Raw genomic sequence first — 46051 nt, 5'->3', positions numbered from 1 at the left:
CCCCAACCCCGCGCGGAGAGTGGGTCGAGCGTCGGTGCTCGCCGCCGCTGGAGTGGCTTGGGTGGCGTTCCGGGTGGTCTGGGGCGTGTCGGTGGCGGGGGGGGGGGGAGGGGGGGGGGGGGGGGGGGGGGGGGGGGGGGGGGGGGGGGGGCGGGCGGCGCCCCCCCCCACACCCATGTAGGGGTGAATTTTCAGCGAGCATCGATTGCAGTCGGATCCAGAGCCACCGTCGTCTTGGTGTGGAGTCCTCCGGTGACCTTGTCGGTCCATCGACTCATCGCGAAAACCAGGATGGCGGCGGCGACGAAGAAGCCGGACATGATGAGCAAGCCGGTCTCACTCGATCCTGTTCTGTCCTGCAGGAAGCCGAACAGGTACGGGCCGATCAGCCCGCTGAGGCTGGCAAGGCCGTTGATCATCGCGAGGGCCACAGCAGCCAGACCCGCGGTGAACACCTGCGCAGGCATGGAGTTGAACGAAGGAAGTGAGCCGAAGAATCCACCGGCCGCGAGGCTGATGCCGAGCAGTGCGAGGTAGGGATTACCGGTAAGGGCCGCGGTCGCCAGTCCTACTGCACCGGCTATCTGAAGCATGGTCATGTGCCAGGTGCGCTCACCGGTCTTGGACACGTTCTTCGAGACGAGGATCATGACCACGGCCGCGAATGCCCACGGTATGGCCGACACCATTCCCGATGCCACGAAGCCGAGATCGAATTGGCTGCGAACGATCGTGGGGAGGAAGTACGCAATCGTCCAGTAACCGATCGTCATGCAGAAGTACAGGATCGTGAACGCCCATGCGGCGGGGCGACGCAGCACAGCCCAGAGGTACTTGATCTCGTGGCCGGGACCGTCGGGACGTTGTGCGGAATGCTTGGCGAGGTACTCCTTTTCGGAGTCATCGAGCCACTTTGCCTCCGACGGTCCGTTCGGAAGGCGGAGGTAGATGTAGGCCGCGAGTGCGATGGCGGGGATGCCCTCGATGAGGAATGCCCAGCGCCATCCCGCCAGCCCGAAGAGTCCATCCAACGACAGCAGCGACGAGGTAAGGATGGATCCGACGGCGAGTGCGATCGGCACTGACAGGTTCAGCATCGAGTACGTCTTGGGGAGCATGCGTGGGGGACACCAGAAGGCCAGGAACAGCAGTGCACCGGGCGAGAATCCGGCCTCGGCGACGCCGAGCATTATTCGCACGATGTACAGCGTGACGTCGTTCTGGACGAACGCCATGAGCATTGTGCAGGCACCCCAGCTGACCATGATGCGGGCGAGCCATACTCGAGCTCCGAATTTGGCCATTGCCATGTTGGACGGGATCTCGAAGAAGCAGTAGCCGATGTAGAACAGCCCGGCGGCCAGCCCGAACGTTGCGGCGGACAGTCCTAGGTCCTCCGACATCGGTCCGGCCAGAACACCGATGTTGGCTCTGTCGATATACGAGATGAACATTCCCAGCATGATGACCGGGATCACCCGGCGAAGAGTCTTCTTGTAGATCCGGACTTCGATGTCGTCGACGGGTGAATCGTCCGACGTGCGTTGATTTTTCATCGGTTGGCTCCTCGGGAATACGATTGTGCGGTGCGTGTCCGGTGCTGTGGCGGCTGCAGGCGGGGTGTTGTAACTGCTGGACTTCCCGCGCGCCGCGTTCGATGTGCTCATGTGATCCACAGCACTTGCTGCTCAGGCGACTATAGGTACGAGCGGCCATCTCTGACCAATACCAATCAGCTGTACTTTCAGTGCAAAAATTGATGAATCCCGGACGCGGCCGCCGCGTCGAAAGCCGACAGCACCCTTGATCCGGACGGGCTCGTTTATCCGTCGCGGATATGAATACGTCGCGATCGAGTATTGGACGTCATCCCATAAGGGGTGGACGCTCGAAGTCAGCGCAACACCGCGCAGCGCCGCGTGGTCATCGATGCCCAGATGACGGAGGCGGCCATCGACTTCAGGAGTTCGAAGTGAGTACTACCCGACATGAGGGTGCCTACCTGGTCACAGGTGGGGCCGGTGCCATCGGTACTGCCATTTGTGAGCGGCTGGTGGACATGGGACTCTCCGTTGTGGTCGCAGACGCGAACGCGCAGGCCGCAGAGGACGTTGCAGGTCGTCTGAAGTGCGACTACGTGACGGTCGATCTCCGCGACCGTGCAAGCGTCGACGCTGCCGTCGAGACCGTGGTCCAGGAGCATTCCGCCATCCGCGGTGTCGTCAACTGTGCGGGCGTGACTCGATTGATGGACTTCTTCGAGATCTCGACCGAGGACTGGAACTGGATGATGGATATCAATGCGTTGGGAACGATGCATGTGATGCAGGCCGTGGGTTCTCGCATGCGGGATGCGGGTGCCGGCGGAAGTATCGTCAACGTCGCCTCGATCGCAGGGAAGGGCTACCGGCAGACGTCCAACGCTGCCTATGCCGCAACCAAGGGTGCTGTTCTCGCGCTCACCAAGGTTGCTGCGATTCAGTTGGCACCGTTCGACATTCGAGTCAATGCCGTGTGCCCGGGCCCCACCAACTCGCCGCTGCTGAACGTGCACAATACGCCCGAAGCGCAGGGAAGAATCGCAGAAATGGTCGAGCACGTACCGCTGCGCCGCTTCAGCGAACCGTCCGATATCGCTGCCGCCGTGGCGTACCTGCTCATGGCGAATGCGGTCACCGGGCAGTCCATGAACGTCGACGGCGGCTTGGTCTTCGACTGAAGCGCTGACGTCGGGCGACTTGGGTCGTCAGCGGACCCCGGATCGACACCGCCACCCCGGCACTCCTGGAAGGGAGTGCCGGGGCGGCGGTGTCGAAGGCCTCGGTACGAGTCTCAGCGGTCGAGGAACGTATTGATCGCCGAGGCAACCTGACCCGGATCGACGAGGTTCGCGAAGTGGGCTTGTCCCGTCAAAACGTTTTTCGATACGTTGCGGAGCCTGGATTCCAAGTAGGCCGAAGCGCCGACGAGATGTTTCGGGCTTTGTTCGCCCACGAGAAGCATTGTCCTGGTTGCCGATTCGCCGTATTCCGACATCACCGACACGCATGCGTCGATCTGTTCCAACTCGCGAGTCCAGGTGGGTGCGAGCGAGAGAAACAGTCCCCACAACGGTGTCGCCGCAATGGCTTCCGTCTCGGCCGCGGGTGCGCGAATGAAATGCTCCATGGCAATACGCATCGCCCCATCGTTGTCGGACGCTGCGATCGCTGCCGCATACGGGGCGAGATGCTGCCCCGCGACCGGCCCGTCCACCGGTAGTGGCGGCTCGTACAACACCAGGGACGCCACCTGCGAACCTCGTCGAACGGCTTCTAGGGTGCAGATCGAACCGTAGGAGTGACCGACCAGGGTCGGTACGCCTCCGGTCGACTCGGCCGCCAGGGCGAGGACAGCTGCGATGTCGGCGGCCTCGGTCTCGAGCGTGTACTCCGGTGCGTCGCCGCTCAGACCTCGTCCACGGCGATCGAGAACGAAGACCCGGTGGTCGATAGCGAGATGTGAGGCTACCTGCAGCCACGACTCCGCTGTCGAGATACTGCCGTGCACAATCACGACAGGCGAACCGGAACCGAGGCAATGTACCCCCAGCGAGGTTCCATCGGCCGACGTGACCATCTCGGTGGTGATGTCGTCTACGGGTGAATCAGGCTGTGCCATAAACACACTCCCATCATCGAGGTCGAAACAGGATACGAGGGGCGGTCACTTGAGCAGGCGAATCGAGTGCTCGTCGACGTACTCGCGCATTCCCGCTTCACCGAATTCACGGCCGATTCCGCTCTGCTTCACCCCGCCGAACGGCATCCGCAGATCGAGTGACTCGAAGGCGTGAGTATTGATGAACGTGCTGCCGGCTTCGATTCGACGCGCAATGGCCAGACCGCGATCGGGATCTGTGGTCCATACCGAGGAGCCGAGCCCGTAGTCGGAGTCGTTCGCCCATTCGACGACCTGGTTCTCGTCGTCGTACGCGATCAACGGGATGACGGGTCCGAACTGCTCGCAGCTGCTGACCGGAGCGGAGTGCTCCACATCGCGGACCACGTGAGGAAGGATGTAATAACCGTCGGATGCGGAATCGAGCTTTCGTCCGAGCTGTACGACCTTCGCTGACGAATTCTTCGTCTCTTCGATGAGTGCGTTCACCGAGTCGTACTGAGTCTTGTTGTTCATCGGCCCGAAGCTGGCACTTTCGTCGAGCCCGTGGCCGACGGAGTACTGGTCAACACGCTCGCAGAAGGCGTCGGCGAATGTGCCGTACAGGGCGCGTGGAACGTAGATTCGCTTGACGGCGAAGCAGATCTGGCCCGAACGGGTGAACACACCTTTGAGCATCCGGTCCAGGGCGGCATCGATGTCGACATCGTCGAGCACGATGGCGGGATCGTTCCCGCCGAGTTCGAGGGTCAGGTTCTTGATGGTCCCCGCAGCTGCCGCCATCACCCGGCCTGCAGTTGCCGTACCCCCGGTGAAGCCGATCTTGCGAACGAGCGGATGTGAGGTGAGAGCCTGTCCCACATCGGCATTGCCGTGAACGACGTTGATGACGCCGGCAGGGAGGGTTTGGGCCATGCGATGCAATGCCACGGTCAGTGCGGCCGGCGCGAAAGGCGACGGCTTGATGACGATCGTGTTCCCTGTGGCAAGAGCGGGAGCTAGCTTCATCATCGTCAGGACCACAGGCATGTTCCACGGAACGACGGCACCGACGACGCCGCGGGGCACCCGCTCGATACTGATGAAGCTTTCGTCGTCGTCGAACTGGACGGGATCGAAGAATCCGTCGACGAGGCTCGCAGTATGTTGCATGACGCCGGTGCCGAGGCCGAAGTCGGTCTGCGCTTCCCACAGCATTCCTCCGTGCTCGCGCACGAGCTGTGCTGCGAGATCGGAACCGCTCCCCGCCAACGCATCTGCAGCCGCGAGCATCAGGCGTGCGCGTTCCGCCGGATCTACGTTGCGCCAGGACAGATACGCGCGGTGCGCGGCCTTCACTGCGAGATCCACATCGTCGGGTGTGCCGACGGCGACGCGGGCGGCTACGTCACTCAACCTGCCCGGATCCACGACGTCGTCGTACCGATCGGAATCGGTCAACTCGTTGTCGATGAGATGGCCGACAGTGAGCAGGTCGTTCATGGTGGTCATGTGCGTTTCTCCTGGTTGTTGTGCGACGTGAGGGTGACGTGAATCAGAAGACGACAACGGGTTTGACGGTCGATCCGTTCTCGGAATCTGCGAACGCGGTGTTGATGTCGTCGAGCGTGTAGTTCTTGATGAGCTTGTCGAAGGGAAAGCGTCCCTGCTCCCAAAGAAGAACCAGCCGCGGAATGAACTGCTGAGGCACCGAACTCCCCTGGATGATGGTCTTGAACGTCCATCCCTTCACCAGTGACGCGCCGATCTCGAAAGTGACGTCCGTGCCCGGTGCTGCCGCACCGACCAGCGCCACAGTTCCTCCGATCCCCAGGGACGCCGCCGCCTGCTGCAGCACCGAGGGAACCGCTGTGGTGTCCAACGCGTAGTCGAGCCCCTTGCCTCCGGTGATCTTGTCCAGTTCAGCGAGCACATCCTCGCTCTTGCCGTTGATGGTGTGAGTGGCTCCGATGGTCTTGGCCAGTTCGAGTCGCGAGTCGTGCAGGTCGATCGCCACCACCGTGGTGCAGCCTGCGATCTGGGCGGCCATGATGGCGGCAGATCCGACGGCACCGGTGCCGAATACTGCGATCGAAGTGCCGGGTGCCGGCCGCAAGTCGTTGAGTATCGCGCCTGCGCCGGTCTGCAAGCCGCAGCCGAGAGGCGCGATGATTTCGAGCGGTGCCTTCTTGTCCACCTTGATCACGCTGGTCTCCACCACGTTGGCGTAGGTGGAAAATGCGGACTGCCCGAAGAAGTGCGAGGAAATGGCCTCCTCTCCGGCAGACAGAGAGGTCGAGCCGTCGCGGCGCGCACCACCGAAATCCTCGGCGAACAAGTTCTCGCAGTAAGCAACTCGCCCCGATCGGCACTGCACACACTTGCCGCAGTAGGCGGCTGAGAGGACGACGTGATCGCCGATCTCGACGGTGGTGATATCGGAGCCGATCGCTTCGACGACGCCTGCACCCTCGTGTCCGAGGACGGCGGGCAGGGGCGTCGGGTAGATGCCGTCCCGGACGATGGCGTCCGTGTGGCACACGCCGGACGCGACGATGCGGACCCGTACCTCATTGGCTCGGAGGTCGTCGAGTTCGAGCTTCTCGATGGTGAGAGGATCGCCGGTGGCGCGGGCTACAGCGGCGGTAACGGTGGTGCTCACGAGTGTGCTTCTTTCGATTCGGTGTCCACCCGCACAGCGGGCGACACAGTGGTGGCGGTGAAGTGGTCGGCGTGCTGTCGGGTAGCGGAGTGTCGATCGCTGACGAATAGGACAGCGAGGCAACCGATTCCGGCGAATGCTGCGAACGAGTAGAAGTTCCAGTCGACGCCCAGTGCCGAGGATGCGATCCATCCTCCGAGAATCGGCCCGAATATCGCACCCACTCGTCCGAGTCCCAGGGACAAGCCGAGGGCGGACGTTCGATCTCTGTCGCCGAAATATGTTGCAACGTAACCGTTGACGAGTATCTGTGTCCCCACTGTGCCGAGTCCTGCGATGGCGACCACGATCATGGCGGCGTAGAGCGGCAATCCGAGGCTCAGGGAGAGTATGGCGAGGACGGCGAGCAGGAACGAGGTCACGGTCACCGGCTTGCTTCCGAATCGGTCTGCGATCCGGGACGCGATCAGGGCGCCGGCTATCGCACCGAGATTGAGGACGAGGAGAAATGTCAGCGAACTGCCGAGCGAGTAGCCGGCTTGGCGCATGATGTTGGGAAGCCAGGTATTGACGCCGTAGACGAGCAGCAAACCGCAGAAGGATGCCACGACGAGCAACGCCAGCGGAACTCTGCGTGCCCCGGTGAACAACGATGACATCGTGCCGCGGGTCTCGGATGTAGTGGCCGGGGTGGCAGTGATGCCGAATTTGTCAGCGAGAGCATGGGCTTCGTCGGTCCTGCCCTTGCCGACAAGGAATGCGGCCGATTCAGGAAGGTATCGCCACGTCAGCGGGACGATGGTGATGAGCGGAAGCAGACCGAGTGCGTACATGACGCGGAAGCTGTTCTCGGGAAGCAATGCCAGGGCGGAGAGCGCGGCGAGCACGCCGCCCACCGAGTAACCGCTGTACATCAGAGCGTTGTTGAACTGGCGACGTGCAGGGGGCGAGTACTCGATTGTCAGCGCGATGACCGTCGGAACGACACCGCCGAGTCCCAGCCCGCCGAGGAAGCGGAGAAGACCGAAGATCTCCGGGTTGGGGGCCAGCGCGGTCAGGCCCATGAGAACCGAGAACGAGATCAACGAGGTCAGAATGATCGCGCGGGCTCCGACTCGGGGTGCCAGCCAGCCGGAAAGCAGGGCGCCGAGAAGCATTCCCATCAGCGCGTAGCTACCGATGGTGCCGACCTGGCCCGGTGTCAGTTCCCATTGCTGATACGCGAGAAGAGAGGGGACAGTGGTTCCGTAGACGACGAGGTCGTAGCCGTCGAAGACGATGATCACGAAGCAGAGCGCTACGACGGTCGAGCTGGAACGGCGGGCGCCCGACGGGCTTGGCCCATTCGTGGCCAGGGGATTCACCTGATTCCTCCGATGATAGGTGTTCGAACACCGGCCGATGCGATCTCGCGCAGATTCGATTGACCTCGAATGTGCGAGTCGGCTATGTGAGTACAGTCACTATGTGACAGAATGGTCATGAAAGTCAAGAGGAATGACACATTTAAGTCGATCGGTGATCGACACAGGTGGGAGGAGGGGTCGATGCGACCACGTGCTCTGGTGTTCGACCTGTACGGGGAGTACTTCCGTTACACCGGCGGAGCGGCCAAGTTGGGCACTCTGACGGAGCTGATGGAGGTATTCGGTATCGAATCGGCGACGGTGCGCGTCGTGATGGCGCGGCTGCGCAAAGAGGGGTGGTTCGACTCGACCAAGAGTGGTCGAGAGGTGTCCTACCTGCTCAACGAAAGGAGTTGGCGGCTGCTCGACGACGGTCGGGCTCGCATCTTCGAGCGGCACTTCGACGACTGGGACCGTACTTGGACGCAGGCCTTGGTCGATGAAGAAGGGCTGGGGCGAGAGCAGCGCAAGCGCATCGAGACTGCTCTGAACTGGTACGGGTTCGGCGAATACGGTACTGCGGCATGGTTCTCGCCACATGACAGGGAGAAGCAGTTACGCGAAATGCTGAGCGGCGAAGATGAACTACGGATTCAATTCCTGCGGAGTCAGACATCCGGGCTGACGAACGATCGCTCCATAGCCGATCGTTGTTGGGACCTCGCCGAACTCGGCGGTGAATATCAGGCCTTCATCGAGGAGTTCCAGCCGCGATTGGCAGGCTTCCGTCGTGGGCTGGGCGGCCGGCAGGCGCTGGTCGAACGGATGAAACTGATTCAGAACTACCGTCGTTACCCGTTCCGTGATCCCGACCTGCCCGACACTCTGTTGCCGCCGGGTTGGCGTGGTCGGGCTGCGCACGAGGTGTTCACCGAATGTCACGACGAGCTGCGTACGAGTGCCGAGGTGTTCGTGCTGGAGGCTTCGGGAGATGCGTCGGCGGCGAAGCCCTAGACGGCCTATATGTAACAAAAAGATTGACTTTGAGTAGATTTGTGACACACAATAAATTGGTCGCCCGAGATCCGGGCCCTCACTCCACGCTAGGGGCCGACATCGATGTCCATCCCAGAACAACACCGAACAGCCACTTCGACGCCGCTGCGAATTGCGTGCATCGGGGGCGGTCCAGGTGGTCTTTTCACTGCAATCGCGCTGGCGCACAGCGCACCTGACGCCACCGTCGAGGTGTACGAACGAAACCACGAGAGCGACGTGTTCGGTTTCGGTGTCGTGTTCTCCGATGCCACTCTCGACAACATCGATCGAGTCGACCCCATCCTCCGGGACACGCTCGCCGATCACGGCCGCCACTGGGACAGCATCGAAGTCCACGCCAAAGGTGAGATCACCGCTGCTGGGGGCAACGGCATGTCCGCCGTGCATCGTCGGGTGTTGCTCGGTGCACTTCGGCACCGTGCTCTCGAATTGGGCGCGAAACTGCACTACTCGACCACCGCATCCGTGCAATCACTCGACGAGGACGGCGGGTACGACCTGATCGTCGCAGCCGACGGCACCAACTCCGCTTCACGAGACTCGTTCGCGGCGGACCTGGACCATTCGGTCGAGGAAGCGACCGTGAAGTTCATCTGGTTCGGCACGACATTCCAATTCGACGGACTCACCTTCCTGCACAAGCAGTCCGAGCATGGAAATTTCGCCGTGCACGCTTACCCGATCGGATCCGATCTGAGTACGTTCATCGTCGAGACGGACGAAGACACCTGGCGCAAAGCAGGTCTGGACGGGTTCGACATGTCGTCCCCTCCCGGCGAGTCGGATGCCGTCTCGCAGCGCTACCTCGAAGACCTGTTCGCCGATCGCATCGACGGTGCGAAACTGGTAGCGAACAACTCGCGGTGGGCGAACTTCAAAACGCGCCGCACCGGACGCTGGCACAGCCGCACCGAACGAGGAACGCCTGTGGTGTTCCTCGGCGACGCCATGCACACCGCCCACTTCTCGGTCGGGTCGGGGACGAAGATGGCCATGGAGGATGCAGCCGTTCTCGCGCAGACCGTCGCCGAACACGCCTCCGATCTCGAAGGGGCTCTGTCAGAGTTCGAGCAGATTCGGCGCCCCCAGGTGGCCAAGGTCCAGAATTCGTCGGTTCCCAGCCTCGCGTGGTGGGACCACTTCGGGGAGTACTACCGCGAACTGGAACCGTGGCAGTTCGGGTTCCATTTCTTCACGCGGTCCATCTCCGCCGAGAAGATACGAGTTCGAGACCCGCAGTTCGTCGAGGTTGCCGAACGCGCCTGGCACCAGCAGCACGGTGCCGCACCGCTCGAGACTCCTCTGAAAGTCGGGGCGGTCGCGCTCGACTCGCGGCTTCTGTCCGTCACCGCCGCCACGGCAGACTCCGTGACACTCACCGACGGCACGTCGATTCTTGTTGCGAACCAGGCTGCGCAGGAGGCCGAGCCGTTGTTCTCTGCACCTGATTCCGACCGCACTGCTCTGGACGACGCTTCTCTGTCGCGCCTCGATGACTTGTGTGAAACCGGGCCGGCGGCGGTGATCATCAGAGGGGGAACCGAGCTGTCGCGGGTACTGGCCTCGGAGTACGTACGGCTGCGACACCACGTCGCGGCAATCGTGATCGAGCAGGAATCGTCTGTTCGCTCCCGCCGCGCGGTCGACCGAAGAGATTGTGCAGCAACACTGGTGCTGTCCGGCCGCGCTGATGCGGTCGCTTTCGACAAGCTGGACGAACCCGAGAGCGGCGCTGCACCGTCGAGGTCGGAACTATGACAACGACACACGTTCCGCTGTCTGTCCCGGGCGTAGAAGATGCTACCGATTCCCTCTCTGCGCTGTTCAGTCCAACGTCGATTGCGGTGTTCGGTGCCTCGAGCGCACCCGAAAAGCTCGGCTCGGTGATGCTCGCCGCCATCGACAAAGGAAGCCGCGGCGCTGTCACCACGTACGGAATCAATCCACGCGGTACCGCCGAGGGATTCAGCACGTCGATCGCGAACGCAGTTCGATCCCACGGCACAGCAATAGATCTGGCGGTTCTGTGCATTCCTGCCGCTGCGACCCCCGCAGCGCTCCAGGAAGCGGCCGACGCGGGGGTGCGGGCAGCGTTGATCTGTTCCGGTGGCTTCGCCGAGGCGGGCGACGACGGCGTCGAGCTGCAACGCCGGCTACATGACATCACTTCCGAAACAGGCATTCGATTGCTCGGTCCCAACACGTCCGGGTTCTTCCGTCCCGGTCACTCCACGGTCAGTTTCGTCCCGACTGTCGAGCACATCGCCGCGGGTACGGTCGCCGTCGTCGCAGCGAGTGGGGGCATGAACCACGCGCTGTCGTTCCTGTTGTCCGAGAACGGCGTCGGTGTCGGCCTCGGTGTCGGTCTCGGAAACAGCGTGGACGTCACGAACGTCGACGTGCTGCGCTACCTCCAGCACGACGATGCGATCAGCGCGATCGCATTGCACGTCGAGTCCGTCGAAGACGGCCGCGCGCTGTTGTCGGCGGTCGCAGACGTGAGTGCAGTGAAGCCGGTGGTGGCCATCGTGGTGGGTCGAAGTGATGTCTCCGCGTTCTCGGAGTCTCACACGGGTGCGCTCGCCACGTCGTGGCGGACCACGCGCGCACTGCTCACCGAAGCGGGTGCGGTGGTCGTCGAGGACGAACACCACCTGGTGGATGCGCTTGCCGTTCTCGGCCGTACGCGCCTACCTGCCTCCGCATCTCCGGGCATAGCACTCGTCACCGCACAGGCCGGTCCCGGACTGATGGTTCTCGATGCGCTGTTGGCCGGCGGGGTACGTGTTCCGACGCTGTCCGATACCACGCAGCGTCGATTGTCCGATCTGTTGCCGCCGTTGACCTATCAGGCAAATCCCGTCGACACCGGCAGGCCCGCGGCCACCTTCGCAGACGTCCTCCGGGCGACGGCGGACGACCCAGAAGTCGACGCGCTGGCTGTGTACGCCCTTGCCGAACCCGACGCGATCGACCTCGCAGGCGCGGTCGGGACGTCCGCGGTGCACGAGCAGTTATCCGTCGTGCTCGGTATCGGGGGACCGAGAGAAGCAGTGTCCGCAGCGACCGCGTCTGCCGCTGTACTCGACCTGCCGGTGCTCTCGAGCCCCACATCGTTGGCCAACGGCACGCGAGCCCTCGTCGACGACGCAAAGCTCCGACACGGTCGAGCGCACACGGAGGATTTTCGTCCACCGGCCGGGCCACCCATCACGCTTCCTCTCGATGAGTCTGCGGGTAAGGACCTGTTGGACGCGTTGGGTATTCGGACACCCGACCGGCGTGTAGCGAAGACCAGAGCAGATGCGCACAGTGCGTTCGCCGAACTGGAGCATCCCGTTGCAGTCAAGATCCTCGACGCGTCGGTTCTGCACAAGACCGAAATCGGCGGAGTCCACCTGTTCGTTCGTACGACAGAGGAACTGGACACCGCACTGGACGCCCTCGATTCGATCGGGGCACCGGCGTACCTGCTCGAGACCATGGCCGGTTCCGGCATCGATCTCTTCCTCGGTGTGCGGAGAGACGCAGTGTTCGGGCCGATCGTCGTGGCAGGTTTGGGCGGAACCGCAGCAGAGGCGATCGGCGACGTCGCAATTCGCAGCGCCACGCTCACGTTGGCCGCCGCGACGACGATGCTCGATGACCTCCACACGTCCGCCTTGCTGCACGGATGGCGCGGCGGGCCGAGTCTCGACCGAAAGGAATTCGGCCGCGCAGCAGTTGCTTTGGCGGCCTACGTCTCGAATCACGACGAGATCGGCGATCTCGAGATAAACCCGCTGCGACTGACCTGGGACGGTCTGATCGCGCTCGACGCCGTCGTAGTCGGGGCCGCACACACTGCTATAGAAGGAGATCGGTGATGAGTACCCGGACCCCCGTCTCGATCGACGGTGTTGTGCCATGGCCTGCCGACGATGCTCGCCGTTATCGCGAAGCCGGGTATTGGAGCGGTCGGTCGTTGGGCTCGCACATCGTGGAGCAGGTCGAACTGCATCCAGACGCAGAGGCGCTGGTCGACGGCTCGATCAGGTTGACCTACCGCGAACTGTGGGACCGGTCGGCGTCGATGGGGCAAGCACTTCTGAATCTCGATGTCGAACCCGGTGACAGAATTGTTCTGCAGCTTCCCAATTCGTGGGAATTCGTCGCTCTCACCCTAGGGTGCTTCCGCATCGGTGCCGTACCGGTGATGGCGCTGCCTGCTCACCGACGACACGAGCTGACGCACCTGGCGGCACTCTCGGACGCGGTGGCCATAGTGGTCGCAGACACCGACAAGGACACCGATCTGAGGTCCACCGCCCAGGAGGTTGCGGCCGAGGTTCCGTCAGTGCGGGCGGTATTGGTACACGGTGATCTGAGCTCCGGGGAAAGTACGTCGACTCCTGAGTTCAGCCTGGCGGACGCCTCGACGACGATTCCCTCGTTTTCCGATGCCGAGTACGACCCCGCGGGCGAGGATGTCGCGTGTTTCCTGCTATCCGGTGGGACGACCGGGCTTCCCAAGCTGATCGTTCGGACGCACGACGACTACGCCTACAACATCATTCGCTGTAACGCGGTCTCCGAGATCACTTCGGAAACCGTGTATCTGGGTGCGCTGCCGAGTAGCCACAATTTCCCGTTGGCCTGTCCTGGAATTCTGGGCACCCTGTTCGCGGGTGGACGCACGGTGATGCTTCCGTCGGCGAGACCGGACAGGGCATTGCTGGCAATCGACAGCGAGTCGGTCACCGTGGCGACGGTGGTACCCGCGGTGGCCCAATCCTGGATCGAGTATCAGCGTGAGCATGGCACTTTGACCGGATCCAGCCTGAAGGTTCTCCAGGTCGGCGGTTCCCGGATGCCCGACGAGCTGGCGGCACGAGTGGAACCGGTCTTGGGCGCACGCCTTCAGCAGGTGTTCGGGATGGCAGAAGGCCTGATCAACATGACCCGATTGAACGACGACCTCGAGGTCATCACCAACACTCAAGGGCGGCCGGTCAGCGAGGCCGACGAGATCGCTGTCGTCGACGAGCTCGGAGAGCCTGTCGGCGACGGAACTCCCGGGGCGCTATTGACCCGCGGCCCGTACACCCCGCGCGGCTACTTCCGAGCGCCCGAGCACAACTCTCGTGCCTTCACTGCGGACGGGTGGTACGCCAGTGGCGACATCGTGATCCGCCGACCCGACGGGAACCTCGTCGTAGCAGGTCGCGACAAGGACATGATAAATCGCGGTGGCGAAAAGATCTCGGCCGAGGAAGTGGAGAACTTCGCCTACCAGGTCGACGGCGTCGAGATGGCTGCGGCCGTGGCCATGCCGGACCCGGTCCTGGGCGAGCGCCTGTGCCTGTACGTCTCCGTTGCCGCGGGTGCCCACGTGACTCTGGATGACGTTCTCGCGGTGATGAATTCCGCGGGTGTAGCTCGGTTCAAACTCCCCGAGAGGTTGGTGGTCGTGGATGCGATACCGACCACGAAAGTAGGCAAGTTGGACAAGAAGGCAATGCGTGAGGACATCCGCACACGACTCGACGCAGATCAGGAAGGCAACCGATGACCGACACCGAAGTGCATCCCGAAGACCCGGCACTCGAGCAGCTCTACCGTGACTTCGAGTCCGAGAATCTCATGCCGCTGTGGACTCAGCTCGGCGACCTGATGCCGATGTCACCGAAATCCAAAGCTGTTCCCTTCGTATGGAAGTGGTCGACGCTCTACCCGCTGGCACGGCGCGCAGGCGATCTCGTTGCCGTCGGTCGAGGTGGCGAGCGCCGTGCTATCGCGCTGGCCAACCCCGGCCTGGCGGGGGTTCCGTACATCACTCCCACGCTGTGGGCAGCGATCCAGTATCTCGGTCCCAAAGAGGTGGCACCGGAACATCGCCACGCGCAGAACGCGTTCCGCTTCGTCGTCGAGGGTGAAGGGGTGTGGACCGTGGTCAACGGCGACCCCGTCGCCATGCGGCGCGGCGACTTCCTGCTCACCCCGGGTTGGAACTTTCATGGGCACCATAACGAGACCGATCAGCCCATGGCCTGGATCGACGGACTCGACATTCCGTTCGTTCATTACACCGATACCGGCTTCTTCGAGTTCGGGTCCGAGAACGTCACCGACGATTCGACACCGGACATTTCTCGGTCCGAGCGTCTGTGGGCTCATCCGGGCCTGCGTCCGCTCGTCGGGCTCGACAGCAAATCCAGTTCGCCGATCGCCGCGTATCGGTGGGAGCACACCGATGCGGCGTTGAAGGCACAGTTGGACCTCGAGGACGAGGGGTTCGCGGCGACCACCGAACCGGGGCATGCCGCAGTTCGCTATACCAATCCCACCAACGGCGGTGACGTCATGCCGACGATCCGAGCCGAGTTCCACCGACTTCGTCAGGGTGCGCACACCCGACCCCGACGTGATGTCGGCTCGACGGTGTATCAGGTGTTCGAGGGGAGTGGACGGTTCGTTCTCGCCGGCGAACAGCGTTCGGTCTCGAAGGGCGACATGATCGTCGTCCCGTCATGGACGGAATGGTCCATCGAAGCCGACACACAGTTCGACCTTTTCGCGTTCTCGGACGCACCGATCGTCGAGAAGCTGCACTTTGCCCGCACAGTATTTTCCGAAGGAGCCTGATCACCCATGAAACTCGCTACTCTGCGCCGAAACGGCACCACTACCGCAGTGCGCGTCGACAGCGACGACTCTGCCACCGTCATCGACGGCTACCTCGATCTGTCCGCCCTTCTGGACGAAGGGAACTGGCGTGAACTGGCCGAGAATGCGCACGGGGAACAGCTCCGATTGGACGATGCGGATTACGCTCCCGTGGTTCCGCGTCCGGGCAAGATCATCTGCGTCGGGTTGAACTACGCGAACCACATCAAGGAAATGGGCCGCGAGCTCCCCGAGTATCCGACGCTCTTCGCCAAGTTCCGTGAAGCACTGACGGGCCCGTACGATGACGTCGTTGTCCCGAGTTATGCAGCAGCACAGCTGGATTGGGAAGGAGAGTTGGCCTTCGTCGTCGGCAAGCAGGCCTACCAAGTGGCCGAGGCCGATGCCGAGAAGTACATAGCCGGCTACTCGATCATGAACGACTACACGATGCGGGACTACCAGTACCGCACACTGCAGTGGGACCAAGGCAAGACGTTCGAGAAGACCAGCGGCTTCGGCCCCTTCCTCACCACGACGGATTCGTACACCTTCGGTGGAACGCTTCAGACGACGTTGGAGGGGAAAGTCATGCAGACGACCACCACCGACGACCTCGTGTTCACGCCCGCAAAGCTGGTCGAGTACATCTCGCACATCGTGACGTTGCAGCCGGGAGACGTCGTCATCACCGGAACCCCGGGAGGCGTCGGACATGCCCGCAAGCCTGGCGTCTACATCCAGGACGGGCAGACTGTCGAGGTGATCATCGACGGTCTCGGTTCGGTCCGCAACAAGACCATCGTCAAGTAAGGCGCGCTCGAGGTGACCTTTCACGACATGTCGCTCGTCGAGCGGCTTCTGATCGCCCGGCGTGGTACCTCGTACTTCGCGCAGCGGCTCTCCGAGCTCACCGATTCCGAGCTCGACGGCGAGACCCTGCTGGCGGGATGGACCAGACGCCACCTGGTCGCGCACGTCGGCTACAACGCTGCGGCGTTGTGCCGTCTGATGGACTGGGCGTCGTCAGGTGTGGAGACGCCGATGTACGAGTCGCCGGAGCAGCGCGGCCGTGAAATCGACGAGGGTGCAACGCTGTCGGCCGCAGCCATTCGAAACCTGTTCGACCACACGGTTGCTCGACTCGACGAGAAGTGGCGAACGGCGTCCGAGGCGGCGTGGGCGGCCGAGGTCAGAACGGCTCAGGGGCGCACGGTCCCAGCGTCGGAAACGATCTGGATGCGGACTCGCGAAGTGTGGATACACGCGGTGGATCTCGGCAACGGTGGGCGGTTCGCGGACTTTCCCGAGGTGGTGGACGAGGGCTTACTCAACGACATCGTCGGAATGTGGCGCAAGAAGGGGGAGGGAAGTGGATTGGTCCTGGCAGCGGACGGGCGCGAGCCGATCGCAGTGACCGACGGAGCGACTACCACTACCGTCCGCGGTCGACTCGAGGCAGTGACCAGGTGGGCGGCAGGACGCGGCGCAGTGGTTGTCGACATTGTCGGCGAACAGCACACACCGCCGAGATGGCTCTGACGGTTGTGTGGATCAACGCCTGAGCTCAACCGCCGGATCGGCCGGCTGCTGTCTCTGGTAGTCGCCACAAGACAGGCATAGCGAACACTGCGACCACGGTCAGCATGACCCCGGGTAGCAAAGTCCACCCGGTTGTGCTGATCAGGCTCTGGGACAGATACGGCGTGAAGCCGCCGAAGATGGTGGTGGCGACGGTGGCCACGGCCAAACCGCTGAGCCTTGATGGGACCGAGAATTGTTCGGGGGTTGCCGACGCTCCTACCGCGCCGACGCCTCCGGCGAGAAGAGCGAGGACCGCTGCTGCACTGAGAGCGACCCCGATGTTGTTCGATCCCAATGCAGCGAACATCCCGATCGGTAGAACGGCGCACAGTGCTGCCAGGAGTACGAGAACCGGCCGTCGGCCGGATCGATCGGCGAAGTAGCCGACGAACGGTGTGACGACGACGACTGCAAGGGATGCAGCGGTCGAGATCATCAAGGACGTGCCCTCGCTCAGGCCGTTGACCGTCGACAGATACGTCGGCAGGTAGCTGACACCGACGTAGTAGGTAATCGACGCCAGGGCCGAAATGACAAATGTCCGATATATCGCCGGACGCTGATGGCGCAGAGCGTCGGCAAGTGGGCGGCGGACGGTTTTACCGGAACGGCGGGCCGAGCCGAATTCAGGCGACTCCTTCATCGTCGACCTTGCACCGAGTGTGAGCAGTGCCAGGAGCGCTCCTACCAGGAACGGAATCCGCCAGCCCCAGGTGTCGAGAGCGGGTGTGGGCACGAGAACGGTGACCAATGCGGTTATTGCGACCGCCAGTAGCGCGCCTATCTCGCTTGCGGCCGCGGCAATCGAGGCGACCACTCCGCGTCGGCGAGGGTGTGCACTCTCCACGAGGTAGGTGATCACCCCGGTGTATTCGCCGCCCACCGACAGTGCCGTCACACATCGCACGAGCAAGAGCAGGGCCGCCGCCCACGCGCCTACCTGGTCGTATGTCGGCAGCAAGGCTGTGGCAAGCATTGCCACAGCCATCATCGCCATCGACAGAAGTAGGACTGGCCTCCGCCCGTATCGATCTCCCAGGTAGCCGAAACACAGAGCGCCGAGCGGACGCAGCACATACGAGATCGCGAAGACTGCAAGGACGGCCAGGACGGAATCGGATCCGCCGCCGAGCATGACTCTCGACAGAATGGCGGTCATGAAGAGGTAGAGAGTGAAGTCGTACCACTCGACGATCGTGGAGAGAGCTGCCACGACTATGGAAGTTCGTGGAACCGGTCTGACGTCTGCGTGGTGGTAGCCGGTGGTGTCGGATGTGCTTGGGTCCGGTGCGGACATGGGTTCGACCTGATTCGAGTCGGTGGATGTCGGTGAGATGCGGATAACCGCCGTCCGATAGTACCTCGTTTCGAGGTACCTACATCTGCAGTACTGCACCGACAGACGGACAGTTCAGGACTGCGGTGATGGATTGGGCGCCAATTCACTTCGTAGCCAATCGCGTTCAGCGCTGCTGGTCGCACGCGCAATCAACAGGACCCCGCGTCGATAGGGGTCCGCGACATCCTCGGCGTGCAACGTCCGGTCCCCCTCGTAGAAAAAACTTGCCGGCTGCTCGAGGAACTCCAGTCGACGACGCAGGACGACGTGTTGGTCAGCGGTATCGGGGAGTAGCGAGAGAAATGCCAGGACCACGACGAAGCGGGAAAAGTCCGTGATTTCATGCTGCGACGGCGTGCGTAACCGTTGCTCGGCCGCGCGTATGCCCGCGTCGGTGATTGTCAGAACGTACCGTGACGGGCCCGCGCCAGGCTCTTGGTTTCGGCTCAGCAGCCCATCTCGGTGTAGTCGCTTGATTGCTGGGTACAACGTCCCGTCGCTCACCGGGCGCGTGTGGCCGGTGAGTTGCACTACTCGTCGTTTCAATTCGTAACCGTGCAGGGGCCCCTCGAAGAGGAAGCCGAGAATCGCAAGTTCGAGCATGCGAGACAGTGTGACAGAACTACCACGATTCGTTGTGTATATCGAAACGAGGTAGCATGGGTTATGTTGGCCTATCGCTTGGACAGCTGTAGGACCGATGACTTTTCTCCACTACTTCCTATCTAAGGGCTCTCATGACTACCACTTTCGACCTCGAGAACACGGCACTCGTACTCGTGGATCTACAGAACGACAATGTCCACGCGGACGGCGCGTATGCCTCGTTCGGTGCTGCCGACCACGCACAGCACCAGAACCTCGAAGAGCACGTGCGCGAGCTGCTGGCCTTCGCTCGCGAGAAGTCCATCCCGGTGATCCACAATCACATCGTGTCTCTACCCGGCCGGCCGTTCGGCGGAAGCAACGCTCCGATCTTCAAGCTGATCGGACCGGACTCGCTCAAGCTCGGTTCGTGGGGCGCCCGAGCACTCGACGGTCTCGAAGCGCGTGAAGACGAGCCGGTCCTGATTCGCAACCGCATGAGCGCTTTCAACGGCACCATGCTGGACACACTGCTTCGCAACCTCGGAGTCGAGGATGTTCTCGTAGCGGGCGTCTGGACGAACATGGCCGTCGAGCACACTGTTCGGGACGCTGCCGACCATGGCTACCGTCCGATCCTCGTCACCGATGCGACCTCGAGCCTCAGCGAGGAATGGCAGCATGCGGCTGAAAGCTTCGCACTGACCAATATTTCGGAGTTCGCTACCACGGCAGAGGTTCTCGCGCAGACCACAACAGCATGATCGCCGCGTGGTACGACTCGCAGGGCCCGGCCCACGAGGTCCTCGCGGTCGGAACGCTGCCGACGCCCGAGCCGGGTCCGGGGGAGGTCCGAGTGCGGGTGGAGCTGTCTTCGGTGAATCCGGGTGATACCAAGAAGCGACGCGGATGGCTGGGGTCATCGATGACCTATCCGAGAGTCGTGCCACACAGTGACGGTGCTGGATTCGTCGACGCAGTCGGTTCAGGTGTCGAACAGTCGCGTGTGGGGGAGCGCGTCTGGGTGTTCGGTGCCCAGTCGTATCGCGCATTCGGAACAGCTGCGCAGTTCACCGTCGTGCCCGAGTGGCAGGCGGTTGCGCTGCCGGATTCCGTAGCGCCCGAAGTGGGCGCTTGCCTGGGAATTCCGGGGATCACCGCCCACCGCGCCGTGTTCGGCGACGGAAGTGTCGAGGGCAAGATTGTGGTAGTCCAGGGAGTACTGGGCGGCGTCGGATCATTGGCCGCTCGGCTCGCGCGGTGGAAGGGCGCGACGGTGATCGGAACGGTGCGCACCGCCGCGGACCTCGGACGGGCCCGGGCGTCAGGAACGGAATTCGCGGTCGCGCTGGACGATCCCGACGCAGCAACCCAGGTACGCGAATTCGCTGGAGGTGGAGTCGACCGCATCGTCGAAGTGTCGTTCTCGGACAACACCGACTTCGATGCGGCAGTCGCGAAGAACGACACCGTGATCGCCGTATACGGCACACGGGACGCGCGCCCGAGTCTTCCGTTCTGGCCGATGTTGTTCGACAACATCACCATTCGGCTGCTGGGTAGCGACGATTTCTCGCGGGAGGTGAAGATGACGGCCGCCCGCGACCTCACCGACGCCGCTTCCGTGGGAGCACTGTCCATCTCCGTCGACGACCCGCTGCCTCTCGACCGAATCGCCGACGCTCACGACCGAGTCGACGCGGGCACTCGGTCGAGAGTCGTCCTGCAGATTCCGGAGTGATCAACCACCGAGCTTGCGGGTGACCTCAGGTATGACTTTGTCGGCGATGTATTGAATTCGCGCGGAACCGGATTCGACGGACTCACCCGGAAGCTGAGCCCAGTAATGGAAATCGCGGATCTGGGGGAACTCGGTGGCCATGGTCACCAGTTCGTCGACCGCCATCGAGGCGTCCATGAGTTTGTAGGCACCGGCATCGAGTAGATGTTGAGGGCTCTCGAACGACGACGGCTGATCGGGGCCCTCGAACGAGCCCCATTCGATGTACTTGTTCATCTGGTAGAGCGCGTGTTCGCCGACCTCGGCCCACGTGCGTTCCGGATCGTCGGCCACCACAGTCCATTGGCTCGCGTAGATGCGGGCATCGTCCACGTTCTTCCCGTGCCGCTCGATCGACTGCTGGTAGTCCGTGAAGTGGGCGTTCTGCAGCGTGATGACGCCGTCTGCGAGACGTGCGGCGCGATCGATTCCCACCGGGGACTGTGCGCCGATCAGAATCCTCGGGGCCGTCTCGGGTAGCGGAGTCACCGGCAACGCAGGTACCGAGAATCGTTTGCCCTCGTAGGCCTCACCGGTGCCGGCCCAGGCATGCCGAATCACAGCAATTGCATCCTCGAGAAGACTGGGGCGCTGTTTGACCTTTCGCCCGAACGCCGCGAATTCCTTCTCGTGGTAGCCGAGGCCGAGACCCAGCTCGAAACGGTTGTCGGTGAGGAACGACAGAGCTGCCGCATCCTCGGCCAGACGCATCGGTTCGTGTAGTCCCGCCACGATGATGTTGGTACCGATGCGCATGGTCTTGGTCCGAGCACCGATCGCCGCGGCAACGACCAGGGGAGACGACGCATAATCGTCCTCGGCGAAGTGATGCTCGCTCAACCATGCCGACCCGAAGCCGAGTGATTCGGCCCAGACGACCTGGTCCACCGATTCTCGATAGAGAGAACCCAGTGGTTTTCGCCATTGTGCCGGATTGCGAAAGTCGTACCACAGACCGAAGGTCGGGACCTGGTACTGCGAAGCAGACGGGTTGAGCGAGTTCATCATTCCTCCACGTTGAGTAAGGCGAACATCAAACGAAAAGCATGCCGCCGTCGATGAGTGCGGACTGTCCTGTCATGTAGTTCGAGTCGGGTCCGGCCAAGTACGAGACGTACGCTGCGACGTCGTCGCCGGTCGAGACGCGGCCGAGGGTGATGCCGGCAGCCATTGCCTTCATCGACTCGCCTTTCCCGACTCCGTTGATGGCACCGAGGTCGCGGTCCACCTCGACCCACATGTTCGTATCCACGATGCCGGGGCAGTAGGCGTTGACGGTGATGCCGTGTTCCGCCCACTCCTGTGCTGCTGCCTGGGTCAGGGCGCGGACACCGAACTTGGTCGAGCTGTAGATGCCGAGCAACGCGAATCCCTTGTGGCCTGCGATGGACGACGCTCCGATGATCTTTCCGCCGTGCCCCTGCTTGATCATCTGACGCGCTGCTTCGGTGTAGCAGAGGAAGATTCCGCGGCCGTTGACCGCGTGGAGACGGTCGTACTCCTCCGGCGTCACGTCGAGAAGTGCCTTCGTCTGGGCGATCCCGGCGTTGGCGACCAGTATGTCGAGCGATCCCAGCTGTTCGGCGGTGTCGGTCATGAGCGCCCGCACCGAATCTGGATCGCTGACATCGCCGGTCAGCGCGACGGTCTTGACTCCGTGTGTGGCGACCTCGCTCCGAGTTTTCTCCAGCTCTTCCGACATCGAAGGCAGGTCGGACAGCGCGATGTCATGTCCGTCCGTTGCGAGGCGGAGCGCGATGGCCTTGCCTATTCCGCGCGCCGAGCCGGTGATGTGTGCGACGGTCATGATCGGTCTCCTGAATCGTGTTGTGTGAACGGTGAAGTGGTGGAGGTCAGGCAGTCGGATCGACGAGGAGCTTCATTTTGCGCCCAGCCCGCAGTTCCTCGAACCCGCCGTCGACGACGTCTCCGAGGGCGATCGTGTCGACCCACCCTGTGGTGTCGTAGTGCCCCTTGGCCATCAGGTCGATGACCGCGCGGTAGTCATCGCTGGTGTAGCAGATGGTCCCCTGAATGCGCCGCTCGCGAAGAACGAGGTTGATCAGGGGTGTCGAGAGAGGCTTGTCGTAGATCGCCACACTGATCAAGGGGCGACGCTCGCCGACGCATTCCAGTGCTGATTCGACTGCAGGAGCCACGCCGGCTGCGTCGAACGCAGCGTCGACGCCGTCTCCGTCGGTGCGATCGGCGATGAGGGCGGGAACGTCGACAGACATCGGATCGAGGGTGCGAGCCCCGAGAGCCTCGATGGACTTACGCCGCGTCTCCGACGGTTCGACAACGTCGATCTCGGTCAGTCCCATGCCACGCAACGCAAACCAGATGCCGATTCCGATCGGACCCGCGCCGTAGACGAGTGCTCGGCTCTGGTCGCCGACCTCGCCCAGTACCGCTGCGTGATACGCGACCGACATGGGCTCGACCAGCGCGCCCATCTCGACCGGAATGCTGTCCGGAAGCTTGTGAACCTGGTTGCGGGGAACGACGGTGTACTCGGCCATGCCGCCGTCGGCCATCAAACCGTGGAAGCCGATCGACTTGCAGAGGTTGTACTGGCCACTGCGGCACGGGCGGCATTCGCCGCACCGATAGATCGGTTCGATGGTGACTGCGTCGCCTTCGGCCACGTCGTCGACGCCGGCACCGACGGCAGTGACGATCCCCGAGAACTCGTGACCGAGAACCACCGGCATTGCCTTGTGGGTCAGTGGGTGCGGGTCGGATGGCGGGATGAAGATCGGACCGTCGTAGAACTCGTGTAAGTCGGTGCCGCAGATGCCGTTCCGAGACACGCGGATCTTGACCTGCCCCGGACCGGCTTCGGGCTCGGGGACGTCTTCGATTTCTACCTTGTGGTTGCCGTAGTAGACAGCTGCGCGCATGGTTGATCTCCTGAGGTGAAGTGGAACAGTCGGGGCGCGTCAGAGGGTGCGAACGAGCTTCTTGTTCGCGAATTCGTCGAGACCGAATCGACCGAGCTCGCGGCCTATTCCGGAGGTCTTGACTCCGCCGAACGGCATGTCGGGCGCGCTCTTGATGGTGGTGTTGATGCCGACCATGCCAACGTCGAGCCGATCTGCGACGTACGCAGCTTCGGTGTCGTCCGTGGTGAACACGGCACTGCCGAGGCCGAACGGGGAATCGTTGGCGAGATCGATTGCGGCGTCGGTCGAGTCGACCTTGTGCAGCACTGCAACAGGTCCGAAGAGTTCTTCCCGGTATGCCCGCATATCCGGGGTGACACCGGAAAGCACGGTCGCGGGGTAATACGCGCCGTCGCCATCGGGGACGGTTCCACCGAGGTGCACCGTGGCACCCTTCGAGACGGCGTCCGCGACCTGCTCTGCGATTTCGTCGCGTCCGCCGACGGACGACATCGGACCCAGTCGCGTAGCGGGGTCCGTCGGGTCACCCATCGACCACGACTGCGCCGCCGAAACGAACCCATCGAGGAACTCGTCCCACACCGAGGCGTCGACGATCATTCGCTTGGACGAGGTGCATGCTTGGCCTGCGTTGCCGAACCGACCGGGGACGGCCGCGGCGACAGCATCACCGAGGTCGGCACCGGCGAGCACGATGAACGGGTCCGAGCCGCCGAGTTCGAGTACCGCCTTCTTCATGTGCTTGCCGGCGAGCTGTCCGATGATGCTGCCCGCGCGTTCCGATCCGGTGAGCGATACGCCCTGAATTCGGGGGTCGGCGATGAGATCGGCGATCTGGTCGCTGGAGGCAAAAATGTTCCGGTACACACCCTCTGGGCTTCCTGCATCACGCAGCATCGCCTCGATGGCCAACGCCTGCTGCGGGCAGTTGCTGGCATGCTTGAGCAGAATCGTGTTGCCCAGCAACAGGTTCGGTGCTACGAATCGCGCAACCTGGTAATAGGGAAAATTCCATGGCATGACGCCGACGAGTGCTCCGATAGGTGCCGTACGCACCAGTGCCCGTCCGGAACCGGCAATGTCGAGCTCCTCGTCCGCGAGCAGGTCCTGACCCTTGGTCGCGTAGTACTCGAAGATCGACGCGGAGAGTTTCACTTCGCCGCGGGCCTGCGCGATCGGTTTGCCCATCTCGAGCGTCATCAACTCGGCGAGTTCGGTTTCGCGCTCGCGATGCAGATCGGCGACCCGGTGGAGAACCGAAGCGCGTTCGGCCACTTCGGTGGTCCGCCACGTTCGGTACGCGGCGTCGGCGGCGGAGAGCGATGCCATTACCTGCTCGTCCGACTCGGTCTCGAACTTCGCCACGATGGTGCCTGTAGTGGGATCGGTGCTTGCGTACTTGCTCATCGGCATCTCTTTCGTTGCAGGACGCCGGCCGGGCGACCGGTGTAAGTCACCCGGCCGGCGTGGTCGATGCAGTGTCCTCGAGTGAAGGGTCAGGCAGGCTCGAGCGCGTCCGATTGCGTCAGGAAGCTCGGGTAGCCGGATGCCTTTTCGTTGTCGAGGACCGAGCGGTATTCCTTGATGCCGCCGAGGTAGAACATGACCGTGCGCTTCTTGCCGGGGATGTTGGCACCGAAGATCCACGACGCAGCTTTCGGGAAGAGCGTCTGGTCGGCGATGTCGGCGCAGATGTCGGTCCATTCGGTCTCGATGTTCGGCTTCGCCTCGATCCAGCCCATGGAGTTCTTCTCGATGGCCCCGATCGTGTCGGAGATCCACTCGACCTGTGTCTCGATCGACGGCGGCAGGTTCGTGAACGGTCCGTTGGGGCCGAGGATCATGAACATGTTCGGGAAGCCGGTGGTGGCCATTCCCAGGTAACTGGTCGGCCCGTCCTGCCAGTGCTCTTTCAGGCTTTCGTTGTTGCGCCCGCGGATGTCGACCTTGACGTAATTGCCGTCGACAGCGTCGAAGCCAGTGGCACAGATCAACACGTCCAGCTTGTGGAGCACGCCGTCCTCGGTAACAATGCCGTCGGCCGTCAGCTCGCGGATGGGGTTCTCGCCCACGTGTACGAGAGAGACGTTGTCTCGGTTGAACGTCTCGTACAGTCCCGAATCGCACAGGGGCCTGCGAGCGTAGAGATCTGTGGGCGTCAATTTGCGGCGGGTCTCCGGATCCTTGACGATCTCTGCGATCTTGCCCCGAATGAACTTCGCCGCTTCCTCGTTCGCTTCTGGATTGGTAGCGATGTCGCAGAACGTCTCGAACATGAAGCGGAAGCCACCGCCCTCATCCCATGTCCGCTGAAAGATCTGCCGGCGCTCCTCGTCGGTAACGCTGAAAGTCTCGACCTCACTTTCGACGAATCCCATTGCAACACTGGAGTTGCGGACCTGGTCCCAGTTGGCCTCGAAGTTCTCCTTCTGGCGGGCCAACTCTTCGTTGGACAGCACCCGGTTGCCGGCGGGAACGCTGTACTGAGGGGTTCGCTGGAACGAGGTGAGATGTCCGGCGATCGGTGCGACAGCTGTGATCACCTGACCGCCTGTCGATCCGTTGCCGATGACACCGACGCGCTTGCCCGTCAGATCCAGATCCTCGGGCCACGCACCGGTGTGCACCAACCGGCCCTCGAAGTTGTCGATACCGGGGAAGTTCGGCACGTTCGTCGCCGAGAGCAGTCCGAGGCCGTTGACGAGGTACTTGGCCTTGTAAGTGACTCCGCGGTCGGTGGTGACGGTCCAGATGCCGGCGGCCTCGTCGAAGCGGGCCGCGGTCATGGTGGTCTCGAGCGCGACGTCTTCGCGCAGCGAGTAGCGGTCGACGACGCCGTTGAGGTACTCCAAGATCTGGGGCTGACGGACGAACTTGGTGTTCCAAGTGGTCTGATCGTACAGGTCGCGGTCGAACGAGTACTGGTAGACGAAGCTCTCCGAATCCGACAGGGCACCCGGGTACTTGTTCCAGAACCAGGTGCCGCCGACACCGGAAGCCTTGTCGATCGCGATGGCGGTCAGGTCGAGTTCACGCCGTAGCTTGTAAAGCATGTAGATCCCGCCGAAGCCGCATCCGACGACAAGCGCGTCGATCTCACGGATCTGATCGGGTTCGTGTGACGCCATGTGATTGCTCCTCCGGTCTCGCGACCTATGTGGTGTAGTTCACTTCCTCTGGTCACAATGGTGAGGTGGGGCACAGGTGTCTGGTGTGTGCCAATCTGGAACACCCGGATGTGAGGGCGTTGAACTGCAGTTATGCCCGTGTAGTAGTAATGGCGTGATGATTGTTGCGAACTGTGAGTGGTCAGGTTGCGGATGGACAACTGGTTAGAGGGCGAGAACCTATGAGCGATGCGGTGCGCGAGGCAAAGCGGCATCTGATGCGCGCTGGTTTGCTGTCCGGTGCTCCCGACGAGGGGGTTGTTCCGGACCTGATCCTGCGGAGCTGGCGTCGCTCGATCGGCAACAGCGCCGACAGCCTGATGCCGTCGCAGAAGTTCGACGAGATCGATACCGACTCGATTCTGCGCCGCGCGGCAGATCCGGTACTCGACCGCTGGCAGGACCAGCTCGTGGACACCGGCACGACGTTGTTCCTCAGTGACCGGGCGGGCAGCATCGTGGCCAGGCGCGCAAGCGATCGGGGATTGCAGCGAAAACTGGATCGGGTGAATGCGGCCGAGGGGTTCGACTATTCGGAAGACTCGATCGGGACCAACGGTCTCGGTACGTCGATGGTCGAAGGACGAGCGGTGTATATCGAAGGTAGCCAACACTTCAACGAGTCGCTCTCCGTACTGGCGTGCGCGGCCGTTCCGGTCTACACGCCGTCGGGTCTGGTGATCGGATCGGTGTCGCTCGGGGGACCGTTGGCCATTGCGAGTTCGCTGATGGTCACCCTTACCAAGGAAATCGGTCAGCAGATCGAAGAACGACTGAAGGCGGCTGCACGACCGCAGGACCTCGCGTTGGCAATGTCGTTCATGCGCTACTCCAACTCTCGTCGTCCCACGGTCATCATGGACCGAGAGACGCTGCTGGCGAATACACCCGGATTGCCTTATGTGAGCGTCGATTCGCACGTAGTTCTCTGGGATCGCCTCAGCGCACACAATTGGGCGCTCGCGAACACAGCTCGCTGGGATATCGACGCAGGCGCGGTGGCGGTGACGGCTCGTCGAGTCGTCGAGGGAGCCCGCGACTACTACGTGCTGCACTTCGCTCCCGTTCCTCGTGACGAGGTTTCGACGGCCGGCCCCATCGGTCCGCGCACGCACGTCGACACTGCTTCCCGGGAGGCAGTCAAGGCAGCCGTGACGGTGATCGACGGTCCGCGTGGATCCGGTCGTGCATCTCGTGCACTCGATGTGCGTGCAGGTCGGGGAGAAGGTCGAGAACTCGAGGTCGTCATTCTGTCCACGGACACCGCAACGCCCTGGTCCGCTGTAGCGGACCTCCTCGACGGTGGCCGAGACGTCCTGATACGAAGACTGGAGGCGGTGCAGGATCACGAAGCCGGTCCGGTCGCAACGCTGGTGCAGGATCACCGCGAGGCTGTTGCCGCAGGTAGGCGAAATCAGCTGTTGATCACTACCTGTGCCGAAGCATCCTCGCCGGAAGTCGCTGCACTGGTGAAGCATTGGGGCATCGACGCCAGGACGGAAGCCCTCTCCGACTCACCGGATCGCATCCCGGGGCTCGTCCGCAGCATTCTCGATCAGGTGGACACAACGCGGCGGCATTCGATGTCCCCGACAGCCCTGCAGTCGTTGATGCAATGGGATTGGCCCGGCAATATCGCAGAATTGACGGCGACCGTGACCACACTGGCTTCGAGCGTGACGGCGTCGGTGATCGAGCGCCACCACCTTCCTGAGCACCTGCAACGGGCTCCCGCACGTCGAAAGATGACGATGATGGAATCGGCGGAGCGCGATGCCATCGTCGAGGCATTGGACCGCGCCGGTGGGAACAAGTCGGTGGCGGCAGAGCTACTCGGGATCGGCCGGACCACCCTCTACCGTCGTTTACGTCAGCTCGGCCTGGACGACGGTGAGGCCTCACTGTAGGTGCCGCTCACGAGTCGCCCTCGTCGAGAGCGACAACCTTGTCCAGTACCACGCGCAGCGCGGGATTGGTGTTGTCTCGGCGCCACGCAGCTCGCATATCTACATCTGCTGTGGTGTCGTCCAAAGGGACGAACACGACGTGCGGATCGGTGACGTTGCTGGCGACCGAAGCAAGGGTCAGGTGGCACCCCACCTCTGCGGATACCAGAGCGAGGGCGGTCTGGGTGTCGGGAGCGATCTGAACGACGTCGGGGACGAAACCCTGCGCGTCGGCCAATCGGCGTAGTCGATCGGGGAGTACCGATCCTTCGTGCAATGGCAACGACACGAAGTGTTCCTGTGCCAGCTGTTCGATCCCGATGTGACGTGCATCAGCCAGGGGATGTGTGTCGGCGAACGCCACAACGAGGTGGTCGGGGATCACGACCTGGGACTCGACAGTGGACGGAATGACGTCCCATCTACCGAGCGCGATGTCGGTGTCCCCGCCGAGAAGCCTCTTCATGGCCGGCTGGGCGAAGTTCTGGCTCGAGAGTTCGAGCTCGATACCCGGGTGCTGTGACCGAACGAGCCGAGCCAGTCTCGCGACCATGCGGTGCGTCGATACACCCGCGAACGCAATCCGAACGAGTCCGGTCTCGCCGCCATCGGCCGATACGACGGCGTTCTCAGCGGTGCGCATCGCTTCGAGCACTGCCCGGGCGGGATCTATCAAGGCCTGACCGCTGGCAGTCAGTTTCACCGAGCGCGTGTTTCGGTCGAACAGGGTGGCGCCGAGGTGCTTCTCGAGCTGCTTGATCGTACGACTCAACGGCGGCTGTGCGACATGCAGACGCGCGGCCGCACGTCCGAAGTGGAGCTCCTCGGCCACGGCGAGAAACGCACGAAGCTGTTCGACGTCCACTCAGCCTCCTTTGTTGCAGAAATTGTCAAAACAGAAGTACCAATTAAGTATTGGACTGATGGTAATGCAGTAGCCGATAGTTGTCCCATGGATACGCTGAACCCCGATGTACCGGATGACGTCTTCGCGGACGTGTTGAAGCAGATCTCCCACTTCGTGCGGTCGCGTGTCGTGCCGCGTGAACTCGAGATCATGAACACCGATGCGATTCCGGATGATCTGCGGAAACAGTCCGCCGAGATGGGACTGTTCGGCTACGCGATCCCGCAGGAGTGGGGTGGGCTGGGCCTGAACCTGATCCAGGACGTCGAGTTCGCGATGGAACTCGGCTACACCTCGTTGTCGCTGCGATCGATGTTCGGCACCAACAACGGGATCGCCGGGCAGGTGCTGGTCGGATTCGGTACCGAGGAGCAGAAGGCGAAATGGTTGCCGGGCATGGCAACCGGCGACATCGTCGCCTCGTTTGCGCTGACCGAGGACGGGGCAGGGTCGAATCCGGCAGGCTTGAAGACGACGGCGACGGTCGACGGCAGCGGGTGGGTCATCAACGGCAGCAAGCGATACATCACCAACGCGCCGATTGCGAACATGTTCGTCGTCTTCGCCAAACTGGACCCGAAACCGCAGAGCGGCAACGGCATCGCGGTATTCCTGGTTCCTGCCGACACCGCCGGGATCGAGGTGGGCGTGAAGGACGCGAAGATGGGCCAACAGGGGTCCGGCACCGCTGATGTGACGTTCACCGACGTGCGGATCGAGGCCGACGCCTTGGTCGGCGGCAATGGCGATATCGGGTACAAGGCGGCGATGACGTCTCTGGCGCGGGGACGGGTGCACATTGCCGCGCTGGCCGTCGGTCAGGCGCAGCGCGCGCTGGACGAGTCGGTGTCCTATGCCGCGGCGTCCACGCAGGGCGGAGAACCGATCGGAAACTTCCAGCTGGTGCAGGCCATGCTCGCCGATCAGCAGGTCGGTGTCATGGCAGGCCGGGCGATGGTCCGTGAGGCTGCGCGGGCATGGGTGCAGGAGACCGATCGACGTATCGCTCCGTCCGCGGTGAAGCTGTTCTGCACCGAGATGGTCGGCAAGGTCGCCGATCTCGCCGTCCAGATCCACGGCGGTGCCGGATACATGCGAGAGGTCCCCGTCGAACGCATCTACCGGGACGTGCGACTGCTCCGGTTGTACGAGGGCACCAGCGAGATCCAACGATTGATCGTCGGCGGCGGCCTGATCCGAGCCGAACAGAAACGCAACTCGTGAACGCACCACTCGAAGGCTTCACCGTTGTCGCTATAGAGCAGGCCGTCGCAGCACCGCTCGCCACCCGAAATCTCGCCGACCTGGGTGCTCGTGTCATCAAGGTCGAACGCACCGACGGCGGAGACCTGGCGCGGGGTTACGACCATGCCGTCCACGGCACCGGAGCTCACTTCGTGTGGCTCAACCGTGGCAAGGAATCACTTGCGGTAGATCTGAAGTCGGTGCAGGGACGCCAGATCGTTCGAGGACTCATCGACCGAGCCGACGTGTTCGTGCAGAACCTTGCCCCTGGTGCGGCACAGCGTCTCGGCTTCGGTGCCGACGAATTGCGCTCGGCGAAACCGCAACTGGTAGTGGTGAACATGTCCGGGTTCGGCAGAGGTGGTCCCATGCAGGACCGGAAATCCTACGACATGCTGATCCAGGCCGAATCGGGGTTGATTTCCATCACCGGAACTCCGGACGAGCCGGCCAAGACCGGAATACCCACCGCCGATATTGCGACCGGAATGTATTGCGCACAATCGGTTCTCGCGGCGTTGCTGCGGCGCGGACGAACCGGCGAAGGCGCGACCATCGACGTTTCCATGCTCGATTCGACCGTGGAGTGGATGGGCCACGCGATGTACACGCAGATGTACACCGGTGTGCAACCTCAGCGCATGGGAGTGAGCCACAGTTCGATCGCGCCGTACGACGCCTATCCGACGCTCGACGGTCAAATCCTGATCGGTGTGCAGAACGACCGTGGCTGGCGAACGCTCGTCTCGGACGTACTGGGCATCCCCGAGTTGGCGGACGACCTACGTTTCGCGACAAACGTTCTGCGCGTGCAGAACCGTACCGAATGCGACGCTGTCGTCGCCGCCCGCACATCGCTCTTCACGACAGTCGACCTGGACGCGAAACTGGCGTCGGCCGGTATCCCTGCGGCCCAGGTCAAACAGATGGATCAGGTCGTTGCCCATCCTCAACTCGTCGAACGTGACCGTTGGCGCACGGTCGGCACCGAACACGCCACAGCACAGGCGCTGCTGCCTCCGGCTACGTTCGCCGATCACGAAGCTCCGATGGGCGATGTTCCAGCACTAGGTCAACACACCCGCGCACTGCTGATCGAATCCGGTCGCGGCCCCGACGAAGCGGACGGCATTCTGCGCCAAGGTATTGCAGTGCAGAACGCAGCCTTCGATGCGGACTTCGCCCGATGACCGTCGACACCACCACAGAACAGGACATTTCATGATTTCAGGTCGTACAGCCGTCATCACCGGTGGCGCTCAGGGCATCGGTTTGGCCATCGCCACGATGTTCGCGGAGAACGGCGCGAGCATCGTCATCGGTGATCTCGACGAGTCGAAGGCCAAGGAAGCCGCAGACGCTTTACCCACCCCTGCAGTCGGCGTTCGCTGCAATGTCACGTCCGCCTCCGACGTGCAGGCATTGGTGGATACCGCAGTTACATCGTTCGGGTCTATCGACATCATGGTCAACAACGCGGGAATCACTCGCGACGCGACCATGCGGAAAATGACCGAGGAGCAGTTCGATCAGGTGATCGACGTGCATCTCAAGGGTTGCTGGAACGGCACGAGAATCGCAGCAGGCGTCATGCGTGAGAACGGCGGTGGATCGATCATCAATCTGTCGTCGATCTCGGCGAAGGTCGGCTTCGTAGGGCAGAGCAACTACTCGGCGGCCAAGGCCGGAATTGTGGGACTGTCCAAAGCCGCAGCGAAAGAGGTTGCACACCTCGGTGTTCGGATCAACGTCATTCAGCCGGGACTGATCAAAACCGCGATGACCGAAGCCATGCCGCAGAAGGCGTGGGATCAGAAGATGTCCGAAATACCGATGCAGCGCGCCGGGGATCCGCGTGAGGTCGCCTCGGTGGCGTTGTTCTACGCGTCCGATCTGTCGTCGTACATGACCGGCACCGTCTCCGAGGTCACCGGCGGACGCTACATGTAGCAATCGATTCCATCTCTCGTCACCAATCCCGTCTCGATAAGGAATCTTCATGCCAGACGCCGTCATCTGTGAACCGCTACGCACACCGGTCGGACGGTTCGGGGGAGTGCTCCGCGATGTGTCGCCGCAGCAACTCGCCGCCGTCGTGATCGAAGAACTGTGCGCCCGTACCGGACTGGAAGGCGGTGTCATCGACGACGTCATTTTGGGACAGGCGTCGCCGAACGGCGACGCACCGGCTATCGGACGGGTCGCCGCACTGGATGCAGGTCTCGGTATCGAGGTTCCAGGTCTACAGGTCGACCGTCGGTGCGGGTCCGGACTGCAAGCCGTATTACAGGCGTGCATGCAAGTACAAACGGGCGGTAGCGATCTGGTGCTGGCCGGTGGTGCGGAAAGTATGAGTCAGGCCGAGTTCTACGCCACCGGAATGCGATGGGGGATCAAGGCCGAGTCGGTGGCGTTGAGCGATCGACTGGCTCGAGCCCGTATCACTGCAGGCGGGATGAATTTTCCTGTTCCTGGCGGAATGATCGAAACTGCCGAAAACCTGCGGGCAGAGTATTCGATCAGCCGTGAGGATCAAGACGAGCTCGCCGTCCAGTCGCATCGGCGCGCCGTAGCCGCGCAGAAGAACGGAGTGTTCGCAGAAGAGATTGTGGGAGTGCCGGTTCCGCAGCGGCGCGGTGATCCGATCGTTGTCGACACCGACGAACATCCGCGTGCCGACACCACTGTCGAGAGTCTGGCCAAGCTCCGTCCGATGCGCTCGAAGATCGATCCGGCTTCGACCGTCACCGCAGGTAATGCCAGCGGTCAAAACGACGGTGCCGCGGTCGCTATCGTGACCACTCCTGAGCGCGCAGCCGAGCTCGGGCTACGACCGATCGCCCGATTGGTGAGTTGGTCGGTTGCCGGCGTACCGCCGCGGACCATGGGAATCGGACCGGTCCCGGCGTCGAAGAGGGCTTTGAGCCGCGCAGGGTTGACCTTGGACGATATGGACGTCATCGAGTTGAACGAGGCGTTCGCCGCACAGACTTTGGCAGTCCTGCGGACGTGGGGTATCGAGCCCGACGATCATCGGCTGAACCCGAACGGCTCGGGCATTTCACTCGGCCATCCTGTCGGTGCCACAGGTGGCCGGATTCTCGCGACCCTCCTTCGCGAAATGCGGCGGCGTGATGCTCGCTATGGACTGGAGACCATGTGCATAGGTGGCGGGCAGGGCCTAGCTGCTGTCTTCGAGAACATCTCTCGGTAGGAGCGTCAATTCCCGTCTGGTGCGCGCCGAACTCGAAGTTGTGGACGCATTTCGGCGAACCGGGCAGGCGTGAGTGCAGACCGGAGCGACCGCAATGAGCTGGATCGTTCTGCATCGACACCCCTGACGCGAGCATTCGTACTGCTACGCTGACGCGGCGCTGGGGAGGGTGCGACGGGACTTACCGGGGGGAATGCCGATGTTGCAGGTCGATCTCGACGCATTGCGGGCGTTGGGTTCGGCGCTGACAGCCTCCGCGGATTCGGTGGAATCGTTGGATCCGGCAGCGCCTATTGCAGCCGCGGCCGATGCGATGCCCAACTCGGCGTTCGGCGATGTCGCCCGGTCCGCTGCGATTCCGACGCTCGACGCCTATCGCGGAGTGTCCGCGCGTATTCGCGCAATGTCGTCCGCGTCGTCGGCCTCGGCAGGCAGCTACGAGGATACCGACCGGGCTTTCAGCGATCAGCTCATAGGTCTGAACGGCGATCGTCGATGAGCGCGACGGTCTCGCAGGTGCGCGGATGGAATCCGAGTGCACTCGTCGATGTCGCCGTCAGTCTTGCGGCGGTGAACTCGGATTTCGGCGACCTGGTCAGTGATGTCGGACGTGCCACGAGGGATGGCCTGAGCCACTGGGAAGGGGACGCGGCCACGGCGGCGTCTGCTCGAGCTGTGGCCGATCGGCTGGCCGCGACCCATCTCGTCACCGCTGTGGACGATCAAGCCGGCGAGTTCGGTACAGCGGCAGGGCAACTGACCGAGGTGCGGACGTCGACTCTTGCGGCAGTCGATGCTGCGGTTGCCGGCGGATTCACAGTCGCCGATGCAGGTTCGGTCACCGCCCCGATCTGCTCGTCCGGCAACCTCGTCGCAGACCTGCTGCTGCAAAGCAGTTTCGATGAGCAAGCACGCAGTCACGAGGCCGCGGTGCGTTCTCTGTTGCGCAGTGCTGCCGACGTGGACGGAATGTGTGCGGCCTCGCTGCAGCGCGCGATCGATGCCATCGCAGAGATCTCCGGATCGCCCGGTGCGCCGGATCACTACGGCGACGTTGTTCGAGACATACTCGACGGCAACGCTTTTCTGCCGGATGATCCGCGAGAGCTCGCTGAGTTCTGGGACGGCTTGACGCCGGCCGATAAAGACGGTCTGGCGGCCTGGGACCCGACAATCGGCAACCGGGACGGACTACCGGCGGTGGACAAGGCACGCATGAACGAGGACCTACTGGTACCGATCACCGCGGCGGCGGAACGTGACCTCGCTGCTGTCGAGGCTCGTCATCCCGATTGGGCCAGAGGGGAGAACGTGCCGCCGTCCAGTGGAGTACTGGACGAGAAACAGCAGGCTCGTCGCAAAGACTGGGAGAGCTGGACGGATGAACGCGAAAAAGCGTCCGGTGCGGTGGCGGGTTTTCACGAAGTGCGTAACCAGCTCGACAGCAACCTCGGTTTTTCCACATTCCTGATGAACATAGACGACCAGGGCCGAGGCGCGATTGCGCTCGACAACCCCGATACCGCGCACAACGTCGCGACGTATGTCCCGGGGACGGGGACCGAGTTTTCGAAGATGGGCGGGGACATGGCGCGCGCCAACGAGCTGCTGGCGGCAGCGGACCGTATCGATCCGGGCAGCAAGAACTCGGTCGTTGCGTGGATGGGGTACGACGCTCCGCCTGGCCTGTCCGACGCCGCACGCACAACATTCGCCGACGCCGGCGCTCCTCGGCTGGACAGCTTCCAGGACGGTCTGCGCGCCGCGCACGACGGCCTTCCTTCGCACAACACCGTCATCGGTCACAGCTACGGCAGCACGGTCGTCGGGCATGCGATGGGCGACGGGGGCTCGCTCGATGTCGACAGTGTCGTGTTCGCAGGGAGCCCCGGGGTGGGGGTCCACAGGGCCGGTGATCTTGCGCTCGACGGGGTCGCTCCGGATCAGATGGGCGATCACGTGTTCGCCACCGCTGCCCCGGCCGACCCGGTGACGTGGATCGGGGTGCTGGTGCCGGAAGTAGCTCACGGCGCCGACCCGACGTCCGATGCATTCGGAGCAACCGTGTTCGAGAGCGCACCGGGCAACGACTCGATCGACATACCGGTGTTGGGTGATGTGGGGTTCGACCCCGACTCGCACAGTAGCTACTTCGAGCGAGGCACACCGTCGCTGCTAGCGATGGCACGGATCATGACGAATACAGGAAATGGCGAATGACGTATCGGACCGTCCGGGGCACGCCCAGAACATTTCTCGCGATCGCACTGACATGTGTTCTTCTCGCAGTCGGGTGCTCGCAGAACGGAGCAGATGACGTGGACAGCGCATTGACACAGGAGCAAGCACAGGCTCGGACCGTCGAGGTGCTGGGACGGTCACTCTCGGTGTTGCCGGATGGTGCGCGGCTCGATGTCGAAAATCCGACCTTCCCTCAATCGAGGCTTCCCACGGGCGGATTCAGACCCTGCTACGACGACAACACGATCGACTACGGGCCGCACCGATTCAGCGCCGGCTACTGGGTAGTTCTCGGCGGCGAAGGTCGAGATGATCTCGACCTGTTGCTGTCCACCTGGGCCGAGTGGGGCTGGACAGTCGAAGACGACAGCACCGACGGGGGGAACTCGGCGACCGCACGAACACCCGATCAGTATGTGGTCGATGCGCTGCTGAGCACAGACGGAGGGTTGAGCCTGGGCGGGTCCTCGCCGTGCTTCGCAATCGAGGCGGGCCGGACCCCGCCGGCCGCCGTTGCTCCGCTGGTGATCGAACAACGATGACCAGTCGATCCGACGCAGACCTCGAAGAACTCACAGTCGAAGCCGCTCGCGTTCATCCATCTCTGTTGACGCTCTTGTGAGCTGCGCCCGCATGCTTCCGTGCTCACACATCCCCGAAACGTCGGTGTGTGGCTGTCGCTACGAACTCGGCGATGCAAGTCCAAGGCTGCTGTCACACAGCTCGGTACGGTGTCGGACATGGACGGTTTCGAGATCGGCGACGGTGTTACGACGGTTGATGGACCCATGAGTGGCGTCTACGGAACCGTGGTCTGGTTCTACGAGGAGAAGCAGCAGTTGCTCGTTCGCTTCGGCGCGTCGCAGCAGATGTACTACGCGGCGGACGAGTTGAAGCGCTGGGGCGAGTAGCCAACGCCCTCTCTCGCCTGCATCGGAATAATTGAATCTTCACCGATGCTGATGGAGTCGACCATCCCGAATCGAAAGGTCCCACCATGCATCTGGGCGTAGACAGTTTCGTCTCTTCCGTGACCGATCCGACCGACGGTCGGGTGATCGCTCCCGAGGAGCGAATGGGTCACCTGTTGGAGGAGATCGCCCTCGCGGATGAGGTCGGGCTCTACTCGTTCGGCATCGGCGAGCATCACCGCAGCGAGTACTACGACTCGGCCCCGTCGATCATTCTCGCTGCGGCAGCCGCGCGCACCGAGAACATCCGACTCGGCAGCGCAGTCAAGGTGCTCAGCGCAGACGATCCGGTACGGGTGTTCCAAGAGTTCGCCACCCTCGATCTGATCTCCAAGGGCCGGATCGACCTGGTCGTGGGACGCGGATCCTTCACCGAGTCGTTCCCGCTGTTCGGCCTCGATCTGGCCGATTACGACTCGCTCTTCGCAGAGAAGCTCGACCTCCTGCTGCAGATCCGGGACAACGTCGAGGTGACCTGGTCCGGTCGGCACCGCCCGGCGCTGAACCGTCAGGGCATCTACCCGCGTCCGCTGCAGGATCCGTTGCCGATCTGGGTCGGCGTCGGTGGTACGCCCGAATCCTTCGCTCGCGCAGGGCTTCTGGGGCTCCCTCTGATGATTGCCATCATCGGCGGAGAACCACGCCAGTTCGCCCCGCTCGTCGATCTCTACCGTCGCGCCGGAGCGCAAGCGGGCCATCCGCCGGAGCAGCTGAAGGTGGGCCTGCACGTGTTCGGCTTCGTTGCCGAGACCACGACGGCCGCAGCAGACACCATCTACCCCGGCTGGAACGAGATGTTCACCAAGATCTCTCGGGAGCGCGGATTCGCTCGGCCCAGTCGGCAGCAGTTCGATGCCACCTCCGGTCCCAACGGCGCGTTCTTCATGGGAGATCCGAAGACGGTGGCCGACAAGATTCTGCGAGTGAGCGAACAACTGGGCGGTGTGGATCGACTGTCGTTGCAGATGACCAATCCGCGGCTGGCCCACAGCGACCTTCTGCGCGGCATCGAGCTACTCGGCACCGAAGTTGCACCCCTGGTTGCTCGGGCATAGCCGCCTCGACCCGAAATACCCGTGATTCCTGTGGCCAAATGCCCTAGTGGCGAGTCGACGCGGCAGCGATCGTAGGAGACGACATGAAGACCGTCTTCGGCCAACGGAGGAACGATGGACCACACGATCGCGGCAACCACATTCGACGGACCGCTCGCGGTCGTGGTCGACGGCTCGCCCACGGACAAGGGGGTGGCCGAGTGGGCGGCGCATTTCGCTCGGGCGGCCTCGACATCGGTGCACCTCGTCCACGGTGCACCGAAAGACGAGTGGAGTGCGGCCGTCGCCGCCGAGCTGAACACCACCGACTTCCCGACGCGGCTTCGGCAGGAGGGTGAGGGCGTACTCGCCCGCGCCGTCGACGTAGTGCATGGAGTCGATCCCCAGGTGACGGTGGAATCGGAGGTATCCGAGCTGTCGGCTGCGCGTCTGGCGAAGGCGCTCTCCGCGGATGCGGCGATGCTCGTCGTGGGCGCGTGCGAGTCGGGTCCATTGCGAGACATCGTCTTCGGGTACTCGACGACGGCAATCGTCAACGCCGCGACCTGCCCGGTGCTGGTATGGCACGAGCGTCGCGACTCCGGATCCGAGCCGGGGCCCGTCGCGGTTGGGGTCGATGGATCCGAGCCGTCGAAACGCGCGCTGTCGGCAGCATTCGACCTGGCGGGCATCCTGGGTGCGCAGCTGCTCGCCGTCCACGTGGGTGCCGTGCACGAAACCGACCAACTCGACTACGGCACCTCGGTCGACTGGCAGCACCTTCGTGAGGCAGAACGAAAGTGGTTGCAGGCCAACGTCGACACCTATCGGGACAAGTATCCGTCGGTGCCGGTTCGGGCAGTATCCGTCGGTGCTTCGGCGGCACACGAACTTCGGTCGATCTCCGCTACGTCCCAGGTGTTGGTAGTGGGCAGCCGCGGCCGAAATCGTTTTGCAGCAGCGATATTGGGATCAGTGAGCCAGAACTTGGTGCATCACGCCGAATGTCCGGTCCTGGTGGTGCATTGACAGCGCCGCCTAGTTCGAGACCCATTCCATTTCGTCGACGCCTGCGACAGGCGTCAGCAGGGAACGGATCTCACCGGCGTACATGGTTCGTTTGATCTCGCCCAGCACTTCACCGCGGGTGCCGGCCAACTCGGCTGCACGGGCGATGGCGTTGTCGCGCACATGCTCCTGCGTCGAGACCGCGTCGACCAGGCCGAGCGCCATGGCGTCGCCACCGCCGTAGCGGCGGCCTGTTGTCAGCGCCTCGTGAAACGCATGTGGAGCCAACCTCGCCCGCACCATGTCGACGGTTCCCGGACTGTAGGTCGCGCCGATGTTGACGCCGGGGAAGCACAGGAAGCCGCGATCGGAACGCATGATGCGGTGGTCGTGTGCCATCACGAAGAATGCGGCACCGCCGTAGGTGTGTCCCTGCATGGCGGCGACGGTCTGCATCGGGAATGTCAGGAAACGCACCAGCATCTCCTGCACTGTGCCGATGAACCGATTGATCTGGTCGAGGTTGTCGGCACCCCACGACAGATCGACCCCGGTGGAGAAATATTTGCCCGTCGCAGTCGTCACCAGCGCAGCCGGGCCGGAGGACGACTCCACCTCGTCGAGCAACGCGTTGATTTCGGCAACCCAGTTCGGGCTCATGCGGTTTTCGCTGTCGTCTACGCCCCGAGTCCCGAGGTTCAGCACGAACACGTCTTCAACGCGATCCAGGTATGGCATATCCCGAACGTACCCAGTTTTCCTTGTTCTAGCTCACAACGCGAGGAACTGACCGGCGTGGGCGAAGCGATGTGTAGTACTCCTGCTGCGACGGGTAGTAGTCGTCGAAACTCGGCAGCGGTGTGTTATCCCTGGATGCGATGAGCATGTCCAGGTAAAACTCCCATCCGGGGCCGATGTCGCCCAGACCATCTGTGCTCTCGCAACTGTGCACGAGAACGACGACCGTCGAACCGTCCCTCTCGTCGAGGCGAACCTCGAGCGGCCACTGCATCTCGCCGATCGTTCGCACGGCCAGTCGGCTGGGCGCCTCGCACGCTTCGATGGTCATATCCGACGCGGGCTCGCCCTCCTCGAACCGCATCGTGACACGAACGGTGTTCTCCGAGATGCGCTCCCACGGCCCGAACCACAGTGCTGTTCGGGGCGATTCCGTGAGGCTGGCCCACACATCCTCGCGCGATGCGGCGATGGTCCTGATCAGCTCGAGAGCGAAGCCGGTGTCGGTGCTGCGCAGCGTGCCCGTTGGTGTCGGTTCCATCGAGTGATTATGCGACTCCGGCATCGCTGCCGTCGAGTGTGACTCCGCCCAGAGGAGGGTCTGCAATCAACTCGGGTCGTAGAGTTTCTCCACCAAGCCGAGGGTCCACAACGCGGTCAGTGGACCGCCGTCATTGGTGAATTTGTCCGTCCGGACGATGCGCTCGCTGCGCACAGCCGGCAATCCGGTCCAGAGCGGGTTGGCGTTCATCGCCTGCAGATCCTGCTCCGAGGTGATTGCGGCAATCATCGCCACTGCGTCGGATGCGGCAGTGACGTTCTCCGGTCCGTATTCGATCTCCGGAGTTGCGGCGGTCCATGCGGAGCCGAAGCGGGCTCCCACATCCTCGAGCGCGATGGACGTCACCCGGTCACGTCCTATCGAGATCCCGCCTTCCTCCGAGGTGCTGATCGGCAGGACTGCGGTATCGGCGATCGCATCGGCGTACTGCGTCGTGAGTTCGTCTACGCGAGTGGTGTATTCGTCGATAATTGCTCGGGATCGGTCCTGCAGATTCAGTGCCGCGCCGATCGTTGTGACGTCCTGCTGCCAGCTGACACCGGTGCCGGTGGAGCCCACCGGCAACACCGGCGCGATCGCACTCAACTGGTCGTAGATTTCTTCGATCACCTCGTCGCGGCCGATGATCAGGTCGGGATCGACGCGTGCGACGGCTTCGAGGTCGACCGTGTTTCGCGGATACAGCTCGGGCACTCCGTCTGCGAGCAGCATCCTGGTGGGCTCGGTCAGCGGGCCGGGAATTTCCGGCGGGGCCTCGGTTTCCACCGGGATCCCGACGATGGGCAAGTCGAACGCCAGGGCGATGTCCAGGTCGCGTCGTCCGTCGATGACGACGACCGACTCGATTCGATCCGGTACCTCGACGGTACCGAACTGCGTGGTGACCGAATGGGTCGCCGAGTTCGGTGCCGCCGGTTCGGTGTCGACACCGCAGGACGAGACCAGGGATGCAACAAGGACCGCACCGAGGGTGACGGACAAGTGGGGGAGCGTTTTCACAACTTAAGTAAACCAAACCTAAGTCAATATTGAAGAACTGGTCAATCGTCGTACTCGACTCGTACCGACACAGGATCGGTCTGCAACGCACGGAAGCCTGCTCCGATGAGGCGTCCGAGCACCGGATTGTTCGAGAAGGATCGCGCTCGGAGGGCGACGTCGTCGTTGGGCGCGAACGCTGCTGTGCCGGTGCGCCATCGGCTGCCCACGCGAATTCGGATTCTGGGCTCGTCGGTGATGTTGGCTCCCCAGCCGGACCTGGTGCCGTGTTGGGAGATCAGCCAGGCTCCGGAGTCGTCGAACACTGCCGACACCGGCACCTGCCGGCTCAGGCCGGACTTGCGGCCTACGGTCTCGATGTCGGTGACCAGGGAGGTTCGGACGCCGATCGACGTAAGTCCGTTGACGACCGGATTCGCGATGTGTTTGCCGATCCATCGCTCGCGGCGAAACTTCGTCACGGCAGCAGATGTGTCCACCCGAGTGGAGCCTCGTCGGTTGCGGAACGCGTCCCAGCCGTTGCGCTGCATCATCGTGGCCGCTGTCTTCCACGCCGGGCGGCTCGAATTCGGTTGACGCCCAGCGCCGATGAGCTGCAACTGGTCGGTGTGCCACTGCAGATCGAGAGCACCGTTGATCTGCTTGAACGCGCTGGACTTCGACGGGACGCGCAGAGCAACGCGCGGCGATTCGACCCGGTCCAGCGTGCCGTCGACCAGAGAGTTCGCGACGGCTGGGGCGAGGGCCGTCGGACGGCCGAGGCCGACCATGTCGCACTCACCCGATTGCACTGCCGCATTCATCACCGAGCGGGTACGGAAGCCGCCGGTGACCGCCAGTGGCACGGTTCCGGCCGCGTCGCGCACCGTCCGCGCGTACTCCAGGAAGTACGCCTCGCGATCGCGGGTGCTCGCGGTGCCCATCATCGCAGGTGATTCGTAACTGCCACCGCTGATTTCGATCAGATCTATGGATTCCCGAACGAGATGCTCGACGGTGATGCGTGATTCTTCCTCGCTGAACCCGCCGCGTTGGAAGTCCGCCGAATTGAGTTTGATTCCTACTGCGAAACTCGGAGACACCGCTGCTCTGATTGCGCGGACGACTTCGATTACGAATCGCATCCGGCCGTCGAGATCGCCGCCCCAGGCATCGTCACGCTTGTTGGACAGTGGTGACAGGAACTGAGACACCAGGTAGCCGTGCGCGCCATGGATCTGGACGCCGTCGAAGCCGGCCGTCTCGGCCACGGCCGCTGCGGTGGCGAATCGGTCGATGATGTCGAGGATCTCGTTCTCGCCCAACGCCCGCGGTGCGGGAATTCCCGGAATGTTGGGGGCAATGGCGGACGGTGCCACGGGCTTGGTGCGGGTGACGATCGGGTTGGCCTGTCGGCCCGGGTGATTGAGCTGCATCCAGATGGGTGCACCGCCGTCGGACGTCGCCTTTGCCCATCGAGCAAGTGCATCGCGGTCGCGGTCGTCTTCGATGACCACATTGCCGGGTTCGCCGAGGTGGGATCGGTCGACCATCACGTTGCCGGTCACGACGAGTCCATAGCCTCCTGCGCCCCACTGGCGGTACAGCGTCTCGAGGCGGGAGTCCGGGCCGTGCTCGGCGGTGGACAGTCCTTCGCTGAGAGCTGCCTTCATCACACGATTCGGCAGGATCTGCCCGCAGGCGAGAGTGAGCGGGCTGCTCAGGTCGATCACGTCGGTGTCAGGGGACATGGCGTTGCTCCGGTTCCGGGACTGCTACTCCAGCTATGATGGACAACATAACTGCAGAACGACTGTAGATGTAACGAGACGTCACGTCAATCATTCTGGCGTCCACGGGAGGGGTTCGGATGGCGAATCGAAGCGGTGCTCGGGATGACATGCTGCGCAGCGCCGCGGATCTGTTTCGTCGACGCGGCGTCGACGCGACCTCGCTGGCCGACGTCATCGATCACGCGGGCGCGCCGCGCGGCTCGATCTACCACCATTTTCCTCGCGGTAAGCCCCAGTTGGTGGAAGAAGCGACGCGCACTGCAGGAGCCGCCATGGGCGCGATGATCTCGGCCGGACTGACCGCGGCGGGGCCCGCAGCCACCGTCCGGGCCATCATCGAGGGCTTTCGCAGCGAACTGCTGGCCACTGGCTTCGCCGCGGGGTGTCCGGTTGCTCCCGCTGCGCTCGAGGGGCTCAATGCTCCCGGTGCCGTGACGGCGGCGGGAGAGTCGTTCTCTTCCTGGGAAGACACGATCGCTGCGTCTCTGTGGCAGCGCCGTGTCGCCCGCGAGCGGTCTCGCGCGTTGGCCACTTTTGCGATCGCCGCCGTCGAAGGTGCGCTGATCATGTCCAAGGCGCAGCGCGCCACGACGGCCTTGGATCGGACCGAGGGGGAGTTGTCGGCCCTGCTCGAGGCGGTCCTGGGGGCTTCGGCGAGCCGCTGACGCCGACCTCGAAGAGGCGGTTGGTCTTGCTATAACTGTAAGTAACAGTTAACTTCCTTTCAGTAACTATGCTGATCGTCATAGTCGAAGGGATTCTCATGTCGCTACCCACCACCTCCCGTCACTCAGTGGACGTCCCGCAGTTCCGTCGGCGATACCTCGCGCTGATCGTGATCTGTGCAGCCGAGCTGCTCGTCGTGTTGGACAACACCGTCGTCAACGTGGCGCTGCCCTCGATGGGACTGCAGTTGCGTGCCGACATGAGCGGATTGCAGTGGGTGGTCGACGCCTACACGCTGACGTTCGCGGGATTGCTGTTGGCATTCGGTCACCTCGGCGATCGCTACGGCCGTAAGAAGGTCATGATCGTCGGACTGGCGGGTATCGCGGTGATGTCGGTCGGCGGCGCAGTCGCCGCCGATCTGGGACAGGTGATTGCGGCCCGTGCGGCTATGGGAGTGTGTGCGGCCGCAGTGTTTCCAGCGACCCTTGCCCTGATCATCAACATCTTCACCGACGCCAAGGAGCGAGCGCTGGCCATCGCGGCCTGGACTGCCATGGCCGGGTTCGCCATCGCGATCGGCCCGACGGCCGGTGGATTCCTGCTCGAGCATTTCTCGTGGCACTCGGTGTTCTGGATCAATGTTCCTGTGGCACTGCTCGTTCTGGTGGCCGCGCTGGCCTGCGTACCGGAGTCGAAAGCAGAGCACGTCGGCAAGTACGACCCCGTAGGCATCGCGCTGTCGTTGGCCGGCATCACAGTACTCGTCTGGGCGATCATCGAAGCGCCACACAACGGTTGGTTGTCTGCAACGAGCATCGGAGCCTACTCGGCAGGATCGGCAGCCATCGTCGCGTTCGTCTGGTGGGAGCTGCGAACACCGTCTCCGGTATTGGACCTGAACCTGTTTCGAAACCGGAGATTCTCACTGCCCGCTTTGGCAATTGCCGTGGCGTACTTCAGCATGTTCGGCTTCCTGTTCATGATCACCCAGTACTTCCAAGGTGTGATGGAGTTGACCCCACTGCAATTCGGGGTTCACTCGCTCCCCTTCGCGATATCCATCGCAATCGGTGCGCCGCTGGCGACGATCATCGCACAACGCATCGGAACCACGGCCGTGATCGTGTTCGGGCTGGTGGTGATGAGCATCGGCATGTTCATCGCAGGTCAGGTGGAGGTCGAAACGCCCTATCTGGGACCGGTTCTCGTCTCGATGATTCTGATGGGCCTCGGCTTGGCGATCGTGCAGGGCCCTGCCACCGAGTCGATCATGTCCTCGGTGACGCTCGACGAAGCAGGTGCGGGCTCCGCGGTGAACGACACCACCCGAGAGGTCGGCGGAACGCTCGGAGTTGCGGTGCTCGGATCGATCGTCGCGTCGATCTACACCGCGCAGGTGAGTCCGAAGATCGACGCGATACCCGACGCGATCATGGATCCGTACCAAAAAGCGTTTGCTCGCGAAACGGTCGTCAGCGTCATCGAGATCGTCAAAGCGCCCACCAACCCGATCTTCGCGACGCAGAAGGCCGACCTGATCCACGCGATGAAAGCGGCCTCGCTGGAGGGCTTCCAGCTCGCGTCGTTCGTCACCGTCGGAGCCGCTGTGGCCTGTGCGCTTGCCGTCGCGCTGTTCCTGCCGTGGCGACGACCGGAGGGAAACGGTGTGCTGGTTGCGTGGCGCGGATCCGAGGACGGCGACGAGATCAGTTGAAGGGCGTGCCGCCGGTGACCGCGATGGTCTCGCCGGTGATGTAGCTCGATTCGTTCGATGCCAGGAAGACGTATGCCGGTGCCAGCTCTGCGGGTTGCCCCGGCCGCCCCAAGGGAACGGTCTCGCCGAACCTCTCGTACTTCTCTGCCGGCATCGTGGCCGGGATGAGCGGTGTCCAGATCGGTCCCGGCGCAACGGCATTGACGCGAATCCCACGCTCGGCGAGATCGCCTGCGAGACCTTTGGTGAACGCCACTATTCCGGCCTTGGTGGTGGCGTAGTCCAACAACTCGGGAGATGGATTCGACGCCTGAATCGA

41 protein-coding genes (1 of these 41 only partly in view) are annotated in these 46051 nt (G+C 63.0%); 23 read left to right on the top strand and 18 right to left on the bottom strand.

What is annotated here, in order from left to right; all coding sequences use genetic code 11:
* Positions 1 to 191 precede the first annotated feature (191 nt).
* Complete coding sequence (locus R4P57_RS12640; protein WP_317803179.1) at positions 192 to 1556, bottom strand: MFS transporter; 1365 nt, start codon at positions 1554 to 1556, stop codon at positions 192 to 194.
* Positions 1557 to 1972: 416 nt separating this feature from the next.
* On the opposite strand from R4P57_RS12640, the gene R4P57_RS12635 reads away from it, so the two are divergent.
* Complete coding sequence (locus tag R4P57_RS12635) at positions 1973 to 2719, top strand: SDR family NAD(P)-dependent oxidoreductase (protein WP_317803178.1); 747 nt, start codon at positions 1973 to 1975, stop codon at positions 2717 to 2719.
* 113 nt (positions 2720 to 2832) lie between these two features.
* Here the strand turns inward: R4P57_RS12635 and R4P57_RS12630 are convergent, their stop codons facing one another.
* Genes R4P57_RS12630 through R4P57_RS12615 form a run of 4 tightly spaced genes read right to left on the bottom strand, consistent with a single transcriptional unit; the run spans position 2833 to position 7587 of the window.
* Positions 2833 to 3660, bottom strand: a complete 828-nt coding sequence (locus R4P57_RS12630; protein ID WP_317803177.1) for an alpha/beta hydrolase — start codon at positions 3658 to 3660, stop codon at positions 2833 to 2835.
* A gap of 45 nt (positions 3661 to 3705) precedes the next feature.
* Positions 3706 to 5151, bottom strand: coding sequence for an aldehyde dehydrogenase family protein (locus R4P57_RS12625; RefSeq protein ID WP_317803176.1), 1446 nt, complete (start codon positions 5149 to 5151; stop codon positions 3706 to 3708).
* 43 nt (positions 5152 to 5194) lie between these two features.
* Positions 5195 to 6301 carry an NAD(P)-dependent alcohol dehydrogenase gene (locus R4P57_RS12620; protein WP_037150283.1) on the bottom strand — a complete coding sequence of 369 codons (1107 nt, stop codon included), beginning with the start codon at positions 6299 to 6301 and terminating at the stop codon, positions 5195 to 5197.
* Positions 6298 to 7587 carry an MFS transporter gene (locus R4P57_RS12615; protein WP_317803175.1) on the bottom strand — a complete coding sequence of 430 codons (1290 nt, stop codon included), beginning with the start codon at positions 7585 to 7587 and terminating at the stop codon, positions 6298 to 6300. The genes R4P57_RS12620 and R4P57_RS12615 overlap by 4 nt, the downstream gene beginning before the upstream one ends.
* 261 nt (positions 7588 to 7848) lie before the next feature.
* Between R4P57_RS12615 and R4P57_RS12610 the strand changes: the two genes are divergently transcribed.
* The 7 genes from R4P57_RS12610 to R4P57_RS12580 all read left to right on the top strand — a co-directional run bounded on the left by R4P57_RS12610 (position 7849) and on the right by R4P57_RS12580 (position 16893).
* Positions 7849 to 8661: a PaaX family transcriptional regulator C-terminal domain-containing protein gene (locus R4P57_RS12610; RefSeq protein ID WP_317803174.1), complete on the top strand. Its 813-nt coding sequence runs from the start codon at positions 7849 to 7851 to the stop codon at positions 8659 to 8661.
* A 105-nt stretch (positions 8662 to 8766) separates the two neighbouring features.
* Positions 8767 to 10464, top strand: a complete 1698-nt coding sequence (locus tag R4P57_RS12605; RefSeq protein WP_317803173.1) for an FAD-dependent monooxygenase — start codon at positions 8767 to 8769, stop codon at positions 10462 to 10464.
* On the top strand, positions 10461 to 12572 hold the full coding sequence (locus tag R4P57_RS12600; RefSeq protein WP_317803172.1) for an acetate--CoA ligase family protein: 2112 nt from the start codon (positions 10461 to 10463) through the stop codon (positions 12570 to 12572). Before R4P57_RS12605 ends, R4P57_RS12600 begins: the two co-directional genes overlap by 4 nt.
* The gene (locus R4P57_RS12595; RefSeq protein ID WP_317803171.1) at positions 12572 to 14257 is read left to right on the top strand and encodes a (2,3-dihydroxybenzoyl)adenylate synthase; all 1686 of its coding nucleotides are present in this window, start codon (positions 12572 to 12574) and stop codon (positions 14255 to 14257) included. Before R4P57_RS12600 ends, R4P57_RS12595 begins: the two co-directional genes overlap by 1 nt.
* Complete coding sequence (locus R4P57_RS12590) at positions 14254 to 15330, top strand: cupin domain-containing protein (protein ID WP_317803170.1); 1077 nt, start codon at positions 14254 to 14256, stop codon at positions 15328 to 15330. Before R4P57_RS12595 ends, R4P57_RS12590 begins: the two co-directional genes overlap by 4 nt.
* A 6-nt stretch (positions 15331 to 15336) precedes the next feature.
* Positions 15337 to 16164 (top strand): fumarylacetoacetate hydrolase family protein, encoded by an 828-nt coding sequence (locus R4P57_RS12585; RefSeq protein WP_317803169.1) that lies wholly within the window; start codon positions 15337 to 15339, stop codon positions 16162 to 16164.
* A gap of 12 nt (positions 16165 to 16176) precedes the next feature.
* Positions 16177 to 16893 (top strand): maleylpyruvate isomerase family mycothiol-dependent enzyme, encoded by a 717-nt coding sequence (locus tag R4P57_RS12580; protein WP_317803168.1) that lies wholly within the window; start codon positions 16177 to 16179, stop codon positions 16891 to 16893.
* 25 nt (positions 16894 to 16918) lie between these two features.
* Here R4P57_RS12580 and R4P57_RS12575 read toward each other — a convergent pair whose 3' ends face one another.
* Positions 16919 to 18232: an MFS transporter gene (locus tag R4P57_RS12575; protein WP_317803167.1), complete on the bottom strand. Its 1314-nt coding sequence runs from the start codon at positions 18230 to 18232 to the stop codon at positions 16919 to 16921.
* A 114-nt stretch (positions 18233 to 18346) separates the two neighbouring features.
* Positions 18347 to 18877: a PadR family transcriptional regulator gene (locus R4P57_RS12570; RefSeq protein WP_317803166.1), complete on the bottom strand. Its 531-nt coding sequence runs from the start codon at positions 18875 to 18877 to the stop codon at positions 18347 to 18349.
* Between the two features lie 134 nt (positions 18878 to 19011).
* Here R4P57_RS12570 and R4P57_RS12565 point away from each other — a divergent pair, with 134 nt between their 5' ends.
* Together R4P57_RS12565 and R4P57_RS12560 are read left to right on the top strand one after the other, a co-directional pair.
* The gene (locus R4P57_RS12565) at positions 19012 to 19623 is read left to right on the top strand and encodes an isochorismatase family cysteine hydrolase (RefSeq protein WP_317803165.1); all 612 of its coding nucleotides are present in this window, start codon (positions 19012 to 19014) and stop codon (positions 19621 to 19623) included.
* Positions 19620 to 20600: an NADPH:quinone reductase gene (locus tag R4P57_RS12560; protein WP_317803164.1), complete on the top strand. Its 981-nt coding sequence runs from the start codon at positions 19620 to 19622 to the stop codon at positions 20598 to 20600. The genes R4P57_RS12565 and R4P57_RS12560 overlap by 4 nt, the downstream gene beginning before the upstream one ends.
* Here the strand turns inward: R4P57_RS12560 and R4P57_RS12555 are convergent, their stop codons facing one another.
* From R4P57_RS12555 to R4P57_RS12535, 5 genes are all read right to left on the bottom strand, one after another.
* On the bottom strand, positions 20601 to 21644 hold the full coding sequence (locus R4P57_RS12555; protein ID WP_317803163.1) for an LLM class flavin-dependent oxidoreductase: 1044 nt from the start codon (positions 21642 to 21644) through the stop codon (positions 20601 to 20603). It lies immediately after the preceding gene.
* A 28-nt stretch (positions 21645 to 21672) separates the two neighbouring features.
* A complete protein-coding gene (locus R4P57_RS12550; RefSeq protein ID WP_317803162.1) occupies positions 21673 to 22446 on the bottom strand; it encodes an SDR family oxidoreductase in 774 nt (257 codons plus the stop codon).
* Between the two features lie 46 nt (positions 22447 to 22492).
* A complete protein-coding gene (locus R4P57_RS12545) occupies positions 22493 to 23542 on the bottom strand; it encodes a 2,3-butanediol dehydrogenase (protein WP_317803161.1) in 1050 nt (349 codons plus the stop codon).
* 39 nt (positions 23543 to 23581) lie between these two features.
* Entirely contained in the window at positions 23582 to 24952 is a 1371-nt protein-coding gene (locus tag R4P57_RS12540) for an NAD-dependent succinate-semialdehyde dehydrogenase (protein ID WP_317803160.1), read from the bottom strand.
* 89 nt (positions 24953 to 25041) lie between these two features.
* Positions 25042 to 26673: an NAD(P)/FAD-dependent oxidoreductase gene (locus tag R4P57_RS12535; protein WP_317803159.1), complete on the bottom strand. Its 1632-nt coding sequence runs from the start codon at positions 26671 to 26673 to the stop codon at positions 25042 to 25044.
* Positions 26674 to 26894: 221 nt separating this feature from the next.
* Between R4P57_RS12535 and R4P57_RS12530 the strand changes: the two genes are divergently transcribed.
* Complete coding sequence (locus R4P57_RS12530; protein ID WP_317803158.1) at positions 26895 to 28619, top strand: sigma-54-dependent Fis family transcriptional regulator; 1725 nt, start codon at positions 26895 to 26897, stop codon at positions 28617 to 28619.
* Positions 28620 to 28626: 7 nt separating this feature from the next.
* On the opposite strand, the gene R4P57_RS12525 is transcribed toward R4P57_RS12530, so the two are convergent.
* Entirely contained in the window at positions 28627 to 29523 is an 897-nt protein-coding gene (locus R4P57_RS12525; RefSeq protein ID WP_317803157.1) for a LysR family transcriptional regulator, read from the bottom strand.
* Between the two features lie 87 nt (positions 29524 to 29610).
* On the opposite strand from R4P57_RS12525, the gene R4P57_RS12520 reads away from it, so the two are divergent.
* From R4P57_RS12520 to R4P57_RS12475, 10 genes are all read left to right on the top strand, one after another.
* Positions 29611 to 30789 (top strand): acyl-CoA dehydrogenase family protein, encoded by a 1179-nt coding sequence (locus R4P57_RS12520; protein WP_317803156.1) that lies wholly within the window; start codon positions 29611 to 29613, stop codon positions 30787 to 30789.
* Positions 30786 to 32000 (top strand): CaiB/BaiF CoA-transferase family protein, encoded by a 1215-nt coding sequence (locus tag R4P57_RS12515; RefSeq protein ID WP_317803155.1) that lies wholly within the window; start codon positions 30786 to 30788, stop codon positions 31998 to 32000. The genes R4P57_RS12520 and R4P57_RS12515 overlap by 4 nt, the downstream gene beginning before the upstream one ends.
* A 31-nt stretch (positions 32001 to 32031) precedes the next feature.
* Complete coding sequence (fabG, locus tag R4P57_RS12510) at positions 32032 to 32760, top strand: 3-oxoacyl-ACP reductase FabG (protein WP_317803154.1); 729 nt, start codon at positions 32032 to 32034, stop codon at positions 32758 to 32760.
* A 49-nt stretch (positions 32761 to 32809) separates the two neighbouring features.
* Positions 32810 to 34024: an acetyl-CoA C-acetyltransferase gene (locus R4P57_RS12505; RefSeq protein ID WP_317803153.1), complete on the top strand. Its 1215-nt coding sequence runs from the start codon at positions 32810 to 32812 to the stop codon at positions 34022 to 34024.
* Positions 34025 to 34223: 199 nt separating this feature from the next.
* Positions 34224 to 34523: a UDP-glucose 4-epimerase gene (locus tag R4P57_RS12500; RefSeq protein WP_317803152.1), complete on the top strand. Its 300-nt coding sequence runs from the start codon at positions 34224 to 34226 to the stop codon at positions 34521 to 34523.
* Positions 34520 to 36244, top strand: coding sequence for an alpha/beta hydrolase (locus tag R4P57_RS12495; RefSeq protein WP_317803151.1), 1725 nt, complete (start codon positions 34520 to 34522; stop codon positions 36242 to 36244). Before R4P57_RS12500 ends, R4P57_RS12495 begins: the two co-directional genes overlap by 4 nt.
* Complete coding sequence (locus R4P57_RS12490; RefSeq protein ID WP_317803150.1) at positions 36241 to 36807, top strand: hypothetical protein; 567 nt, start codon at positions 36241 to 36243, stop codon at positions 36805 to 36807. Before R4P57_RS12495 ends, R4P57_RS12490 begins: the two co-directional genes overlap by 4 nt.
* 198 nt (positions 36808 to 37005) lie before the next feature.
* Positions 37006 to 37176 carry a hypothetical protein gene (locus R4P57_RS12485; RefSeq protein ID WP_317803149.1) on the top strand — a complete coding sequence of 57 codons (171 nt, stop codon included), beginning with the start codon at positions 37006 to 37008 and terminating at the stop codon, positions 37174 to 37176.
* 86 nt (positions 37177 to 37262) lie between these two features.
* Positions 37263 to 38291 carry an LLM class flavin-dependent oxidoreductase gene (locus tag R4P57_RS12480; RefSeq protein ID WP_317803148.1) on the top strand — a complete coding sequence of 343 codons (1029 nt, stop codon included), beginning with the start codon at positions 37263 to 37265 and terminating at the stop codon, positions 38289 to 38291.
* A 114-nt stretch (positions 38292 to 38405) separates the two neighbouring features.
* Positions 38406 to 39299 carry a universal stress protein gene (locus R4P57_RS12475; protein WP_317803147.1) on the top strand — a complete coding sequence of 298 codons (894 nt, stop codon included), beginning with the start codon at positions 38406 to 38408 and terminating at the stop codon, positions 39297 to 39299.
* Positions 39300 to 39308: 9 nt separating this feature from the next.
* Here the strand turns inward: R4P57_RS12475 and R4P57_RS12470 are convergent, their stop codons facing one another.
* From R4P57_RS12470 to R4P57_RS12455, 4 genes are all read right to left on the bottom strand, one after another.
* Positions 39309 to 39938, bottom strand: a complete 630-nt coding sequence (locus tag R4P57_RS12470; protein WP_317803146.1) for an enoyl-CoA hydratase/isomerase family protein — start codon at positions 39936 to 39938, stop codon at positions 39309 to 39311.
* Positions 39939 to 40044: 106 nt separating this feature from the next.
* On the bottom strand, positions 40045 to 40557 hold the full coding sequence (locus tag R4P57_RS12465) for an SRPBCC domain-containing protein (protein WP_317803145.1): 513 nt from the start codon (positions 40555 to 40557) through the stop codon (positions 40045 to 40047).
* Positions 40558 to 40623: 66 nt separating this feature from the next.
* Complete coding sequence (locus R4P57_RS12460; RefSeq protein ID WP_317803144.1) at positions 40624 to 41559, bottom strand: ABC transporter substrate-binding protein; 936 nt, start codon at positions 41557 to 41559, stop codon at positions 40624 to 40626.
* A 59-nt stretch (positions 41560 to 41618) separates the two neighbouring features.
* Positions 41619 to 43307, bottom strand: coding sequence for a nitroreductase family deazaflavin-dependent oxidoreductase (locus R4P57_RS12455; RefSeq protein ID WP_317803143.1), 1689 nt, complete (start codon positions 43305 to 43307; stop codon positions 41619 to 41621).
* A gap of 119 nt (positions 43308 to 43426) precedes the next feature.
* Here R4P57_RS12455 and R4P57_RS12450 point away from each other — a divergent pair, with 119 nt between their 5' ends.
* Both R4P57_RS12450 and R4P57_RS12445 read left to right on the top strand, forming a co-directional pair.
* Positions 43427 to 44014, top strand: a complete 588-nt coding sequence (locus R4P57_RS12450; RefSeq protein WP_317803142.1) for a helix-turn-helix domain-containing protein — start codon at positions 43427 to 43429, stop codon at positions 44012 to 44014.
* Between the two features lie 98 nt (positions 44015 to 44112).
* Positions 44113 to 45732, top strand: a complete 1620-nt coding sequence (locus R4P57_RS12445) for an MFS transporter (RefSeq protein WP_317803141.1) — start codon at positions 44113 to 44115, stop codon at positions 45730 to 45732.
* Here the strand turns inward: R4P57_RS12445 and R4P57_RS12440 are convergent.
* Positions 45725 to 46051, bottom strand: partial view of an SDR family oxidoreductase gene (locus R4P57_RS12440; protein ID WP_317803140.1) — the end only. It continues 570 nt past the right edge of the window; only the last 327 of its 897 coding nucleotides appear in the window; the start codon falls outside the window, past its right edge — the gene reads right to left on this strand; the stop codon is at positions 45725 to 45727. The genes R4P57_RS12445 and R4P57_RS12440 overlap by 8 nt on opposite strands.

It is taken from the genome of Rhodococcus sp. IEGM 1330 (assembly GCF_033142445.1).
Lineage (GTDB): Bacteria > Actinomycetota > Actinomycetes > Mycobacteriales > Mycobacteriaceae > Rhodococcoides.
Note: the sequence above shows the minus strand (reverse complement) of the source record. Positions and strands in the feature narration are given on the sequence as shown.

Coding starts and splice junctions, on each gene's coding strand:
- R4P57_RS12555 (WP_317803163.1), bottom strand. CDS start 21,644: ATGAACTCGCTCAACCCGTCTGCTTCGCAGTACCAGGTCCCGACCTTC.
- R4P57_RS12630 (WP_317803177.1), bottom strand. CDS start 3,660: ATGGCACAGCCTGATTCACCCGTAGACGACATCACCACCGAGATGGTC.
- R4P57_RS12595 (WP_317803171.1), top strand. CDS start 12,572: ATGAGTACCCGGACCCCCGTCTCGATCGACGGTGTTGTGCCATGGCCT.
- R4P57_RS12550 (WP_317803162.1), bottom strand. CDS start 22,446: ATGACCGTCGCACACATCACCGGCTCGGCGCGCGGAATAGGCAAGGCC.
- R4P57_RS12455 (WP_317803143.1), bottom strand. CDS start 43,307: ATGTCCCCTGACACCGACGTGATCGACCTGAGCAGCCCGCTCACTCTC.
- R4P57_RS12565 (WP_317803165.1), top strand. CDS start 19,012: ATGACTACCACTTTCGACCTCGAGAACACGGCACTCGTACTCGTGGAT.
- R4P57_RS12605 (WP_317803173.1), top strand. CDS start 8,767: ATGTCCATCCCAGAACAACACCGAACAGCCACTTCGACGCCGCTGCGA.
- R4P57_RS12485 (WP_317803149.1), top strand. CDS start 37,006: ATGGACGGTTTCGAGATCGGCGACGGTGTTACGACGGTTGATGGACCC.
- R4P57_RS12480 (WP_317803148.1), top strand. CDS start 37,263: ATGCATCTGGGCGTAGACAGTTTCGTCTCTTCCGTGACCGATCCGACC.
- R4P57_RS12500 (WP_317803152.1), top strand. CDS start 34,224: ATGTTGCAGGTCGATCTCGACGCATTGCGGGCGTTGGGTTCGGCGCTG.
- R4P57_RS12445 (WP_317803141.1), top strand. CDS start 44,113: ATGTCGCTACCCACCACCTCCCGTCACTCAGTGGACGTCCCGCAGTTC.
- R4P57_RS12535 (WP_317803159.1), bottom strand. CDS start 26,673: ATGGCGTCACACGAACCCGATCAGATCCGTGAGATCGACGCGCTTGTC.
- fabG (WP_317803154.1), top strand. CDS start 32,032: ATGATTTCAGGTCGTACAGCCGTCATCACCGGTGGCGCTCAGGGCATC.
- R4P57_RS12505 (WP_317803153.1), top strand. CDS start 32,810: ATGCCAGACGCCGTCATCTGTGAACCGCTACGCACACCGGTCGGACGG.
- R4P57_RS12610 (WP_317803174.1), top strand. CDS start 7,849: ATGCGACCACGTGCTCTGGTGTTCGACCTGTACGGGGAGTACTTCCGT.
- R4P57_RS12495 (WP_317803151.1), top strand. CDS start 34,520: ATGAGCGCGACGGTCTCGCAGGTGCGCGGATGGAATCCGAGTGCACTC.
- R4P57_RS12600 (WP_317803172.1), top strand. CDS start 10,461: ATGACAACGACACACGTTCCGCTGTCTGTCCCGGGCGTAGAAGATGCT.
- R4P57_RS12540 (WP_317803160.1), bottom strand. CDS start 24,952: ATGAGCAAGTACGCAAGCACCGATCCCACTACAGGCACCATCGTGGCG.
- R4P57_RS12475 (WP_317803147.1), top strand. CDS start 38,406: ATGGACCACACGATCGCGGCAACCACATTCGACGGACCGCTCGCGGTC.
- R4P57_RS12590 (WP_317803170.1), top strand. CDS start 14,254: ATGACCGACACCGAAGTGCATCCCGAAGACCCGGCACTCGAGCAGCTC.
- R4P57_RS12520 (WP_317803156.1), top strand. CDS start 29,611: ATGGATACGCTGAACCCCGATGTACCGGATGACGTCTTCGCGGACGTG.
- R4P57_RS12570 (WP_317803166.1), bottom strand. CDS start 18,877: ATGCTCGAACTTGCGATTCTCGGCTTCCTCTTCGAGGGGCCCCTGCAC.
- R4P57_RS12530 (WP_317803158.1), top strand. CDS start 26,895: ATGAGCGATGCGGTGCGCGAGGCAAAGCGGCATCTGATGCGCGCTGGT.
- R4P57_RS12560 (WP_317803164.1), top strand. CDS start 19,620: ATGATCGCCGCGTGGTACGACTCGCAGGGCCCGGCCCACGAGGTCCTC.
- R4P57_RS12465 (WP_317803145.1), bottom strand. CDS start 40,557: ATGGAACCGACACCAACGGGCACGCTGCGCAGCACCGACACCGGCTTC.
- R4P57_RS12545 (WP_317803161.1), bottom strand. CDS start 23,542: ATGCGCGCAGCTGTCTACTACGGCAACCACAAGGTAGAAATCGAAGAC.
- R4P57_RS12490 (WP_317803150.1), top strand. CDS start 36,241: ATGACGTATCGGACCGTCCGGGGCACGCCCAGAACATTTCTCGCGATC.
- R4P57_RS12640 (WP_317803179.1), bottom strand. CDS start 1,556: ATGAAAAATCAACGCACGTCGGACGATTCACCCGTCGACGACATCGAA.
- R4P57_RS12625 (WP_317803176.1), bottom strand. CDS start 5,151: ATGACCACCATGAACGACCTGCTCACTGTCGGCCATCTCATCGACAAC.
- R4P57_RS12470 (WP_317803146.1), bottom strand. CDS start 39,938: ATGAGCCCGAACTGGGTTGCCGAAATCAACGCGTTGCTCGACGAGGTG.
- R4P57_RS12585 (WP_317803169.1), top strand. CDS start 15,337: ATGAAACTCGCTACTCTGCGCCGAAACGGCACCACTACCGCAGTGCGC.
- R4P57_RS12575 (WP_317803167.1), bottom strand. CDS start 18,232: ATGTCCGCACCGGACCCAAGCACATCCGACACCACCGGCTACCACCAC.
- R4P57_RS12450 (WP_317803142.1), top strand. CDS start 43,427: ATGGCGAATCGAAGCGGTGCTCGGGATGACATGCTGCGCAGCGCCGCG.